The 53,308-nt window shown below is 45.6% G+C and carries 44 protein-coding genes and 1 other RNA gene; 31 read left to right on the top strand and 14 right to left on the bottom strand.

The window, feature by feature from the left end; all coding sequences use genetic code 11:
* Positions 1 to 213: 213 nt before the first annotated feature.
* The 4 genes from leuO to ilvN all read left to right on the top strand — a co-directional run bounded on the left by leuO (position 214) and on the right by ilvN (position 5,846).
* Complete coding sequence (gene leuO / locus B9J87_RS11395; RefSeq protein WP_026027287.1) at positions 214 to 1,173, top strand: transcriptional regulator LeuO; 960 nt, start codon at positions 214 to 216, stop codon at positions 1,171 to 1,173.
* A 197-nt stretch (positions 1,174 to 1,370) separates the two neighbouring features.
* Positions 1,371 to 3,179: an AMP-dependent synthetase/ligase gene (locus B9J87_RS11390; protein ID WP_026028312.1), complete on the top strand. Its 1,809-nt coding sequence runs from the start codon at positions 1,371 to 1,373 to the stop codon at positions 3,177 to 3,179.
* A gap of 431 nt (positions 3,180 to 3,610) precedes the next feature.
* On the top strand, positions 3,611 to 5,350 hold the full coding sequence (locus B9J87_RS11385; protein WP_013856017.1) for an acetolactate synthase 3 large subunit: 1,740 nt from the start codon (positions 3,611 to 3,613) through the stop codon (positions 5,348 to 5,350).
* Position 5,351: 1 nt separating this feature from the next.
* Entirely contained in the window at positions 5,352 to 5,846 is a 495-nt protein-coding gene (gene ilvN, locus B9J87_RS11380; RefSeq protein WP_010319822.1) for an acetolactate synthase small subunit, read from the top strand.
* A gap of 82 nt (positions 5,847 to 5,928) precedes the next feature.
* Here the strand turns inward: ilvN and serA are convergent, their stop codons facing one another.
* The 5 genes from serA to B9J87_RS11355 all read right to left on the bottom strand — a co-directional run bounded on the left by serA (position 5,929) and on the right by B9J87_RS11355 (position 9,249).
* Complete coding sequence (gene serA, locus B9J87_RS11375) at positions 5,929 to 7,158, bottom strand: phosphoglycerate dehydrogenase (protein WP_026028313.1); 1,230 nt, start codon at positions 7,156 to 7,158, stop codon at positions 5,929 to 5,931.
* A gap of 263 nt (positions 7,159 to 7,421) precedes the next feature.
* Positions 7,422 to 8,078 carry a ribose-5-phosphate isomerase RpiA gene (gene rpiA, locus B9J87_RS11370; protein ID WP_010319820.1) on the bottom strand — a complete coding sequence of 219 codons (657 nt, stop codon included), beginning with the start codon at positions 8,076 to 8,078 and terminating at the stop codon, positions 7,422 to 7,424.
* Between the two features lie 64 nt (positions 8,079 to 8,142).
* Complete coding sequence (locus B9J87_RS11365) at positions 8,143 to 8,733, bottom strand: 5-formyltetrahydrofolate cyclo-ligase (protein ID WP_026027284.1); 591 nt, start codon at positions 8,731 to 8,733, stop codon at positions 8,143 to 8,145.
* Positions 8,734 to 8,735: 2 nt separating this feature from the next.
* Positions 8,736 to 8,920: non-coding RNA, 6S RNA (gene ssrS / locus B9J87_RS11360), on the bottom strand.
* Between the two features lie 20 nt (positions 8,921 to 8,940).
* Entirely contained in the window at positions 8,941 to 9,249 is a 309-nt protein-coding gene (locus B9J87_RS11355) for a cell division protein ZapA (protein ID WP_010319818.1), read from the bottom strand.
* A gap of 243 nt (positions 9,250 to 9,492) precedes the next feature.
* Here B9J87_RS11355 and B9J87_RS11350 point away from each other — a divergent pair, with 243 nt between their 5' ends.
* The 3 genes from B9J87_RS11350 to B9J87_RS11340 are packed head-to-tail and all read left to right on the top strand — an operon-like array spanning position 9,493 to position 12,504.
* Positions 9,493 to 10,068, top strand: coding sequence for a YecA/YgfB family protein (locus B9J87_RS11350; RefSeq protein WP_094150807.1), 576 nt, complete (start codon positions 9,493 to 9,495; stop codon positions 10,066 to 10,068).
* Between the two features lie 12 nt (positions 10,069 to 10,080).
* The gene (gene ubiH / locus B9J87_RS11345; RefSeq protein WP_094150805.1) at positions 10,081 to 11,262 is read left to right on the top strand and encodes a 2-octaprenyl-6-methoxyphenyl hydroxylase; all 1,182 of its coding nucleotides are present in this window, start codon (positions 10,081 to 10,083) and stop codon (positions 11,260 to 11,262) included.
* A 12-nt stretch (positions 11,263 to 11,274) separates the two neighbouring features.
* Entirely contained in the window at positions 11,275 to 12,504 is a 1,230-nt protein-coding gene (locus tag B9J87_RS11340) for an FAD-dependent 2-octaprenylphenol hydroxylase (RefSeq protein ID WP_094150804.1), read from the top strand.
* A 74-nt stretch (positions 12,505 to 12,578) separates the two neighbouring features.
* Here B9J87_RS11340 and B9J87_RS11335 read toward each other — a convergent pair whose 3' ends face one another.
* Positions 12,579 to 12,785, bottom strand: a complete 207-nt coding sequence (locus B9J87_RS11335) for a DUF1107 domain-containing protein (protein ID WP_010319814.1) — start codon at positions 12,783 to 12,785, stop codon at positions 12,579 to 12,581.
* Positions 12,786 to 13,424: 639 nt separating this feature from the next.
* Positions 13,425 to 14,396, bottom strand: a complete 972-nt coding sequence (ygfZ, locus tag B9J87_RS11325) for a tRNA-modifying protein YgfZ (RefSeq protein ID WP_094150800.1) — start codon at positions 14,394 to 14,396, stop codon at positions 13,425 to 13,427.
* Positions 14,397 to 14,543: 147 nt separating this feature from the next.
* Here ygfZ and B9J87_RS11320 point away from each other — a divergent pair, with 147 nt between their 5' ends.
* Entirely contained in the window at positions 14,544 to 14,804 is a 261-nt protein-coding gene (locus B9J87_RS11320) for an FAD assembly factor SdhE (RefSeq protein WP_010319812.1), read from the top strand.
* Positions 14,728 to 15,201, top strand: a complete 474-nt coding sequence (locus B9J87_RS11315; RefSeq protein WP_308515697.1) for a protein YgfX — start codon at positions 14,728 to 14,730, stop codon at positions 15,199 to 15,201. The genes B9J87_RS11320 and B9J87_RS11315 overlap by 77 nt, the downstream gene beginning before the upstream one ends.
* 54 nt (positions 15,202 to 15,255) lie before the next feature.
* Here the strand turns inward: B9J87_RS11315 and nadB are convergent, their stop codons facing one another.
* Complete coding sequence (nadB, locus tag B9J87_RS11310; RefSeq protein ID WP_017046483.1) at positions 15,256 to 16,863, bottom strand: L-aspartate oxidase; 1,608 nt, start codon at positions 16,861 to 16,863, stop codon at positions 15,256 to 15,258.
* A gap of 405 nt (positions 16,864 to 17,268) precedes the next feature.
* On the opposite strand from nadB, the gene rpoE reads away from it, so the two are divergent.
* From rpoE to acpS, 11 genes are all read left to right on the top strand, one after another.
* The gene (gene rpoE / locus B9J87_RS11305) at positions 17,269 to 17,841 is read left to right on the top strand and encodes an RNA polymerase sigma factor RpoE (protein WP_026027282.1); all 573 of its coding nucleotides are present in this window, start codon (positions 17,269 to 17,271) and stop codon (positions 17,839 to 17,841) included.
* A gap of 34 nt (positions 17,842 to 17,875) precedes the next feature.
* Positions 17,876 to 18,499, top strand: a complete 624-nt coding sequence (locus B9J87_RS11300) for a sigma-E factor negative regulatory protein (RefSeq protein ID WP_017042689.1) — start codon at positions 17,876 to 17,878, stop codon at positions 18,497 to 18,499.
* Positions 18,496 to 19,476, top strand: a complete 981-nt coding sequence (gene rseB, locus B9J87_RS11295; RefSeq protein WP_017042688.1) for a sigma-E factor regulatory protein RseB — start codon at positions 18,496 to 18,498, stop codon at positions 19,474 to 19,476. The genes B9J87_RS11300 and rseB overlap by 4 nt, the downstream gene beginning before the upstream one ends.
* Complete coding sequence (locus B9J87_RS11290; protein ID WP_017042687.1) at positions 19,473 to 19,943, top strand: SoxR reducing system RseC family protein; 471 nt, start codon at positions 19,473 to 19,475, stop codon at positions 19,941 to 19,943. Before rseB ends, B9J87_RS11290 begins: the two co-directional genes overlap by 4 nt.
* Before the next feature lie 112 nt (positions 19,944 to 20,055).
* Positions 20,056 to 21,849, top strand: coding sequence for a translation elongation factor 4 (gene lepA, locus B9J87_RS11285; protein WP_026027281.1), 1,794 nt, complete (start codon positions 20,056 to 20,058; stop codon positions 21,847 to 21,849).
* Positions 21,850 to 21,943: 94 nt separating this feature from the next.
* On the top strand, positions 21,944 to 22,840 hold the full coding sequence (gene lepB / locus B9J87_RS11280; RefSeq protein ID WP_013856032.1) for a signal peptidase I: 897 nt from the start codon (positions 21,944 to 21,946) through the stop codon (positions 22,838 to 22,840).
* A gap of 36 nt (positions 22,841 to 22,876) precedes the next feature.
* Positions 22,877 to 23,554 (top strand): ribonuclease III, encoded by a 678-nt coding sequence (gene rnc / locus B9J87_RS11275; RefSeq protein ID WP_010319803.1) that lies wholly within the window; start codon positions 22,877 to 22,879, stop codon positions 23,552 to 23,554.
* Positions 23,547 to 24,521 (top strand): GTPase Era, encoded by a 975-nt coding sequence (era, locus tag B9J87_RS11270; RefSeq protein ID WP_010319802.1) that lies wholly within the window; start codon positions 23,547 to 23,549, stop codon positions 24,519 to 24,521. Before rnc ends, era begins: the two co-directional genes overlap by 8 nt.
* 47 nt (positions 24,522 to 24,568) lie before the next feature.
* Positions 24,569 to 25,297: a DNA repair protein RecO gene (recO, locus tag B9J87_RS11265; protein ID WP_026027280.1), complete on the top strand. Its 729-nt coding sequence runs from the start codon at positions 24,569 to 24,571 to the stop codon at positions 25,295 to 25,297.
* A complete protein-coding gene (gene pdxJ / locus B9J87_RS11260) occupies positions 25,294 to 26,025 on the top strand; it encodes a pyridoxine 5'-phosphate synthase (RefSeq protein ID WP_013856034.1) in 732 nt (243 codons plus the stop codon). Before recO ends, pdxJ begins: the two co-directional genes overlap by 4 nt.
* Positions 26,026 to 26,034: 9 nt before the next feature.
* Complete coding sequence (gene acpS, locus B9J87_RS11255; RefSeq protein ID WP_064625892.1) at positions 26,035 to 26,415, top strand: holo-ACP synthase; 381 nt, start codon at positions 26,035 to 26,037, stop codon at positions 26,413 to 26,415.
* Between the two features lie 93 nt (positions 26,416 to 26,508).
* Here the strand turns inward: acpS and barA are convergent, their stop codons facing one another.
* On the bottom strand, positions 26,509 to 29,289 hold the full coding sequence (gene barA, locus B9J87_RS11250; RefSeq protein WP_094124176.1) for a two-component sensor histidine kinase BarA: 2,781 nt from the start codon (positions 29,287 to 29,289) through the stop codon (positions 26,509 to 26,511).
* Positions 29,290 to 29,472: 183 nt separating this feature from the next.
* Here barA and rlmD point away from each other — a divergent pair, with 183 nt between their 5' ends.
* The 5 genes from rlmD to eno all read left to right on the top strand — a co-directional run bounded on the left by rlmD (position 29,473) and on the right by eno (position 37,258).
* On the top strand, positions 29,473 to 30,795 hold the full coding sequence (rlmD, locus tag B9J87_RS11245; protein WP_019281106.1) for a 23S rRNA (uracil(1939)-C(5))-methyltransferase RlmD: 1,323 nt from the start codon (positions 29,473 to 29,475) through the stop codon (positions 30,793 to 30,795).
* A gap of 63 nt (positions 30,796 to 30,858) precedes the next feature.
* Positions 30,859 to 33,081 (top strand): GTP diphosphokinase, encoded by a 2,223-nt coding sequence (relA, locus tag B9J87_RS11240; protein WP_013856038.1) that lies wholly within the window; start codon positions 30,859 to 30,861, stop codon positions 33,079 to 33,081.
* 134 nt (positions 33,082 to 33,215) lie between these two features.
* The gene (gene mazG, locus B9J87_RS11235; RefSeq protein WP_088732852.1) at positions 33,216 to 34,013 is read left to right on the top strand and encodes a nucleoside triphosphate pyrophosphohydrolase; all 798 of its coding nucleotides are present in this window, start codon (positions 33,216 to 33,218) and stop codon (positions 34,011 to 34,013) included.
* A gap of 223 nt (positions 34,014 to 34,236) precedes the next feature.
* On the top strand, positions 34,237 to 35,877 hold the full coding sequence (locus B9J87_RS11230) for a CTP synthase (protein WP_013856040.1): 1,641 nt from the start codon (positions 34,237 to 34,239) through the stop codon (positions 35,875 to 35,877).
* Between the two features lie 79 nt (positions 35,878 to 35,956).
* Positions 35,957 to 37,258, top strand: coding sequence for a phosphopyruvate hydratase (gene eno / locus B9J87_RS11225; RefSeq protein WP_013856041.1), 1,302 nt, complete (start codon positions 35,957 to 35,959; stop codon positions 37,256 to 37,258).
* A gap of 116 nt (positions 37,259 to 37,374) precedes the next feature.
* On the opposite strand, the gene B9J87_RS11220 is transcribed toward eno, so the two are convergent.
* Entirely contained in the window at positions 37,375 to 38,586 is a 1,212-nt protein-coding gene (locus B9J87_RS11220; RefSeq protein ID WP_064625887.1) for a multifunctional CCA addition/repair protein, read from the bottom strand.
* An 88-nt stretch (positions 38,587 to 38,674) separates the two neighbouring features.
* Between B9J87_RS11220 and B9J87_RS11215 the strand changes: the two genes are divergently transcribed.
* Entirely contained in the window at positions 38,675 to 40,276 is a 1,602-nt protein-coding gene (locus tag B9J87_RS11215) for an ExeA family protein (protein WP_094150798.1), read from the top strand.
* Positions 40,276 to 41,046 carry a general secretion pathway protein GspB gene (locus B9J87_RS11210; RefSeq protein WP_094124172.1) on the top strand — a complete coding sequence of 257 codons (771 nt, stop codon included), beginning with the start codon at positions 40,276 to 40,278 and terminating at the stop codon, positions 41,044 to 41,046. Before B9J87_RS11215 ends, B9J87_RS11210 begins: the two co-directional genes overlap by 1 nt.
* Positions 41,047 to 41,106: 60 nt before the next feature.
* Here the strand turns inward: B9J87_RS11210 and B9J87_RS11205 are convergent, their stop codons facing one another.
* The 3 genes from B9J87_RS11205 to B9J87_RS11195 form a co-directional block, all read right to left on the bottom strand.
* On the bottom strand, positions 41,107 to 41,715 hold the full coding sequence (locus tag B9J87_RS11205; protein WP_026029138.1) for a TIGR04211 family SH3 domain-containing protein: 609 nt from the start codon (positions 41,713 to 41,715) through the stop codon (positions 41,107 to 41,109).
* A gap of 158 nt (positions 41,716 to 41,873) precedes the next feature.
* Positions 41,874 to 43,133 carry an inorganic phosphate transporter gene (locus B9J87_RS11200; protein ID WP_026027278.1) on the bottom strand — a complete coding sequence of 420 codons (1,260 nt, stop codon included), beginning with the start codon at positions 43,131 to 43,133 and terminating at the stop codon, positions 41,874 to 41,876.
* Positions 43,134 to 43,277: 144 nt separating this feature from the next.
* Positions 43,278 to 43,958 carry a TIGR00153 family protein gene (locus tag B9J87_RS11195; RefSeq protein ID WP_013856047.1) on the bottom strand — a complete coding sequence of 227 codons (681 nt, stop codon included), beginning with the start codon at positions 43,956 to 43,958 and terminating at the stop codon, positions 43,278 to 43,280.
* Positions 43,959 to 44,162: 204 nt separating this feature from the next.
* On the opposite strand from B9J87_RS11195, the gene B9J87_RS11190 reads away from it, so the two are divergent.
* The 4 genes from B9J87_RS11190 to hldE all read left to right on the top strand — a co-directional run bounded on the left by B9J87_RS11190 (position 44,163) and on the right by hldE (position 51,790).
* A complete protein-coding gene (locus B9J87_RS11190) occupies positions 44,163 to 45,686 on the top strand; it encodes a CYTH and CHAD domain-containing protein (RefSeq protein ID WP_026028703.1) in 1,524 nt (507 codons plus the stop codon).
* A gap of 380 nt (positions 45,687 to 46,066) precedes the next feature.
* Positions 46,067 to 47,323: a methyl-accepting chemotaxis protein gene (locus tag B9J87_RS11180; RefSeq protein ID WP_013856051.1), complete on the top strand. Its 1,257-nt coding sequence runs from the start codon at positions 46,067 to 46,069 to the stop codon at positions 47,321 to 47,323.
* 126 nt (positions 47,324 to 47,449) lie between these two features.
* Positions 47,450 to 50,296, top strand: coding sequence for a bifunctional [glutamate--ammonia ligase]-adenylyl-L-tyrosine phosphorylase/[glutamate--ammonia-ligase] adenylyltransferase (glnE, locus tag B9J87_RS11175; RefSeq protein WP_094150796.1), 2,847 nt, complete (start codon positions 47,450 to 47,452; stop codon positions 50,294 to 50,296).
* A 63-nt stretch (positions 50,297 to 50,359) separates the two neighbouring features.
* Positions 50,360 to 51,790: a bifunctional D-glycero-beta-D-manno-heptose-7-phosphate kinase/D-glycero-beta-D-manno-heptose 1-phosphate adenylyltransferase HldE gene (gene hldE / locus B9J87_RS11170; RefSeq protein ID WP_013856054.1), complete on the top strand. Its 1,431-nt coding sequence runs from the start codon at positions 50,360 to 50,362 to the stop codon at positions 51,788 to 51,790.
* Between the two features lie 85 nt (positions 51,791 to 51,875).
* Here the strand turns inward: hldE and tolC are convergent, their stop codons facing one another.
* Positions 51,876 to 53,183: an outer membrane channel protein TolC gene (tolC, locus tag B9J87_RS11165; protein WP_094150794.1), complete on the bottom strand. Its 1,308-nt coding sequence runs from the start codon at positions 53,181 to 53,183 to the stop codon at positions 51,876 to 51,878.
* Between the last annotated feature and the right edge of the window lie 125 nt (positions 53,184 to 53,308).

Here is a 53,308-nt window from a genome sequence, read left to right as displayed (position 1 = left end):
TTATAAAAATACATCGTACTGATAAATAAGGACAATCTTTTTGTTTGGATAAAAAAAACTGATATTTTATCAATCTTGTTGCCAATCGATAAATGCTTAGCAGATAGTAGCCTCCACCCAGTTGTGTCTGGGTAAATATAATAAATGGCAGGTTATCTATTCTAAAAAATTACTTTTACGGTATTGACGATAACAACAAGAGGCGTCCCAAAAATGTTAGATAAAAAAGATGCAATGAGCGCTATTGCTAGTTACCGCATGGAAAGCACATTACGTGGTGTAGATTTAAACCTGCTGACGGTTTTTGATGCAGTAATGCAAGAGCAAAATATTACCCGTGCCGCTCATAATTTGGGTATGTCTCAGCCAGCAGTCAGCAATGCTGTAGCGCGTTTGAAGGTAATGTTTAATGATGAACTATTTATGCGACAAGGGCGAGGTATTCAACCTACTCAACGTGCACGTCAACTGTTCGGTCCGATGCGTCAAGCACTGCAATTAATCCGTAATGAACTGCCAAGTTCGGTGTTTTCTCCTGAAACATCAACACGCTTATTTAAATTAGCGATTTGCAGTCCTTGTGATATGCGTTTCGCGCCGAAAATTATGTCATCAGTTCATGAACAAGCGCCTTTGGTCCAACTTCATCTTGATGCGGAATTTAACCGTTTGTTAGCCGAGCGTATGCGTTACCAAGAGATCGATTTTGTGATTGATTACGCGCGTTTTGATGAACAAGGGTTCTCCAGTACGGAAATTTTCCAAGATGAATTAGTGGTGGTGGCATCTAAGTCTCATCCACGCATCAATGGCTCTGTTAACGCTGATAGCCTAACAGCTGAAAAGCATGCGAAGTTATCTCGCATCCATGGGCAACGTAGTTTTTCTGAGCAAGCATATCGCGAATTAGACTGTGTTCCTTATTATGAAGGGACCAGTTTGAGCAACGTGCTTTATGTGGTCGGACAATCTGAGTTGGTGACGATTGCACCTCGTTGGATGGTTGAGAATGCGGCTAACCGAGATCAGTTACAAATCCTCGATTTCCCATTTGCAAATGGTCAAATCAGTGGTTATCTCAGTTGGCATGAGTCTAGTGAAAAAGACAAAGGCCATATTTGGCTGCGTGATCAGTTAATGATGATTTGCGGCGAAGTTGTTGCATTAAACTAACGTTTACCCGGTAGTTTGTACGGTGATCTAAACTTAGTGATACGCCTCTTTGAGCCTTGAATTGGTTATATCCATTCAGGGCTTTTTTGTCTGTAGAATTAATTGATAACTTTGACATCCGTCAGTTGCCTTTTTTGCTTCTAAATGTACACTTGTGCGCTCAAAAAGCTTACATGTGTAAGCTACAGGTAAAAAAGATGCCCAATTTAAATTTCCATATCGTAAAAAGAATTCGTGAACAGATTGTCAAAGGTGGCGAGTGCATTGCTCTAAAACACAAAATAGAGAAAGAGTGGCATGGGATAAGCTGGAAGCAATTTGGTCAACGTATCGATGCGATGTCACTTGCACTTTTAACGCAAGGTATAAAAATTCAAGATAAAGTCGGGATTTTTTCGAATAACATGCCGCAGTGGACAATAGCTGACTTGGCTACTTTGCAGTTAAGAGCCGTTACGGTACCTATTTATCCAACTAATACGCCAGCGCAGGCCAGTTACATTATTCAAGATGCTGATGTCAAAGTGCTCTTGGTCGGTGAACAGGCACAATACGATGCGGCACTGGATTTTTTTGATGAGTGCGAACAGCTTGAATTAATTGTCGCCATGAGTGATGGCATTGATCTAAAAAGTTTTCAACATGGCATCCATTGGCAGACTTTTATTGAACAAAATACAGATGGCCAGCAAGCGGAATTAGAGTCTCGCCTTGAACAGGCGAATATGGATGATCTGCTGACGCTCATCTATACCTCTGGCACCACAGGTCAACCTAAAGGAGTGATGCTTGATTACCGTAATATTGGCGCTCAGCTTGAAGGGCATGATGAGCGGTTAAACATCTCTAAGGATGATGTGTCACTCTGTTTTTTACCATTGTCACACGTGTTTGAACGGGCGTGGACTTTTTACATTCTTTACAGCGGTGCAACTAACTGTTATTTGCAGGATACGATGCAAGTACGTGATGCATTGAGTGAGCTAAAGCCAACGGTAATGTGTGCCGTTCCTCGCTTCTACGAGAAAATTTTCTCCGCTATTCACGAAAAAGTCTCGAAAGCGCCATTGCATCGAAAAGTGCTATTTACTTGGGCGGTCAATATGGGGGCTAAGATGGCTCTTTGTCACCAAGAAAAGCGCCAACCATCCTTCATGCTGAAAAAGAGTTACGCGTTAGCAGATAAAATCGTGTTGTCTAAATTGCGTGCATTGCTTGGTGGGCGGATTAATTTCATGCCTTGCGGTGGCGCGAAATTAGATGAAACCATCGGCCGATTTTTCCATGCCATTGGCATTAACGTGAAGTTGGGTTATGGCATGACGGAAACCACAGCAACGGTTTCTTGTTGGGATGACCGGTGTTTTAATCCTGATTCAATAGGCATGTCGATGCCAGGAGCTCAGGTCAAAATCGGTGACAACAATGAAATTCTTGTTCGCGGACCAATGGTTATGCGCGGCTACTATAAAATGGCAGAAGAAACGGCGTTAGCATTCGATGAACAAGGTTTTCTCAAAACAGGAGATGCTGGACACATTGATGAGCAAGGTAATGTCTTCATTACTGATCGTATCAAAGAGCTGATGAAAACCTCCGGTGGTAAATACATTGCGCCACAAGTTATTGAGGGAGCGATTGGTAAAGATCACTTTATTGAACAGATTGCGGTGATTGCTGACACACGTAAATTTGTATCGGCTTTAATTGTACCTTGTTATGACAGCTTGGAGGTTTACGCCAAAGAGCTCAACATCAAATATCATGACAGATTAGATCTTATCAAGAACAACCAAGTGGTTGAGATGCTGGAAAAACGAGTCAATGATTTGCAAAAAGAGCTAGCCAAATTTGAGCAGGTGAAAAAGTTTAAATTATTACCTAAGGCTTTTTCAATGGACAAAGGTGAGCTGACGCCGACTCAGAAACTGCGTAGAAAAGTCATTAGTGATCGTTACCAAGATGAAATCGAGGAAATGTACAAAGAAAAGACTAAAGGTGAGTAAGATTATCTTAAGATAGTTTTTTCATTGTTTAAAAATCCTCCACTTGCTTTTCAGATAAAGCGTGGGGGATTTTTTATATTACGACGGAAGTTAAACCTCGCTTCCTCATAACGCTACATTGCTGCATGGTAATATTTTTTGCTTTATTTTTGCTAATTACTCATGGATTGAGCTGTTTTTAATACCAGTTTTACGATAGTTACCTAATAAAATTCCATTTAACCAAACATTTGCCAAAGTGTGCGCTATTTGGCGTTCGACCCGATGATAAGAAAGAGTTACAGTTGTTGCGTTACCTTGTTTTTTGTTATGACAAAAGCAAGACATAGCCGAAAGTGGAAAGTTTTCGAATTAGGCTACAAATAAGCCCTAAACTATGTAAAACCAGGCCCATTGACTGACCATGTGTTGGGTACTGGTAAGGAGAAAAAATGGCAACGCAATCCAATCAACAGATGTTATCTGGCGCAGAGATGGTGGTTCAATCTCTGATCGAAGAAGGTGTAGAGCAAATATTTGGATACCCAGGTGGTTCCGTTCTTGATATTTACGATGCGCTGCACGCAAAAACCGACCAAATTAAACATGTCCTTGTTCGCCACGAGCAAGCGGCCACGCACATGGCAGATGGCTATGCTCGAGCAACCGGAAAAACGGGTGTGGTACTTGTTTGTTCTGGCCCAGGGGCGACGAATACCGTCACAGGGATTGCTACCGCTTACATGGACTCAATTCCAATGATTGTTATTTCAGGCAACGTGCCAAATAACCTCATTGGTAACGATGCGTTTCAAGAATGTGACATCGTTGGGGTTTCTCGTCCGATCGTCAAACACAGTTTTCTTGTAAAAAAAGCTGAAGATATTCCTGAAACCATTAAGAAAGCCTTTTATATTGCCTCAACAGGGCGCCCGGGGCCGGTCGTGATCGATCTGCCTAAAGATGTGATGAATCCTCAGATCAAACTCCCTTACACGTATCCTGAGTCGATCAAACTGCGCTCATACAACCCAACTACTTCTGGTCATAAAGGGCAAATTAAAAAGGCGCTAAAAGCGTTGTTAGAAGCCAAAAAACCCGTATTGTACATTGGTGGTGGCGCTGTTATTTCAGGCGCAGATCAGCACATTTTACAACTGGCTGAAACGCTCAATTTACCCGTAGTCAGCACGTTAATGGGGCTTGGTGCTTTCCCTGGAACTCATAAAAATGCGTTAGGCATGCTTGGAATGCATGGCATGTATGAAGCCAATATGGCGATGCACAATGCGGATTTGATTTTCGGTATTGGCGTGCGTTTTGATGACCGTACGACCAATAATCTAGAAAAGTATTGCCCGAACGCTAAGATCATGCACATTGACATTGATCCTTCGTCGATCTCTAAAAATGTGCCAGTCGATCTGCCGATAGTGGGATCAGCCGAACAAGTACTGGAAACTATGCTGCAATTGCTCTCTGAGCAAGGTGGCTGTAATGATTCGCAGGCGCTTGAACTATGGTGGCAAGATATCCAAAGCTGGCGCGACCGCCAATGCTTAGCTTATGAGAAATCCAGCGAACGCATTAAGCCGCAGCAAGTGATTGAAACTTTGCATAAACTGACTAATGGAGACGCATATGTGGCCTCCGATGTTGGTCAGCACCAAATGTTCGCCGCACTTTATTATCCATTCAATAAGCCTCGTCGTTGGATCAACTCTGGCGGTTTGGGCACCATGGGATTTGGTTTACCCGCTGGAATGGGGGTTAAATTTGCCATGCCAGAAGAAGAGGTAGTGATTGTCACTGGGGATGGCAGTATTCAAATGAATATCCAAGAGCTTTCCACTGCGTTGCAATATGATATTCCAGTGAAAATTATTAACTTAAACAACCGTTTTCTTGGCATGGTAAAACAGTGGCAAGATATTATTTACCAAGGACGTCACTCTAATTCTTATATGAGTTCTGTTCCCGATTTTGCAGCAATTGCAGAAGCTTATGGCCACGTTGGCATCCGTATCTCACAGCCTGATGAACTTGAAGCCGGGCTTAAAAAAGCACTCGATATGAAAGATCGATTGGTTTTTGTTGATATTAATGTGGATGAAACGGAGCACGTCTACCCAATGCAAATTAAAGGCGAAGGGATGGACAAAATGTGGTTAAGCAAAACGGAGAGAACATAATATGAGACACATTATTTCGATATTAATGGAAAACCAATCGGGTGCTTTGTCTCGCGTTGTTGGTCTATTTTCTCAACGTGGTTATAACATTGAATCACTAACGGTTTCGCCAACCGATGATGCAACATTGTCACGCTTAAACATCACCACTAAGACCGATGAAATGCAACTTGAACAAATTCAAAAGCAACTGCATAAGTTGATTGATGTGCTTAAAGTGCAAGAAGTGTCAGAGTGTGAACACATTGAACGTGAGCTGATGATGGTGAAAGTCAAAGCTAGCGGCTTTGCGCGCGCCGAAGTGAAACGTACGGCTGATATTTTCCGTGGGCAGATCGTGGATGTTACTGCGGCGCAATATACTGTACAGCTTGCTGGAACCAGCGAAAAACTCGATGCCTTTATTCAAGCGTTGTCGGAAGTCACTGAAGTAATCGAAGTCGCGCGAAGTGGCGTGGTAGGTATTGCTCGCGGGGAGCGAGCGCTTAAAGCTTAATTTACCGAGCTCCCTATCGAAATAAGGAAGGCCACATTTTATGTGGCCTTTTTGTCGTTTGGTGCTTTTACTAGAGAAGTGCCTAGTGAAGAATACGCGCACGAATGGTGCCGCTGATGCTTTTCAGCTTAGTAAGAGCTTCCGCAGAGCGAGCGGTTTCTACGTCAATCACTACATAACCGATATCCGCTGACGTTTGTAAATATTGAGCGGCGATATTGATCCCTTCTTCGGCGAAGATGGTGTTGATTTGTGTCAGAATACCCGGACGGTTTTCGTGAATATGCAGTAAACGCGAACTATCACGGTGAATTGGCAGTGATACTTCAGGGAAGTTCACGCTTGATAAGGTTGAGCCGTTATCTGAATATTTTGCCAACTTACCGGCTACTTCAATACCGATATTTTCTTGTGCTTCTTGAGTTGAGCCACCAATGTGCGGTGTCAGAATGACATTATCAAAATGCATCAGTGGGGATTCAAAAGGTTCAGAGTTTGTGGCGGGTTCTTCTGGAAATACATCTATTGCCGCGCCAGCTAGATGGTTTGATGCCAATGCATCGCAGAGTGCGGGAATGTCGACTACCGTTCCGCGTGCTGCGTTGATAAAGATAGAGCCAGGCTTCATGCGTGCAAACTCTTCTTTACCCATCATATTTTTAGTATCTGGAGTTTCAGGCACATGCAGAGAAATGACATCACATTTATTCAGTAGCTCGCTCATGGTATGTATTTGCGTTGCATTACCGAGTGAGAGTTTGTTTTCTATGTCATAGAAATAGACTTGCATACCGAGGTTTTCGGCAATGATACCGAGCTGGGTGCCAATGTGGCCATAGCCAATAATACCTAAGCGTTTACCGCGAGCCTCATAAGAGTTATCAGCACTTTTTTTCCAAATACCACGATGCGCCAATGCATTTTTTTCAGGAATCCCACGCAGTAGTAGCAGTGTTTGGCCTAAAACGAGTTCAGCAACACTGCGAGTATTCGAAAATGGTGCATTAAAGACAGGAATCCCGCGTTTTGCGGCTGCATTCAGGTCAACTTGGTTGGTGCCAATGCAGAAGCAGCCGATAGCAACCAACTTCTCTGCCGCGTTGATTACCGCTTCAGTCAAATTAGTGCGCGAACGAATTCCGATGAAGTGAGCATCTTTCACCGCTTCGAGCAGTTGTTCATCACCCAGAGAACCTTTGTGATACTCAATATTGCTGTAACCGGCAGATTGCAGTACTTCAACCGTTGAAGGGTGTAGCCCTTCGAGGAGTAAGATTTTGATTTTGTCTTTTTCGAGTGAAACTTTGGCCATTATTCTCGTCCTTAAAAATGGGAAGGTGGGCAAACACGGCGCACATAAAGCAAAAGGGCTAATGTAAAGAGGAAGATTAACCATTTTGTTGGAAGACAAACGTTTTCCTTGTGCGTCTTCTGACCAATAAAGTAACAAACTTTTTTTGTTTTGGGTAAGAAAATTACGAAATAAGGCATGATTTTCTAGGGCATAGCGAAGAAAAACGGCACCCATGGGTGCCGTTTGTAATGAAATAACGGAAAGTAGCCTTATTTTGTGACTTACTCTTCGATTTTGGCACCATTTTCCGTGCCAGTGATGACGACATCAGCACCTCGGTGAGCGAATAAACCGACGGTTACTACGCCGACAATCCCATTAATTTTATCTTCTAATGCTTTGGCATCAGTAATTTTTAATCCGTGCACATCCAAGATAACGTTACCGTTATCCGTTATTACGCCATGGCGATAGGCTGGATCACCACCAAGTTTAACCAGTTGACGTGCCACATAAGAGCGCGCCATTGGGATCACTTCAACTGGAAGTGGGAATTGACCTAGAACATCGACCGCTTTTGTACCATCAACGATACAAATGAATTTATCCGCAATCGCGGCAACGATTTTTTCTCGAGTGAGCGCAGCGCCGCCGCCTTTGATCATATCGCGCGCAGGGTTGATTTCATCTGCGCCATCAACATAAATATCGAGTTGATCAACATCATTGCAGTCGAACACTTCAATACCTAGGCCTTTTAGCTTCTCTGTTGAGGCGATAGAACTTGAAACCGCACCTTTAATATCATCTTTAATCGAACCCAGTGCATCAATGAAGTGATTCACCGTTGAACCCGTACCCACACCAACGATGCTGCCTTTTTCTACATATTTGAGTGCGGCCCAGCCGGCGGCTTTTTTCATTTCATCTTGAGTCATGCCAATCTCCTGATATCGATTTATAGTGACGGTAATGTTGCGGGGCGATTATAGCCTCAATAATTTATGATTCCCATTGCCAGATTTGGCTTGGAGTCACTATTTGAGGTAAAGGTATATCCCATGCTTCGCTCGGCAGATGAGTCACTTGTTGGCAATCATGAGCTAAACCTATGGGTAGGGCACCTTTACCCGTTTTAAACCAAGCTTCTAACGTACGATCATAATAGCCGCCGCCCATCCCGAGCCTTTGCCCTGTTTGATCAAATGCCACCAATGGTGTGCAGATGATATCTAGCTCATTTACTGGTTTGATCAATGTTTGGTTGAGCTTGGGTTCGGCAATGCCGTATTTATTTCGCGTCATTATGGTTTGAGCATCATAGCGCAAGAACAATAAATTCCCACTCGAGAAGGGGTGTAAAACGGGAAGATAGGTCTGTTTGCCTTGTTGCCATAACCACGCTATGAGTGGTTGTGTTTCAAGCTCACCATCGGTTGCCAAGTAGAGGGCAATGTGCTGACTCGTTAAAACTTCAGGCAGTGTTGAAAAACGAGAGACAAGTTCAATTGAAGCGTGTTTTTGCTGCGTAGGTGATAGCTGTTTACGCCGCTGGCGGATGACTTGACGAAGTGTGTGTCGAGTGTTTTGCATAAGGATACCCCAGAGTGCCGTTGCGGATTTTGGCCCTTGAACCAGCTGGTTCAAGGCGGATCAGCAATGGTAACCGCAGGCTTCTCGGTACGAGCCGAGCTTGCTCAATAGCTACCAAGTACTAACCCTTTGGTGTTGCTTATCGGCTCAGGGACTTAAATCCGGCTGACAAACACTCTAGGGTAAATTTGGTTACGCTGGTAAAGACTACTGCTGTCCTAGCTTCACTTTACTGATGGCATCTTCAAGAGATGCAGCGAGCTGTTCCATGCGCTCGGTTAATTGATTTTGTTGGCCTAGGCTCTCATTGTTTTTGGTTTGCAATTCATAACAAATGTTGAGCGCAGCAATCGTGAGTAGCTTTACCTCATTGGTAACTTTAGTACGCTCTGCCATCTCTTTCAATCGGTTATCAAGATCTTGCGCCGCTTGGATTAAAGACTGCTCTTGTCCCGCAGGGCAATTCACACGAGTCAATTTTCCTAAAATTTCTACGTCTACCGCTTGATTACTCATGATGGATGAACTCTTATCGCGCTGTCTAAGATGGTGCCACTCACATGCCCATCGAGGTGGAAACTATAGGTAAAGCGGCCCTAAGATTCAAGCTTTTCAAAGCGAGCAGTAAAAAATGAGGGACTAAAAACACAGTTATTAGGCAAATTGAGTAAAAGCTACCCACAATTAACGCTTTGAGCATTTTCGCATTGGAAGCTAAGTGGTAGGATCGCGTTTATTTGATTTTATTACGAGCTTCCCATGAGCGAAAAAAAACTACCGGATTATCTTTCTCTTGCCACTGCCCTTAAATCTGCAGCACTTGCGGTTAACCCTGCTGAGTTGCATGGGTTGCTAACGGGCATGCTGGCCGGTGGTCTGGGCTTAAATGATAAGAGCTGGCAGCCACTTATTTTTGATTACACTAACGAAGGTATGGGTTGGCCAGATCGTCCGTTGACATTGGCTGAACAAGTACTCACCTTTACAATCGAAGAGCTCACTGGTAGCGGGATGGAGTTGTCACTACTGTTGCCAGATGAAGAGGCGAGTGCCAGTGTATTTGATTTGGCTGATGGCGTAGCCGACTGGGTAAATCACTTTATTTCTGGGCTTGGCTTGATTGGGGTTGTTTTGAAAAAAGCGTCCGCAGAGACTAAAGAGGCCTTGGCTGATCTAGAAGAAATTGCCAAGCTCGGTATCGATGAAGAGGATGATTTGGATGAGCAAGCTCAACTTTTGGAACACGTTATCGAGCATGTAAAAGCTTGCGTGTTAACAATTCATGCTGAATTTGGTATCAAACCTCTACAAGAAACTCAGCCGACCGTGCATTAAAGAGAGGTTACTGTGAAGCAATTTGATGTGATTATCGCTGGTGGGGCGATGGCTGGTGCGACACTGGCGTTGGCCTTAGATACGCTTTCTCAAGGAAAGCTTGCGATTGCTGTGGTCGAAGCGTATCCGCTGGATGATAAGCTCGCCCATCCCGGCTTTGATTCGCGTTCAATTGCTTTATCCTACGGTAGCGTGCAAATTTTGCAAAATCTCTCCTTGTGGCAGTCGCTGCAAGAGGTCGCCACTCCAATTACACATATTCATGTGTCGGATCGGTCTCATATTGGGATGACCGATATCACTTGTCAGCAACTCGATTTAGAAGCATTAGGTTACGTGGTTGAATTAGCCGATGTTGGGCAGATTTACGCGCAAAAAATGCAGCAGAGCCCGCATATTGAGTTATTTTGCCCAAGCGCGGTTCAGCAAGTGGAACGCAGTATGGATAAGGTCACTGTCACCCTTAACGATCAACGAACGATCCAAGCTAAGTTATTGGTCGCAGCCGATGGGGCGATATCGACCTGCTGCGAGCAAATCGGCCTCATCCAACAAGAGCATGATTTTGAACAGGTCGCGGTTATTGCTAACGTTGTGAGCTCAAAAGCTCATCAAGGACGGGCGTTTGAACGATTTACCGCCGATGGTCCTGTCGCGTTATTACCAATGAGTGATAATCGACTCTCTTTAGTTTGGTGTTTACCTCCCGCGAAAGCCCAGCAAGTTTTTTCACTCAGTGATGAGGGTTTTTTAGCACAGCTTCAAGATGCGTTTGGTTGGCGTTTAGGGCGAATGAATAAAGTGGGCACTCGTGCCTGCTATCCATTACAACTGCGTTATCGAGAGCAGAACATTTCACATCGTTTTGCCATTGTGGGCAATGCCGCTCAGACATTACATCCGATTGCGGGACAAGGTTTTAACTTAGGTATTCGAGATGTGGCAAGCTTGGCGGATGAGCTTATCAAGCAGCAAGCCGATGTTGGCTGCTATCACGGCTTACAGGCTTTTTCCCAACGCCGAGAAGCGGATCGTGATGCCACCATTAAGCTGACATCATCCCTGGTGCATCTCTTTTCCAATGATTGGCTAACCACTCGTATTGGTCGCAATGTAGGCCTCATGATGATGGATAATTTACCGTGGCTGAAAATGCCGCTACTGCGCCGAACGCTTGGCGTAGTGAATAGATAAAAGGGTCTGTATATGATGCAAAGTGTCGATATTGTCATTGTGGGTGGCGGAATGGTTGGCCTTGCACTGGCCGCCGCATTAAAGCATAGCGAACTGCGCATCGCCGTGATTGAGGGTCGAGTACCCAGCCTTGAACTTGCAGAGCTGCCGGATGTGCGAGTCTCCGCCTTAAGCCGTTCCAGTGAAATCATGTTGCGAAACCTTGGTGCATGGCAAGGCATCATTTCTCGTCGCTCTGCGCCTTATTCGGCGATGGAAGTGTGGGAACTCGATAGTTTTGCGCGGATCGAATTTAGTGCCAATCAGATGACTCAGCCGGATCTGGGACACATTGTTGAGAACCGCGTCATTCAATTAGCCTTACTCGAACAAGTACAAAAGCAAGCGAATGTGACACTCTTTATGCCCGCTCAATGCCAATCTCTGGCTGTCGGAGAAAGTGAGGCGTGGCTAACGCTCGATAACGGTCAATCACTCACCGCAAAATTGATAGTAGGAGCCGATGGCGCAAACTCTTGGGTTCGTCAACAGCAAGACATTCCATTAACCCATTGGGATTATGGACACAGTGCGCTGGTGGCAAATGTCCGCACGGTGGAACCACATCAATCGACGGCAAGGCAAGTGTTTACACCACAAGGTCCGCTGGCCTTTTTACCTATGTCTGATCCTCATATGAGCTCAATCGTTTGGTCTACAGAGCCCAACCGAGCGCAGCGCTTGCTCAGCCTGTCTGAGCTCGAATTCAATAAGATACTGACCGCTGAGTTTGATCATCGTTTAGGTTTGTGTGAGGTGGTGGGTGAACGTGCTGCTTTCCCACTTAAAATGCGTTATGCCCGAGATTTTGCTTTACAACGAATCGCACTCGTTGGTGATGCGGCGCACACCATCCATCCGCTAGCCGGGCAAGGTGTTAATTTAGGTTTACTTGATGCTGCAAGCTTAGCTCAAGAACTACTCGCGTTGTGGCATCAAGGTGAAGATATTGGCTTGCTCAAAAATTTGCGAGGTTATGAACGTTGGCGAAAAACAGAAGCCGCCAAAATGATTGCCGCGATGCAAGGTTTCAAAGATCTTTTTGAAGGTGATAACCCGGCGAAGAAACTGATCCGTGGCATTGGCATGCAGTTGGCTGGGCAACTTCCTGGAGCCAAAGATGAGATTATGAAAAGAGCACTGGGTTTAAAAGGTGATTTACCTGATCTTGCCAAGAGTAAAATGGTGCTGCTTGAGCCTTAACAGTGATTAACCTAATGATGGCAAAAGGGCTGGCTTATGGCCAACCCTTTTAAAATTCTTTAATGAAACTCGTATTATGCGTAGGCGCAGCGTAGTCTCATGATTTCCTGATTCACTTCCTTCACCGTCTGAAAGTGGCGCTTGTCTGCGCGCTCTGGCAAGATCAGTTTGCCATTATCGAATTCAAATTTTCCAACCCCGTAAATATAGATTCTTCCTTTAAAAAGCCGACTTACGTGTTTAGCTATCATACCTGGCGTATAGCGCTTAAACAGTCTCATACTTCGATCCTTCTGTTATTCTAACACTGCAAATTATAAATAAATTGCGCCTCTAATAGTGTGATTGCTATAGAGGAATATGCAGTTATTGATGACTCTTTTGGATATTTGTGCTGCCGTAGGCAGAATGTTGGATAAATACCCATGTTTGCGTGATTATCTCCTCAAAATAGTGCTAACAAAAAATGCTCAGTGCACCATTCACTTGGTGCATATTAAGCACGACAAATATTACACTTTAAAGAATAGCTGCTGTTTATGGAAAGTGTTAAATTTTGGTTAAGAATAGCCTAAAAAAAAGCCCGCTTAAATAATAGGCGGGCGAATAGTCACAGATGCATTACACAAAAAGTGGATGTCCTGAAACAATCAGTGGATTCACTTTTTTGCTGGTCAGGGCAACTTCTCGTTTGTCCTGACCAGCATTGTTAAGAGTACGTCAAAATAAACCTGATGACTATTTATGTTTCAATAATGACTAAAAATTCACCTCTAATGTTATGTGATTTAGAGAGCGATCACGCGTCAATGTAATGGATTACATTGTTGCATTCTTTTTCCTGAAATTTATTCGAGATAGGCGAGTGTTAGAAAGCATACGCCTCGTAAAGAGGCGCATGGTCAATATGAGGAAGAAGCTTATTCGTCAGTAAGAGAGTAGGGGAGAGCTTGCATAAACCAACGAGTGTTTGGTTGGCTTGCAAGACGAAACTCAGTTTCTGGCTCGAGATTGTTTGGTAAGACTATTAAACCGATAGCGGTATTATCAGCAAACGTGTAATGAACCATTAATTGCCCAGCACTACGCCAGTTTTCTCCAACTGAGCGTTCGATCATGATTGGTTGATCATTACTTAGCGGTTGCTCAATGTTGCCTTGAAGGATGTACATTGCACGCTTATTAATACCTCGATATTTAGCGCGAGCGACGGTTTCTTGACCTGTATAACACCCTTTATTAAAGCTGATACCATTAAAGGCCTGAAGATTAACGGCTTGCGGTATGTGCTCATTTTGATCCGCTTGACCAAGGATGGGGACTGCTTCTTCGATATCAAAGCGAGTCCACGTTTCCTCGGTGACTTTCAGTGCTTCACTTTGCGTCATGAGCTGTTGCGCGGTTTGCTCTGAAACAAGTAATAGCCAACGTTGGGATGAAATTTTGATGGCGCTACCACCGTCAATCAAACGCACCTCACCTTCATCTGCCGTTAATGTGTTGATATATTGCTCAGCTTGTTCGCCCATAACACCCAGTGCGATGTCTTGGCTCTGGCTGATATTGACCTTAGAAAAAATAGCGTATTTTTTCAGCTCTCTTAATTCAGCCTCTATCGCTGATAAAGGCTGGAACATCGCATAACCATCGTGATGATGGAACAGGCGAAAGACGGACCATACTTTGCCTTTCGCATCACAATGGGCGCCTAAGGTTGACTGTGTTGGTTCAAGAGTGACGACATTACAGGTCACTTGGCCTTGCAAATAGGCTTTTTTATCATTGCCTGAAATGATGATAGTGCCCCAGGATGCAAGATGAGTCAGCATCAGTGGTGGAAGTGAGTCATTGGCGGTTACTGCGAGAGGTGTCAATGTGTTTTGCCAGTCCATAGTCGTTACCTAAAGAGAATCTTGAGCCCCATGTTAATCCGGAAATTTTTTTTTGTCAGCTTGAACAGGGACTGTGACTCATCTACTAGTTGTATCTTCATCCAGTTGATACACTCAACGCAAATAAACATAAGGTGAGGAAAACCGATGTACACCACTGAAGAAAAAGCAAGAATCAAGTGGGCATGCCGTCGTGGAATGTTAGAGCTCGATGTGGTTGTGATGCCGTTCTTTGAAGAGTGCTTTGATTCTCTGAATGAAAATGAGCAACGAGATTTCGTTTCCCTACTTGAGTCTGACGACCCTGATCTATTTACTTGGATTATGGGGCATGGTCGTAGCGAAAATCTTGGGCATGCGGCCATGGTGGATAAAATTGTTGCCCACAACCTCAGCAAAGTGCGTTAATTTCGTATTATTTCCTTCCCATTTTGCCCGCATTACTAACTTCATTTTTTTGATGATAGCCGTGTGGGCATTATTGATATCGCCGATTCCACTTGTAACGCTCCCCTTATTTTACGCACCTCTTATCACGGCGCAAAAGAGTACCTCACTATTAGTCCCTAGCTTAATCGGCCAATTCAAGCTCACGAGTCACGGTGAGTGGCAATGTGCCGACCAGAATCTGTCCATTGAAAAGGTTTCTACACAGTTTGCGTTTATGGTGTTGATCATTTATGCACAACAAGGTAAGCGCTATCTAGTGTGGCGTGACAGTTGTGTGGAAGCGGATTATCGCCGTTTATTGGTGCAGCTTCGGCAGGTTACCCATAACCAATCACCAACAATAAAGGAGCGATAAACGCTCCTTTATTCATTCGGTCAACTTAACGCTAACAGATGATCGTTGGCGAGGTTACTCGTCTGGCGTTAAGATCGTTGGACCACTATTTTCGGCTAACTCTGGATAATCGAGCGTGTAGTGCAAACCGCGGCTCTCTTTGCGTTGCATAGCACAACGCACCATCAACTCTGCCACTTGCAGTAAGTTACGCAGCTCAAGCAGGTTATTTGAAACGCGGAAATGACTATAGTATTCGTGGGTTTCTTGTTGCAGTAATTGAATGCGGCGTAGTGCTCGCTCTAAGCGCTTATCTGTGCGGACAATCCCCATGTAATCCCACATAAATAGGCGCAGTTCATGCCAGTTATGTTGGATGACGACCTCTTCATCAGAGTTATTGACCTTACTTTCATCCCAACCGGGTAAGCTTGGTGGGAGCTGAGCCGTTGGTAATCCTTTTAAAATATCCTTTGCCGCTGACCAAGCATAAACGACGCATTCTAATAGAGAGTTCGACGCCATTCGGTTGGCACCGTGTAAACCGGTGTAGCTAACTTCGCCGATCGCATACAGGTTATGCAGATCCGTTTTACCTTGTTTATTGACAATAACGCCACCACAAGTGTAGTGCGCCGCAGGAACAATCGGAATCGGCTCTTTGGTCATATCAATGCCCAAATCCATCAAGCGTGTATAAATGGTTGGGAAATGTTTTTCAATAAAATCGGCTGGTTTGTGGCTGATGTCCAGATACATACAATCAGCACCTAAACGCTTCATCTCATAGTCGATGGCGCGAGCCACGATATCACGAGGAGCCAGTTCGGCACGTTCATCAAAATCGAGCATGAATCGTGAACCGTCTGGGCGTCTTAAAAAAGCGCCTTCGCCACGTAGTGCTTCTGTCAGTAGGAAATTACGTGCTTCAGGGTGGAAAAGACAAGTTGGATGGAATTGATTGAACTCAAGGTTCGCCACTCGGCATCCTGCACGCCACGCCATTGCGATACCATCACCTGAGGAAACATCAGGGTTAGAGGTATATTGATACACTTTTGAGGCGCCGCCCGTGGCTAAAACGACAAACTTAGCGCGGATCGTTTCAACGTGTTCCTCATTGCGGTTCCAAATATAAGCGCCAACCACTCTTTTTTTATCACCACCGATTTTATCTTCGGTGATTAAATCCAGTGCATTGTGACGTTCAAGGATAGTAATGTTGGGGTGATTATGAACATTGTCTTGCAAGGAGGTTTGCATTGCCATGCCAGTGGCGTCAGCCGCGTGCAAGATGCGGCGATGACTATGGCCGCCTTCACGAGTTAAGTGATAGCGAGGTGCTTCATCACTGTCATTCTCTTCTCTGTCAAAAGGAACGCCGCCATCAATGAGCCACTGAACACACTCTTTAGCATGCTCGGCGATGAAACGGACAGTATCCTCTTCACAGATCCCTGCGCCCGCAATTTGAGTGTCTTCGACGTGTGACTCAATACTGTCTGATTCGTCAAAAACAGCGGCAATACCTCCCTGAGCGTAATAAGTGGCACCTTCACTGCGTGGTCCCTTACTCAGTACAATGACTTTACTGTGTTTTGCTACGCGTAGTGCGAGCGATAAACCCGCTGCGCCACTGCCTACGACTAATACATCGCATAGATGTTCACGGTTTGCGTTCATAAAACTTTTAAATTCCCGAACTAGAGTAGAGTTGTCCAACTCTCATTTTAAATATGCATTGCATCTATCTATACTCTTGAAGTGATTCAGCCGCAAGGTTTATCCACCAACGGTATCGCTATGGCTTCAAGCCAATAGCAGTAGAGAAAGATTTGATGCAATACTTTGTAAATGCCATTGTCTTTCGTCTTATCGACCCTCACTATATTGGAGATCCCCTATAGTGAAATTAGATCACATTTATTGAATAATGCTTGGCAAATATTTTTAGACAGAATGGAACTTTCTATTCTCCCTTGAGTCACAATAGTGCTCATGTAAGCGGTGGTGTCAATACTACATTTTGCATAATGAATGCCCATATCTGAGAAGGTAAGGGGAATAACAATAGGAGTACAGGCTCGAATGAACGAGCAGCTGACCGATCAAGTATTGATTGAGCGAGTTCAGAGTGGAGATAAGCAAGCATTTAACCTTTTGGTTTTAAGGTACCAAAATAAAGTCTGCAACCTTATTTCTCGGTATGTGAGCAATTCCGGAGATGTAGCCGATGTCGCACAAGAAGCGTTCATCAAAGCGTATCGGGCTATCCCAAGTTTTCGCGGAGAGAGTGCCTTTTACACTTGGCTATACCGTATTGCTGTTAATACCGCTAAGAATCACATTGTAGCCCAAAGTCGTAGACCGCCCGCTAGCGATGTTGATGCTGAAGATGCTGAATATTACGAAAGTGGCAACGCATTAAAAGAAATATCGAACCCTGAGAACATTACGTTGTCGAAAGAATTGCAGCGGGTCGTTTTTGGTGCGATAGAAGCGTTGCCTGAAGATTTGAAAACTGCGATGACCTTGCGTGAACTGGATGGTTTAAGTTACGAGGAAATAGCAGAAGTCATGGATTGTCCTGTAGGAACGGTGCGTTCTCGCATCTTCCGTGCTCGTGAAGCGGTAGAAAAGAAGATTAAACCTCTTTTATAGCGCTCAAACTGGTAACGAAAATGGTGAATAAATAATGGCTGACAAAGAAAAACTTTCAGCACTCATGGATGGGGAAATGGTCGATAAAGCGCTCATTCAAGAATTAGAGCTCGACCAAGAAAGTTTGCAAACGTGGAAAAATTACCATTTGGTTGGTGATGTGATGCGTGGAGATGCCCCAGTCCGAGCTGAGTGGGATATTGCACAGAGCGTTGCGTTAGCATTGGATGACGAACCCGCACACAGTCGTTTACAATCTGCTTCGGTTATTGATTTTCGTGATGCAAGCCGTGAGTCTCAGCCGACGCCAGCTCAAGCTCGTCGGCAGTTACCGGCTTGGCTTTCCCAATTTGGCCAGGTTGCGGTTGCTGCGTGTGTGTCGTTTGTGGTGATTTTAGGTGTTCAACAATACGGTGGCCGTGATTCAGGAGTGAATCAAAACGACCAGTTACCCGTACTGCAAACCATTCCGTTGGCTGGCAGCGCAGAGCCTGTGAGCTTAACGCGTGATTCAGTAGAGCGCCAAACCAGCGAAAGCCGCGTGCAAGAACAACGTCGCCGCGTAAACGCATTATTGCAAGACTACGAGCTGCAACTTCGCCTGAACAGTGAAAGTGCAAGCCCACATAACGATGTACTTGAATCGGTAGTTGAATGAATAAATTCCTGATCAGTGCACTGGCGCTGTTCAGTTTGAACTCTACATTAGCCTTTGCAGAAGACCAACCTGCAGAGGCTTTGTTGCTTCAAATGAACGAGGCCAGTCAGCATTTAAATTATGAGCTGTCTTACATTCTGATTAAGAAAAACAGCATCGATCCACTGCTGTATCGTCATGCAAGTCAAGGCGATCAGCAATTTGCGCATCTCGTTTATCTCAGCGGCCCGATCCGTGAAGTGATTCGCCGTGGCAATGAAGTGAGTTACATTGAACCTGGGGTAGAACCGTTCACCATTGAGTCAAGCACTATGGTTGCGCCGACGATTCCGATGCTAACCAGCAATGTCACCGAATTAGGCCGTTACTACGATTTCGTCAAAGTTGGCCGTGCACGTGAAGCGGGCACGGCTTGCCAAGTGGTGCGAGTGGTGCCGAAAGATGGCTTACGCTATTCCTATATTTTGTGGGTAGATGAAACCAGTAACTTGCCATTGCGAGCTGATTTAGTCGATCGCGACGGCGAGGTGCTTGAGCAATATCGCACGATTTCTTACGCCATTAGCGACAAATTAGCGCAGGCGATGCAAGGGCTAAATGACGTTGAGTTACCCGAGGTATTGACGTTACCGAAAGGCAACCTTACCGAAAGTTTTTGGCAAGTGAGTTGGAAACCTGAAGGCTTTGAACCCAAAGAGCTTAACCGTTATCGTATGGCGATTACTGAGCGTTTGGTCGAGAGCCAGATGTTCAGTGATGGGCTATTTAGTTTTTCTGTTTATATTTCCGATAGTGACAACCATTCGCTGAAAGGCCAACTGGTTCGCCAAGGCCGCCGTACCTTGCATAGTGTGGTGAAAGGAAACAATGAAATCTCAGTGGTCGGTGATATTCCACCAGCAACGGCGCAGCGCATTGCTCAATCGGTGACGTTTGTCCAGCCTGCGGCGCCCTCAACAGAGGCAACCAAACCATGATGACGGCGTTAGCAACAGTCACCGCTGTTCAACCTGATGCTAAAGGGTTTCACGTTGAACTCAGTTGTCAGCAGCAGACAAGTTGCAGCAGTTGTTCGTCCTCCAAAAGCTGTGGCACAGGGATCGTATCGAAAGCGATTGGTAACAAAGCGCTGTTATGGCAACTCGATACGAAAAAACCAGTGAAGCAAGGCCAGACGGTTGAAATCGGTTTCCCCGAAAAAAGCTTGCTTCAATCGGCAGCCTTAGTGTATTTGGTGCCGCTTTTTATGATGATGTTCGGCGCTTGGCTGGGTGAGAGCCTCTTGGCCCCTTGGCTCGGTTTAGGTGAGGGCATCGTGATCATCATGGCCGCTGTTTTTATCGCGCTGGGGATCGGAATTGCCAAACGTTGTTCTGTGGTTCTTGAAAAACGATCGCAGCAAGAGGTGGTTTTGGTCCGAGTCCTTGGTGAACCTATCGCCTAATTTATGATGCGAACCCTACCGAAATTGGGTAGAATCGGCCAACTTTATGGAAACGCCGCTTGATGTGGCTTTCTTATGTCCCTTTTTTCAAGAGTTTAGTCATCCCAAATCTATGAAGCACATTCGTAACTTTTCGATTATCGCCCACATCGACCATGGTAAGTCGACCCTATCTGACCGTTTGATCCAAGTTTGTGGTGGATTAAGTGATCGTGAAATGGAATCTCAAGTTCTAGACTCTATGGACCTTGAGCGTGAGCGTGGCATCACCATCAAAGCACAGAGTGTGACGCTCGATTACAAAGCAAACGATGGCGAGACATACCAGCTCAACTTTATCGATACTCCTGGACACGTTGACTTTTCTTATGAAGTTTCCCGTTCTTTAGCCGCCTGTGAAGGTGCTCTATTGGTGGTGGATGCTGGTCAAGGCGTTGAAGCGCAAACATTGGCTAACTGTTATACCGCCATTGAAATGGACCTTGAAGTTGTCCCAATCCTAAATAAGATTGATTTGCCAGCCGCAGAGCCTGAACGCGTAGCGGAAGAAATTGAAGATATCGTCGGTATCGATGCTATTGACGCAGTGCGCTGCTCTGCGAAAACAGGCCTTGGCGTGGATGAAGTGCTAGAAAAAATCGTTTCTGGTATTCCGGCTCCTGAGGGCGATCCTGCTGCGCCGCTGCAAGCGTTAATCATCGATTCTTGGTTTGATAACTACTTAGGTGTTGTCTCTTTAGTGCGAGTGAAAAATGGTGCGCTGAAGAAAAATGACAAGATTAAAGTGATGAGCACAGGCCAAACTTGGGGTATTGACCGTTTAGGTATTTTTACGCCAAAACAAGTCGACAAAACCATGTTGAACACTGGTGAAGTGGGCTGGGTGGTTTGTGGTATTAAAGACATTCTCGGCGCTCCTGTAGGTGATACTCTGACCAGCGCGAAAGATCCGTGTGAAAAAGCATTGCCAGGCTTTAAAAAAGTGAAACCGCAGGTGTATGCGGGGCTTTTCCCTGTCTCTTCTGATGATTACGAAAACTTTCGTGATGCGTTAGGTAAACTGAGCCTAAACGATGCCTCGTTATTCTATGAGCCAGAAAGTTCGGCCGCCCTTGGTTTTGGTTTCCGTTGTGGTTTCTTGGGTATGCTCCACATGGAGATTATTCAAGAGCGTTTAGAGCGCGAATACGATCTTGACCTTATCACCACTGCGCCAACGGTAGTCTATGAAGTGAAGAAGACCGATGGCACGATGCTTTATGTTGATAGCCCGGCTAAATTGCCTGCGGTGAACGACATTGAAGAGATTCGTGAACCGATTGCGCGTTGTAACATTTTGACCCCTTCTGAATATTTGGGTAACGTCATTATGTTGTGCGTTGAAAAGCGTGGCGTGCAGGTTGATATGGTCTATCACGGTAACCAAGTAGCCTTGACTTATGATGTGCCGATGGCCGAAGTGGTGCTTGATTTCTTTGACCGCTTGAAGTCAACTTCTCGTGGTTATGCATCACTTGATTATGGTTTCCAACGCTTTGAAGCTTCAAGCATGGTCCGTGTGGATATCTTGCTGAATGGTGACAAAGTGGATGCGTTAGCCATCATCACTCACAAAGACAATTCGCAAACGCGCGGTCGTCAAGTGGTTGAGAAAATGAAAGAGTTTATCCCTCGCCAAATGTTTGATATCGCGATTCAAGCGGCGATCGGTAACCACATTATTGCTCGTTCAACCGTGAAGCAGCTGCGTAAAAACGTACTGGCGAAATGTTACGGTGGTGATATTAGCCGTAAGAAAAAACTGCTTAAGAAGCAGAAAGAAGGTAAGAAGCGCATGAAGCAAATTGGTAATGTTGAGTTGCCACAAGAAGCCTTCCTTGCCATTTTGCACGTAGGTAAAGATTAAGCATTGCTTTGGCTTTCTTATGCATGCAGCAGTCACCATTTAAGTGAAAGAGTTTCGGCTCTTTCACTTTCGTATTTTTAGATAAGGGAACTCCATGGCGAATACATTTTCACTCATCTTGGTGATCGTCACATTAGTGACTGGCATAGTTTGGGTGCTGGAGAAGCTGGTGTGGGCGAAAAAACGTCAACAGAAGATGGCCGCTATTGAAGCGCAAACCAACGGCTTGGATGACAAACTCAGCGCCAAAATTTCCGCGCAACCTTGGTGGATTGAAAACAGTGTTTCCATCTTCCCTGTGATTGCTTTTGTGCTGGTGCTACGCTCTTTTGTGTACGAACCTTTTCAGATTCCATCTGGCTCAATGATGCCAACGTTGCTGGTGGGCGATTTCATCTTAGTTGAGAAATACGCTTACGGTTTGAAAGACCCAGTATGGCGTACTCAACTGGTCGAAACTGGTAAACCAGAGCGTGGTGATGTCGTGGTCTTTAAATACCCGCCGCAACCAAGCATTGACTACATCAAGCGCGTGGTCGGCATGCCGGGCGACACAGTTCGTTATAGCAGCAACAAAGAGATTTGTATTCAAGCTCAAGGTTCAACAGAATGTAAACAGGTCAAACTGTCCAATGTTGAAGAGAGTGAGTTCAACCAAAATGGCATCCCTTTAATTCAAGTGAATGAAAAGTTAGGTCAGGTTGAACACCAGATTTTGATCAATCCATTGCGTCGTGATCGTGTTGATGCTTATCAGCCACGCCATGGCGTTAATGAATGGGTTGTTCCTCAAGGTCAGTATTTTGTGATGGGTGATAACCGTGACAACAGTGCTGATAGCCGTTACTGGGGCTTTGTTCCAGAAGCAAACTTAGTCGGTAAAGCTGTCGGTATTTGGATAAGTTTTGAATTTGAACGTGGTGCCGATAGCGTTTTACCTTCGTGGATCCCAACTGGTGTGCGTTTTAACCGCATTGGTGGCATTAACTAGGCTAGCTTTGGCTAGCCATCACTACATCGAGAGAGCATGAATTCTCCAATTAGTAAATTAGAAACTAAACTCGGTTATTCATTTAATGATCCCGAGTTTATTTCCTTAGCACTGACACATCGCAGTGCAAATGGTAAGCACAATGAACGTCTTGAGTTTCTGGGCGATTCAATTTTAAGTTTTGTCATCGCTGATGAGCTGTACCACCGTTTCCCTAAAATTAACGAAGGGGATATGAGTCGTATGCGCGCTACGCTTGTGCGTGGTCACACATTGGCTGAACTGGGCAGAGAATTTTGCCTAGGAGATTACTTAAAATTAGGTCCAGGTGAGTTGAAAAGTGGTGGTTTCCGCCGTGATTCAATCCTTGCTGATGCCGTAGAAGCCATCATTGGTGCGATTTATTTAGACAGCGATACCGAAGTAGTACGACGTATTATTTTGAGCTGGTATCAAGAGCGCCTTGACGCCATTGAGCCGGGCGTATCGCAAAAAGACCCAAAAACTCGCCTACAAGAGTTTCTGCAAGGTAGAAGAAAGCAACTGCCTATCTACACAGTGACTAATATTAAAGGTGAAGCACACAACCAAGAATTTACGGTATCGTGTGATGTAGCAGGAATGGGAACGCCTGTAATTGGTAAAGGCACCAGTCGTCGTAAAGCTGAACAATCGGCGGCTGAAATTGCACTAGAGCAACTGACAAATGGCTGATAACGAATTTGATTTGGATGCGTACTTCGCATCAAACACCAACAGCAATGAAGCAACTCCGGAAAGTGGTGAGCAGCACTGTGGTTTTATCGCCATTGTGGGTCGCCCCAATGTCGGGAAATCAACCCTGCTGAATAACTTACTGGGACAAAAGATATCCATCACATCGCGCAAGCCTCAAACCACTCGTCACCGCATTATGGGTGTCGATACAGAGGGGCCGTACCAAGCGATTTACGTTGATACTCCGGGGTTACACATCGAAGAAAAACGTGCGATTAACCGCTTGATGAACCGTGCGGCAAGTAGTTCACTCAGTGATGTTAACTTAGTGCTGTTTTTAGTCGATGGCACTCAGTGGACCGCCGATGATGAAATGGTGCTCAACAAACTACGTAATGCTAACTTCCCTGTAGTGTTGTGTGTCAATAAAGTCGATAACGTGAAAGATCGTAACGATGTAATGATGCATATGCTAGAGCTATCGAAGAAGATGGAATTTGTTGATGTCGTGCCGATTGCGGCAAAACATGGCAAAAACGTCGATGTATTGCGCAAACATGTGCGTGAGCATTTACCTCAAGCCACGCATCACTTCCCTGAAGAGTATGTGACTGATCGCTCACAGCGTTTCATGGCTTCCGAGATTGTGCGTGAAAAACTGATGCGCTTTACTGGTGAAGAGCTGCCGTATTCAGTAACCGTTGAAATTGAACGTTTTGACTATAACCCTGAAACCGATGGTTTTCATATTAACGCGTTGATCCTCGTTGAACGCAGCGGTCAGAAAAAAATGGTGATCGGCAAAGGTGGTGAAAAAATCAAAACCATCGGCCGTGAAGCGCGTTTAGATATGGAAGAGCTGTTTGGTCGCAAGGTTTACCTAGAAACTTGGGTGAAAGTGAAATCCGGGTGGGCAGATGATGAACGTGCCCTTCGTAGCCTTGGTTATATTGACGATCTATAACCTCTATTCGAGGTGGGTGAGAACATCGCTCACCTTTGAGTGCTGATATGTCAGACGGTTTACAGCGCTGTTTTGTCCTTCATCGACGTCCTTATAGCGAGTCGAGCCTAATCCTTGATGTGTTTAGCGAGGAGTATGGCCGCGTCACCTTAATGTCCAAAGGCGCACGCAGTAAACGATCGAACTTAAAAGGTGCACTGCAACCTTTTACCCCCTTATTGCTCAAATGGTCAGGCAACGGTTCAATGAAAACCTTACGCCAAGCTGAACCGATTAGCCTTGGCTTACCACTCAGTGGTATTCATCTCTATTCTGCCATGTACGTCAATGAGCTGATTGGCCGCGTGCTTGCGCAAGAAGTGCCTTGCCCAGGTCTGTTCCATGATTATCTGCATGCACTCACCGAGTTAGCTCAGTGTGAAAATCCAGAACCAGCACTGCGCCGTTTTGAACTCGCGTTGCTAGCTTCAATGGGTTATGGCGTTGATTTCTTGCATTGCGCCGGAACGGGAGAAGCCATCGATCCTCGCATGACTTATCGCTATCGTGAGCAAAAAGGTTTTATCGCTTCTGTCAGGCGCGATAACCTCACGTTTATGGGCGATGAGTTGATTGCCATTAGTGAGCGGCGCTTTGTCAGTAAAGAGCAGCTTCAAGCGGCAAAACGCTTTACACGCATAGCGTTAAAGCCGTATCTTGGCGGCAAACCTTTAAAAAGCAGGGAGCTTTTCCTGCCCATGTCTAGTTTTTCCAGAGTACGGAGTATAGGAAAATGAGCGCAATTTACTTAGGCGTTAATATCGATCACATCGCCACGTTACGAAATGCCCGCGGTACCAAATACCCAGATCCCGTGCATGCTGCTGAAATGGCAGAGCGTGCCGGAGCCGATGGCATTACCATTCACCTACGTGAAGACCGACGCCATATCAAGGATCGCGATGTGCGTATTTTACGCGAGACGTTGCAAACTCGAATGAACCTCGAGATGGCCGTTACCGACGAAATGATTGATATTGCTCTGCAAACCCAACCTGAATTTGTGTGTTTAGTGCCTGAAAAGCGTGAAGAACTAACGACGGAAGGTGGGCTGGACGTATTAGGACAGCTTGACAAAGTGAAAGCGGCAACCGAAAAACTGACCGCTGCAGGCATCAAAGTCTCTCTATTTATTGATGCTGATCGTGAGCAGATTAACGCAGCTAAAACTTGCGGTGCACCGTTTATTGAATTGCATACTGGTCATTACGCCGATGCAACAACCGAAGCGGATCAGCAAGATGAGTTAAAGAAAATTGCGGCGGCTGCGAGTTATGCAAGTGATTTGGGCATTACGGTGAACGCTGGTCACGGTTTGACTTACCACAACGTAGCTGCCATTGCTGCACTGCCTGAAATTTACGAACTCAACATTGGGCACTCGATTATCGGGCGTGCTGTATTTGATGGTTTGGAGAAGTCGGTCGCCGATATGAAAGCCATCATGCAAGCGGCTCGCAAATAAGGTCTACCGATGGCGATTATCGGCTTAGGGACTGATATTGCGGAAATTGAACGCATAGAAAAAGCATTGTCACGCAGTGGCGATGCTTTTGCCGAGCGGGTGCTAACCCAAGATGAATTGGCGGTGTTCCATTCGCTCAAAAAAAAAGGGCGCTATTTAGCGAAACGTTTTGCCGCTAAAGAAGCGGCATCTAAAGCGCTTGGTACGGGTATTGCGCATGGTGTTAGCTTTCAGGATTTTACCGTCACCAACGACGCCAACGGAAAACCCGTGCTAACACTATCAGGTAAGGCTAAGCAGTTGGCTGCCACAGCCAGTGTGAATCACATTCACCTAACCATTTCTGATGAGCGTCATTATGCGGTGGCGACGGTGATTTTAGAGTCTTAATCTGTCAATCTTCTCTGCTTGCTGACGAGCAAATACTGCTGAGCGGCAAGCCCCTTTTTTCATTCGGTTAAATTGTTTCTTGGGTTAAATTGCTCATTCGCTTAAATACGGTTTAGCGGTAGCGACCACTTTGTCCATCTCATCTTGTAATTCAAATAACTCCGGTTCGACATCGCTGATGGATTTGCCCGATCGCAATGCCTGTTCGAGCGCTGCGCACACTTTTTTCAAGCGGGGTACGCCACTGTATGAGCAACTGCCGTGCAGTTTATGAATATGGTGCAGTAGATCTTGGGTAGGGTATTCATCATCTTCCAACGCCATGCTGACGACTTGGCTCACCTGTGGAATCGAATCAACTAGCATCTGTAGCAGCTCTTTGGCCAAATCTTCCTTGTTGGCTGATTGTTTGAGTGCATTTTGCCAGTCAATGATAATGGTGTGATTAGGCTGCTCAGCTTCCTGTGACGGCGACGGTATAACTTGTTCTGTGAGTTGTAATTTCTCCAACTGTTTACGGTTGGCGTAGGGGTTCCAGTGTGCTAACACTTGCTGCAAGATGTGCTCTTCAATCGGCTTAGTGAGGTAATCATCCATTCCTTCTTTCAGCAGACGATCGCGCTCTCCGATCATTGCATGAGCCGTTACCGCAATCACGGGCGTTTGGTGATTGAGTACCGTTTTCTTAATTTCTTGGCAAGCGGTGACCCCATCCATCTGTGGCATTTGGATGTCCATCAAAATCATATCAAATTTCTGGCGGCTTGCTTGTTCGACCGCTTCTTGGCCATTCGTGCAAGCAATGACGGTTTCAACACGTTCTTGCAGCAGGGCCATGATCAGTTTGAGGTTGGCAGGGTTATCATCCACCGCCATTACTTTCAGGGGCAGTGTATCGAGTGTGATCGGTAGATCTTGAATGGCAGGCTGTACCGGTTGGTGCGCGATTAACAGTTGCAGCAATTTTTTACGCGACAGTGGCTTGGTAATGCACTGCACTGGATGATGCTGCATTAAATAATCGGATAGTGCGAGCTCGGTACTTGGTGTACCGATAATCACGTTGTCGGCAAGCTGAATAGCCTTTGTGACCCACTGCTCAACCAAATCTAAATCAGTCTCTCTACTTGGGGCTAAATTGAGTAATACATAATCGAAGCGATCCGTCTCTTCTGGCATCACCGCTCGATATGTGACGCTCAACCCTGCCTGCACCAACATTTGCTGAATGATGGAGGCGGCTTGCATATTGGGTTCAACGAGCAACAGCTGTTTATTGCTCAAAATATGTGGGTCAAGCCAGTCGCTCATCGGCATTTCAGTGGTATTAAGACGCAGCGTAAACCAGAAGGTGGAACCTTGGTGAAGGCGGCTGGTGAGGCTAATTTCACCGCCCATGTGGCTGACCAATTTCTGAGTAATAACCAAACCAAGTCCAGTGCCGCCGTAGCGACGAGAAATACTGGCATCGGCTTGGCTAAAGGCTTGGAACAGCTGTGCTTGTTGGCGCTCTGAAATACCAATGCCGGTGTCGCGCACCATAAATTGCAGCTCAACCACATTGTCGCGTTGTGAGCGCAATTCAACACTGATGTCGATGTTGCCACGTTCGGTGAACTTAATCGAGTTACCGACAAGGTTGGTCAACACTTGTTGGATACGAAGTGGGTCACCTACCAAGCCTGCTGGGATTTTTTGATCCACTTTAAGAGTGATTTCCAATCCTTTTTCATGAGCACTGGTCGCTTGGAGGTTAACTACCTCTTCCAAACTCTCTTGAAACTCGAACGGAATATTTTCCAGTGCTAACTTACCGGCTTCTAGCTTGGAGAAATCCAAAATGTCATTGATGATGTTCAATAAGTTATTAGCCGATTTTTCAATGGTTTGTAAGTAATCTGCTTGGCTATTCGTCAACTGGGTTTTGAGCATTTGGCGGGTGAAGCCAATGACACCGTTAAGTGGCGTGCGCAACTCATGGGACATGTTAGCAAGAAATTCTGATTTTATGCGCGCGGCTTCTTGGGCGCGTTTTTTGGCAATGTCCAATTCAACGTTTTGGATTTCCAACTGCTCTAAGGTTTCTCGCAAATCCGAGGTGGCTTGGTCGATACTGTGCTGCATTTCGACGTGATATTCCGATAGCGATACCGCCATCGCGTTGATCCCTTTTTTGAGCGAATCTAACTCACCGTGCATTTTGCCTTCGATCCGCACATCAAGGTGGCCGCGACGAATTCTATCCACCATGTTTTTCATGTGTGAGATAGGGCGAGTCACATCGTGCAGGAGTCGGAATGCGAACATCCCTGATAAACCGAGCCCAAGCGCAAGCACTAAAAAGGCGGAAAAGACCTCTTGATACTGTTGTAAACGCAATGAAGAGAGATCCAACTCTATCGCGATATAGCCGAGCGCAGGCGTTGATGTATTGGCATTTATGCCTTCGGTTAGACGGTTTTCAGCCAAAATTGGCGTGCGCAGTATTAAAGTGTTCTCGGTGAGATTTGAGCTGCTTAAAATCGGAATGGGCTTATCTTTTGGATAAGTTAAGCTTTCAAAGTTAGGGTGAAAATTCGAGGTGACAAACAGTTCGTGGTTGGCGTCAAACACCGCAATACTGCGGACAAATTTAGAGTTCTTCCGATGCGCGTAGCTGATAATGCGGCGTACCGACTCACGGCTTTGGTTTTTTAAGGCGTCTTCACTAGCAATGGCCAAGGGCTCGATGATGCTCGCCCCCGCATTGATCACCTGTTTTTCCAGATCATGGTAGCGATTGAATGAGAAAAAAGCACTGAGCAACAAGCCGATAATTAAGGTTGGAGCTAAGGTTAAAGTAATAACGCGCGCGCGTAAGCCATATCTGGTCATTATTGTCTAAACATCGTGGTGTGGATATGGGAAAATAGCCAGCAATTTGATGAGCAAGCCTGTACGAAAATCGTTTAATTGACGGCTAGCTTAATCAAGTCGAGTAAGTTCGACAATCATCCCCGCACTAAATAGTGACGCTAGGGCAAAAAACATCGATTTAATTTTACTTAGGCACAGAGCATGGCACGTTTTTTCCAACCGAAAAAGAAAGCGCAATTAGAAACAAAACATCAAACGGTATTGATTGAACGTCTTGATCATCAAGGTTCTGGTATCGCTTATCAACACAATAAACTGCTTTTTGTTGATGGCGCGCTGCCCGGTGAGCAAGTGCTGATGCAGCTAACTGAAAGCAAAAGTAAATACTCTCGCGGTCAGTTGATTAAAGTCTTAACGGCCAGTGAACAACGCGTGACGCCATTTTGTCGCCATTACGGTCAATGTGGTGGTTGCGATCTGCAGCATTTAGAGCACAGTGCGCAGGTGGCGCACAAAGAGCAAACACTCTCGCAATTGATGAGTAAATTCGCCGGACAAACGTTGGCATTGAGCCCCGCAATAAGTTGCGCCGATAAAGGCTATCGCCGCCGCGCCCGCATCAGCGTGTTGTGGGACAAAAAGCAGCAACAGCTGCAATTTGGTTTTCGCAAAAAGCAGAGCAAGCAAATTGTTAACGTGACGGACTGCCCAGTGCTAGAACCACAACTCAACACGCTACTTACACCTATCCAAGCGCTGTTAACGCAATTTAAATCTCAGCAAGCGATTGGCCATGTTGAATTGGTGCTGGGTGATCAAGGCGCTGTGATGGTGTTACGCCATCTTCAGCCGCTGCCAAGTGAAGATCACGCGGCGCTGCTGGCGTTTGCTCAGCAGCATCATCTCACTTTGTATGTGATGCCAGAAAGCGATCAGCTCGAACGTCTTCACGGAGAGATGGCAAGCTACCGTGAAACCGGATCAGTTATCGAATTTTTGCCCTCCAACTTTATTCAAGTCAATCGCCAAATAAACCAAAAAATGGTGGCTCAAGCATTGGAATGGTTAGCTTTGACTGATGATGACCGAGTGTTGGACCTATTTTGTGGCGTAGGGAACTTTAGTTTGCCGATGGCCCAATACGCTCAATCGGTGGTGGGCATTGAAGGTGTGGATGAGATGGTTGAGCAAGCGACACAAAACGCGCAGCGCAATCAAATCGACAATATCACGTTCTACCAAGCAAATTTGGAACAAGATATGTCAACGCAAGCGTGGGCAAAGCAAAAATTTGCTAAAGTACTACTCGACCCAGCGCGAGCCGGGGCGGCAGGCATTGTCGACCAATTGGCTAAGCTCGGCGCTCAGCGCGTGGTGTACGTTTCTTGTAACCCGGCAACACTGGCAAGAGACAGTCAAAGTTTACTCAGCCAAGGTTATAAGTTGGTAAAACTTGGCATGTTGGATATGTTTCCACACACCAGTCATTTAGAATCGATGGCGCTATTTGTAAAAAGTCGGTAGACAGAGAACTAACTCAGTCGAAGTTAGTCGAATACCACAAACTATAAAACTAGGACGAATCAGATGGTTGCGGTACGAAGCGCACACTTGAATCCAGACGAACAGTTTGAGCTAGATAAATGGATTGCGAGTTTACATCAAGATAAAAGCACAGCTTCTAAACTGACGGACGTATATCGTCAGTGTGAAACGTTATTAGAAGGTCATGCCAAAGGACCGCTACTGCTGTGGCGCGGCCGTGAAATGATCGAAATCCTGATTACCTTATCGATGGATCGCGCCACTTTAGTCGCGGCTCAGCTCTTTCCTATCGTCAGTAGTGGGCTTTTTGACCGTGAAGTATTAGAAGAGACCTATGGTAAAGGCATTGTGAAGCTGATTGATGGTGTCGAAGAGATGGCGGCGCTTGGTCAGTTAAACATCACCTTGCAAGGCAGTGAAGCTTCAGAGCAGGTGGATAACGTTCGCCGCATGCTGCTTGCGATGGTAGATGATTTTCGTTGCGTGGTGATCAAATTAGCGGAGCGCATTTGTAATTTACGTGAAGTAAAAGATGAACCTGACGAAATTCGCCGTGTAGCGGCTAAAGAGTGCGCCAATATCTATGCCCCTTTAGCAAACCGCTTGGGCATTGGTCAGCTCAAATGGGAAATTGAAGATTACGCATTTCGCTACCAGCAGTCCGATACCTATAAACAAATTGCTAAGCAGCTTTCCGAGCGCCGCATCGTGCGCGAACAATATATTCACGATTTTGTCGAAGATCTGCGCGCCGAGATGAAGCTTTCTCATATCAATGCCGAAGTGAGTGGCCGTCCGAAACACATCTATAGCATCTGGCGCAAAATGCAGAAGAAAGGGTTGGCTTTCGATGAACTATTTGATGTGCGTGCAGTTCGCATTATTGCTGATCAACTGCAAGACTGTTACGCCGCCTTGGGCGTTGTTCATACCAAATACAAACACCTGCCTAGCGAATTTGATGATTACGTTGCGAATCCGAAGCCGAATGGCTATCAATCCATTCATACGGTGATTTTAGGACCAGAAGGCAAAACCATCGAAATTCAAATTCGTACTAAGCAGATGCATGAAGAATCTGAACTTGGGGTTGCTGCGCACTGGAAATATAAAGAGGGCGCAACGGTTGCCCGTAGCGGTTACGATGAGAAAATTACTTGGTTGCGTAAGCTTCTTGACTGGCAAGAAGAGATGTCTGATTCGGGTGAGATGATCGACGAGCTGCGTAGCCAGGTGTTTGATGATCGCGTTTACGCCTTTACACCTCGTGGTGATGTGGTTGATTTACCCATGGGAGCCACGCCGCTCGATTTTGCCTACCATATTCACTCTGAAGTGGGGCATCGCTGCATCGGTGCCAAAGTCGCGGGTCGTATTGTTCCATTTACTCATAAATTATCTATGGGTGATCAAGTCGAAATCATCACTCAGAAAGAGCCGAATCCGTCGCGTGATTGGCTAAATCCAGCAACGGGGTTTGTTCATTCAGGCCGTGCGCGCGCCAAGATTAACGCTTGGTTCCGTAAACAAGGCCGCGAGAAAAACCTTGAAGCCGGACGAGAGATCCTCGAATCAGAATTGGCCAAAATCGGTGCTACGTTAAAAGATGCCGATAAATACGCGCTCAAACGTTTTAACGTCAATACGCCTGACGAGCTGTACGTCGGCATTGGCAGTGGTGATCTGCGAATCAACCAAATCGTCAATCACATCAATGCCTTGGTGAATAAGCCGACCGCTGAGCAAGAAGATCAACAAGCACTGCAAAAATTGCAAGATGCGCAAACTCGTCCAGCTCAGCCACATCGAGCGCACAAAGATGCCGTTGTAGTGGAAGGGGTAGATAACCTCATGACACACCTAGCGCGCTGTTGCCAACCTATCCCGGGTGATGAGATCAAAGGTTACATTACTCAAGGGCGTGGTATTTCAGTCCATCGCAGTGACTGTGAACAGCTAGAAGAGCTGAGCCATCACGCACCTGAACGCATCATTGATACCGTTTGGGGGCGCGGGTTTGTTGGAACCTATATTTTGACTTTGCGCGTTGAAGCGATGGAGCGAGGTGGGTTACTCAAAGACATCACCACCCTGCTTGCGAATGAGAAAGTGAAAGTCATCAGCATGAAAAGTCGTAGTGACTACAAAAGACAGTTGATCATCATGGATTTTGATCTTGAAGTGAGCAACATCGAAGCGCTGTCACGAGTATCAATGCGAGTAGAACAGATCAAAGATGTAATGTTGGTGAAACGCCTAGGCTAAATTTCATATCACAGTAACACTCTTATTGGCGTGAATCGCAATTAAATCGCGACGCAAGCGCCTTGGGTTTTCAAAGGCGAGTGGCAATGACTGCTCGCTTTTTTATTTTAAATATTGATGTAAGGAGCAGATAAATGAGTCACCCAATCGAACAACTGGAACAGATCATGGCACAGTTGCGTGACCCAAAAACAGGTTGTCCTTGGGATATCAAGCAAACTTTTGACACTGTTGTTCCTTACACAATCGAAGAAACCTATGAAGTGGTGGAAGCGATCCACAACCAAGATTGGCCTAATCTCAAAGAAGAATTAGGTGACTTGCTATTTCAAGTTATTTTTTATAGTCAAATGGCGAAAGAGCAAGGGTTGTTTGATTTCTCGCAAGTTGTTGAAACGGTGAATGAAAAACTTACGCGCCGCCATCCTCATGTTTTTTCGGGTGCCAAGTTTGAGGATGAAGCGCAAATCAACGCCAATTGGGAAGCTGAAAAAGCCAAAGAAAAAGTACAAGCAGGAAAAAAAGATCAAAGTATTCTAGACTCAATACCACACGCTTTTCCGTCTCTTTTACGTGCTACAAAGATTCAAAAAAAGTGTGCCCAATATGGCTTTGATTGGGATTCTATCGGCCCAGTGGTTGATAAAGTCCAAGAAGAGATCGAAGAAGTCATGGAAGAGGCGTTGCAAATCAACCCTGATCCGGTTCGAGTAGAGGATGAAATGGGCGATCTATTATTTGCCACCGTTAACTTTGCTCGGCACTTAAAAATTGATCCAGAAGTGGCGTTAAATAAAGCAAATCGAAAGTTTTCACGTCGATTTAAAGGCATTGAAATGCTGGTGGCACGTCAGCACAAAACCTTGACCGATTTTTCTCTCGAAGAATTGGATGCGATGTGGAATGAAGTGAAGCGCTTGGAGTCGAAGTAATACCCTGTGTTGGCAATCCACAATAAAACCCACCCATTGAGACAAATTTGACTCATTTGAGTGGTGTGATAAGCCATATCAAACGGTGCTCTTTGATTTGAAGCAAAAAATAAAAAATGACAGTGTGATAGATTTCACGTTGTAGCGAATAAGGGCTTCTGGTATATTTTTATCCCGTCCAGAAGAAATCCATTTCCCTCATTCAACCAATTTCAGGTTAAACATGACGACAAATTACATTTTTGTTACTGGCGGGGTTGTATCCTCTCTAGGTAAAGGTATTGCGGCAGCATCTCTTGCGGCGATTTTAGAAGCTCGTGGTCTTAAAGTGACTATGATGAAGCTTGACCCTTACATCAACGTTGACCCAGGCACAATGAGCCCAACTCAACATGGTGAAGTGTTTGTCACGGAAGATGGCGCTGAAACTGACCTTGACCTTGGTCACTACGAACGTTTTATTCGTACCAAAATGACCAAGCGCAATAACTTTACTGCTGGTCGTGTTTATGCCGATGTATTGCGTAAAGAGCGCCGCGGTGACTACCTAGGTGCAACGATTCAGGTTATTCCACACATCACTAATGCGATTAAAGATCGCGTTATCGCAGGCTCTGAAGGTCACGATGTCGCTATCGTTGAAGTGGGCGGAACCGTTGGTGATATCGAGTCATTGCCATTTATGGAAGCGATTCGTCAGCTTGCGATTGAAGTGGGCCGTGAACACGCAATGTTTATGCACCTGACTTTAGTTCCTTACCTTGCCGCTGCTGGTGAAGTGAAAACCAAACCGACTCAACATTCAGTTAAAGAGCTGCTTTCTATCGGCATTCAGCCTGATATTTTGGTTTGTCGTAGCGATCGCGTTATCCCAGCGAACGAACGTAAGAAAATTGCTTTGTTCTGTAACGTGCCTGAAAAAGCCGTTATCTCGATGAAAGATGTTGATTCTATCTACAAGATCCCTCAACTGATCAAAGCTCAAGGTTTGGATGATATCGTTTGTAACCGTTTTGGTATTAAAGCACCGGAAGCGGATCTTTCTGAATGGGAACAAGTGATTTACGAAGAGGCTAACCCAACCGCTGAAGTGGTGATCGGGATGGTCGGTAAATACATTGAATTGCCTGATGCTTACAAATCGGTTAACGAAGCACTGAAACACGCAGGTTTGAAAAACCGTTTGAGCGTGAAAATCAAATACATCGATTCTCAAGACGTTGAAACCAAAGGTGCGGAAGTGCTGACTGGTTTGGACGCAATCCTAGTACCTGGCGGTTTTGGTGATCGCGGTATCGAAGGCAAAATTCTTGCTGCGCAATATGCCCGCGAAAACAAAGTTCCTTACCTAGGGATTTGTCTAGGTATGCAAGTGGCGCTGATCGAATACGCGCGTAACGTTGCGGGTATGAAAGGTGCGCATTCAACAGAATTTAACAAAGAGACTCAATACCCTGTGGTAGGCTTGATCACCGAATGGGTAGATGACGAAGGTAACGTAGAAGAGCGTACTGAAAAGTCTGATCTTGGTGGTACTATGCGCCTTGGTTCGCAGCTATGCCACTTAGAGAAAGGCACCAAAGCGTATGAGCTTTACGGTAGTGCAACCATTCATGAACGTCATCGTCACCGTTATGAAGTTAATAATAAACTTCGTCCGCAGATCGAAAAAGCCGGCTTGAAAGTATCAGGTCTGTCTGCTGATAAGAAGCTAGTTGAAGTGATTGAGAACCCTGCTCACCCATGGTTTGTAGCAGCTCAGTTCCACCCAGAATTCACGTCAACCCCTCGTGATGGTCACCCACTATTTGCAGGCTTTATTAAAGCGGCAGGTGAGTTCCAACGCGGTGAATCAGAGAAGTAACAAGGATACGGGCAGTTGCAATTGTTGTGCTGCTGCCCTTTATAGTTTTGACATTTAAATTCAACGAGAGGAAACATTAATGTCTAAGATCGTTAAAGTTCTAGGTCGCGAAATCATCGACTCACGTGGTAACCCAACAGTAGAAGCTGAAGTTCACCTAGAAGGCGGTTTCGTAGGTATGGCAGCTGCGCCATCTGGTGCATCTACTGGTTCTCGCGAAGCTCTTGAGCTACGTGACGGTGACAAATCACGTTTCCTAGGTAAAGGTGTTCTTAAAGCGATTGCAGCTGTAAACGGCCCAATTGCTGATGCTCTAGTTGGTAAAGATGCTAAAGATCAAGCAGCTATCGACCAAGTGATGATCGACCTTGATGGTACTGAAAACAAATCTAACTTCGGTGCGAACGCAATCCTAGCGGTTTCTCTAGCGAACGCAAAAGCAGCTGCGGCTGCGAAAGGCATGCCTCTATACGAGCACATTGCTGAGCTAAATGGTACTGCTGGCCAATTCTCTATGCCTCTACCAATGATGAACATCATCAACGGTGGTGAGCACGCAGATAACAACGTAGACATCCAAGAGTTTATGATCCAACCTGTTGGCGCAAAAACTCTTAAAGAAGCAGTACGTATGGGTGCAGAAGTATTCCATAACCTAGCTAAAGTTCTGAAGTCTAAAGGCTACAACACTGCTGTTGGTGACGAAGGTGGTTTCGCTCCTAACCTAAAATCTAACGCTGAAGCGCTAGAAGTTATTGCAGAAGCAGTTGCAGCGGCTGGCTACGTGCTAGGCAAAGACATCACTCTAGCGATGGACTGTGCAGCATCTGAGTTCTTCGACAAAGACGCTGGCATCTACAACATGAAAGGTGAAGGCAAAACGTTCACTTCAGAAGAGTTCAACCACTACCTAGCGGGCCTTGTTGAGCAATTCCCAATCGTTTCTATCGAAGACGGTTTGGACGAGTCTGATTGGACTGGTTTCAAACACCAAACTGAACTTCTAGGCGACAAAATTCAGCTAGTGGGTGACGATCTATTCGTTACTAACACTAAGATCCTTAAAGAAGGTATTGAGAAAGGTATCGTTAACTCAATCCTTATCAAGTTCAACCAAATCGGTTCTCTAACTGAGACTCTAGCTGCAATTAAGATGGCTAAAGACGCAGGTTACACAGCGGTAATCTCTCACCGTTCTGGCGAAACTGAAGATGCAACTATCGCTGATCTAGCAGTAGGTACAGCTGCAGGTCAAATCAAAACGGGTTCTATGAGCCGTTCTGACCGTGTTGCTAAGTACAACCAACTAATCCGTATTGAAGAAGCGCTAGCTGGTCGTGCTCCTTTCAACGGTCTTAAAGAAGTGAAAGGCCAAGCTTAATCCCACGGGGTACAGCTTAGCATCATTACTTTAAAGAACGCCCTGCAATGCAGGGCGTTTTGTTTTTTCTGCTATCGCAACTCGCATTTTGAATTGCTAGTTGAGAAGAGAAAGATTTACACCGCGCTAATCGCTGCGATCCGTCGTTTATCCAGCTCTTCTTTGATCGCTTTCCCTTGAAAACCATCACGGATCACCTGTTGTACATCGACACTCAGTGCGGCTTGATAGGCTTTGAGAAAAATATCGCGTTGCGGATAAGGGGTCTCTTCGCAACCTAATCGACCCGCATGATCGGCTTGACAACAGAGTAAAACGTCCTGCAAGCGCTCAGGCTTGCGCCATGCATCGAGTTTATCGAGTATTTTGAGTTTAGTGCTGGGTTTTAATTCTGCCGCTCGATGAATATTGGAGTGCTGCTCGCAGACGAGCAGTGCCAACTCTTTACACTCATTTGGAATACGCACCCGCTCGCACAAGGCTTTAATGATGTTAATTCCTGTGTGACAGTGCATTTTATGGCTGGGCCATTCGCTTTTAGGTGTGACTCCTTTGCCTAAGTCATGCACTTGTGCTGCAAAACGAACCGCTATCGATGAAGAGAGCTTCGCCGCTTGCGCTGCAACCATCAAGGTGTGTACTCCGGTATCAATTTCAGGATGCCATTTTTCCGGTTGAGGAACACCAAACAGGCGATCCAGTTCGGGTAATACCACTTTAAGTGCACCGCATTCATATAAAACAGAAAGAAATATTTCTGGATGCTGAGTGGCCAGTGATTTCTGCCACTCTTGCCATACGCGCTCGGCGGTTAAGTGTTGCAACTCACCTGATTGCGTTATTTGTTTCATCAGTGCCATGGTTTCATCGGCAATGGTAAAATCTAAATGTGCGAATTTGGCCGCAAAACGAGCCACGCGAAGGACGCGTAGTGGATCTTCGATAAAGGCATCAGAAACATGGCGCAGTAGGCGATTGTGCAGATCGCGCTGGCCGCCATAGGGGTCAATAAGCTTACCAGCGTTATCTTGTGCAATGGCGTTAATGGTCAGATCGCGGCGGGCGAGATCCTCTTCCAAAGTCACATCGGGTGCGTAGTAGCAGGCAAAGCCTGTGTAGCCAGCGCCAGTTTTGCGCTCAGTGCGAGCAAGGGCATACTCTTGTTTCGTTTTCGGGTGAAGAAATACGGGAAAATCTTTTCCTACAGGAGTAAAACCAGTGGCCAGCATTTGCTCTGGGCTGCTGCCTACTACAACCCAATCTTTGTCATAGATATCAATATGGAGCAACTGATCGCGTACCGCGCCCCCAACTAAGTATACTTGCACCGGATTACCTTAAATATGCTGAAACGCCATTGGCGATTGATGTTAGTAATGGTACTTTTCATCACAGTGAAATGATAGAGACGAGAGAATGTATAAGGAATTTTTTGGATTTACCGAGCCGCCATTTTCAATTGTACCGAGCTCTCGTTACCTATTTTTGAGCCATCGTCATCGTGAAGCGATGCAACATTTACAAGCAGGGCTGGGTGATGGTGGTGGTTTTGCGCTATTAACTGGCGAAGTGGGGACTGGCAAAACAACCATCGCAAGAGCGATGCTTGCGGCACTCGATGATAGTACTCAGGCGGGGTTTATTTTAAATCCAACTTTTTCGAACATCGAGTTGCTTGAAGCGATTTGTGATGAGTTTGCGCTGTCTTACCCACCTTCAGGGAGTTTAAAAGCGCTTAGCCAAGTAATTTATCATCATTTACTGCATAACCACGCGCAAGGGAAACAGACGCTATTAGTGATAGATGAAGCGCAGCATCTGGCCGCCGATGTACTGGAACAGTTGCGACTACTGACTAACCTTGAAACGGAGAGCCGTAAGTTGCTTAAGGTTTTACTGATTGGTCAGCCTGAGTTACAACAAAAATTGCAATTACCTCAGTTACGCCAACTTGCGCAACGTATTACCGGTCGTTATCACTTGCTGCCTCTCAATGTTCAAGAGACAGAGCAGTACATCCACTTTCGTTTAGCGTTAGCCGGCGGTCACAAGGATTGGTTTGATCAGAAAAGTATCAAATGGATAGCAGAACAGACCCACGGTATTCCGCGTTTAATTAACTTAGTGTGCGATGCGAGTTTCAAGTTAGCCTATCAGCAGGGCGTGAAAGCGCTCTCATTTGAATTAGTGCGTACCGCGGGTCAAGAGGTCATGAATTTTCAGTCTTCGGTCTATCAGTCGCCTCATGCTCGCCTCGTACCGTCTTCAATATCGTATCGCTCTCCTCTCATTGCGGGCTTAGTGTTAGCTGTGTTCATTGCGTGGTTTAGCCCGCCATGGATTGATCGCATGATGCGCTTTGCGTTGCCTTCCCCTGAATTACCTAAACCGATCACTCAAGTGGTGATCAGTGCTCAATTGGAACAAGATCTAGAACGCTCGAAGGCATTGGAAGCGGCCATTAGCGATCTTTATAAAGTTTGGGGTTACAGTGCATCTTTGGCCGATAGTTTTTGTGATGCTCAAGCACAAGGACGCTTTCAATGTCAGCGTATGCAGGGTGATTTCAACCAATTAAAGCAGTTAAATTTGCCAGTGGTGCTTACTTTAGCTGCGGAGCAAACACAAGCTTATGCGGTGCTGTACCAGATCAATGCTGAGCAGGTGCAATTGTTAATGGCAGGAAAGCATGTGCAAATTAACCAAAGTCAGCTCAATGACGTATGGACAGGAGAATATCACTACATTTGGCAGCACGATTTACTCCGAACGTTGAAACAGGGCATGCAAGGAGATGATGTTGAACTGCTTGACCAAAAATTGTCTCAGTTACTTGGAGAGCAAGCCACAGGACATCAACGTTTTGATGGGGAGGTAAAGCGCAAAGTAGCGTTTTTCCAGCGCTGGCAGAAAATGGACAGCGATGGTATTGCTGGGGCTCGCACTATAAGTCGGCTTGAGCTATTGACTCAACACAACGCACCTCGTCTTCTCATTATTACTAAGGAGCAAGGATAATGTCGCAAGTGCTTAAAGCATTAGAGCAATCAGAGCTTAGCCACCAGAGCAAAAGCTTGCCTCACTCTCCTCATGTGGCAGTATTTAATCAATCCTTGCCATCTTCATGGTGCTCGAAATCATCGCTTACCGTGTTGTTTGCTCCATCGTTACTCTGTTGCGGTTATCTTGTTTATCATTCATACCAAGCTCGAATCGATGAGCTAGAACAATTGAAGCACAATGCGCCACAAGTTGTGCAACAAGAGGGGGCTTACCAAGTTCTGGAATACCCTGACTTTGGTGAGTTACAAACTAATACACCACGAGTGAAAACACTTACCGAGACAAGCTCTACGCCGCCATTTACTCCTTTACATGGTACCCAGTTGACGACTAGTGAGCCGCGGCGAGATAAAAACGCAGATCAGGAGTTTGGCCTTAATGATCTCGACTTAAGTCAATTATCCCCGGAATTGGTACAACGAGTTGAGTTGGCGATTCAAGGCAAAGATCAAGTCGTACTTGTAGGAGACACATCAAAAGATCATCTTCTGCTCACAGAACATCTTGATACCTTTTCAGGTCGTATCCCAGCGCTGAATTTCCAGACTCACGTTTATTCAAGTCGTACAGATAAACGATGGGTAAAAATTAATGGCGTAGAGCGAAAGGTAGGTGATGATGTGGTGAATGGTGTGCAATTAGTCGAGATTAATCCGCAATCGACCTTGATACGTTTCGATGGTGAATTGATTGAAATCCCAGCTCTTTATGATTGGAAAGGATAAAAACGGTCACCTTTCTCTGGTGACCGTTTTTCAAGTGATAGATCCAGTCAGTTAGGGAGACTATGCCCAACCAGAAGGGTGTTTCTTACGGCGTGGGATAATGTGTGGCAAAATTAGTCCAAGTAACAGACCAATACCCGCTACGCCGCCCCCGTAAGTAAAGTATTTAAGCAGTAGATCCTCTTTCTGAGTATCCAGCTTAGCGCGCAGTTCGCGAATTTCAGTTTGTGAATCAGTGAGCTGCTTACTGATATCACTGTAGTTTTGTTCTAACTCTGAAATTTGTTGATTGCGAGCCTCTAATGAATTGGCCAATCCGGCTTTTTCACTGTCTGCATTTTGCTTTGCATTGGCCAATTTACTTTTCACTTCGGCCAGCTCACTCTCCAATTTCGGCAAACGCATCGCCATGCTTTCTTGGCGAGTGACAAAACGGCTTTCAACCCAACCCGTGCGGCCTTTCTCATCGGCAATCTGGCTATAACCAGTATCGTTATTAACATCAAGCAGCTTTACTTTGTCTCCTGCATCGATGCTACCGAGAATGCGAAATTGGTTACTTGGACCTGAATGAATATAAGTAAAGAGTTTGTCCGCAATATAGCGGTCTTGCGCAAACGTTGGCGCAGCCAACATGGTCAGTAAAACCATGCAGATCAGTTTTTTCACGATAAGTCCTTTAGCTATCAAATGAGGTATTAAAATGCTTTCGACAAATATTAAGAAGTTTCGTTGATTGGTGCAACAAAGAAGGGAGGCTAAGCCTCCCTTTCTGTGCGTTTGAGTCAATTAATGACATTGCACTTACAATCTATTGACTTATTGTATTAGCCAAATATTGCTTGCAGGGCATAGAAGAAAATGACCGCAAGTAAAGCGCCTGCTGGCAAGGTGACAATCCATGAAGCAACGATATTACGCACCACACCTAGATTCAATGCCGCAATTCCACGAGCAAAACCAACCCCTAATACCGCACCAACAAGTGTTTGTGTGGTTGAGATTGGAAGGCCAGTACCTGATGCCAATACGACCGTTGACGCTGTTGCCAATTGAGCGGCAAAGCCACGGCTTGGCGTCAGTTCAGTGATACCCGTACCGACCGTCGCCATCACTTTGTGACCAAGGGTAGCTAGGCCAACCACAATACCAAAACCACCCAGTGGCAAAATCCACCAAGCAATTGAGCTTTTAGCACTAACAGCACCCAAGCTTTCAACAGTTGAAACCACCGCAGACAGAGGACCAATCGCGTTAGCTACATCATTTGAACCATGCGCAAAAGCCATTGCACACGCAGTGATCACCATCAATACGCTAAAGATGCTCTCAACGCCGGAAAACCCATGGTCTTCTTCGCGGTTGGCAAATTTTCTCTTGATGTAGTAGTAACCACCGACCATAACAAGGCCTGATAACGCCGCCGAACATAACCATGCTTCACCGGTGCTCAGGTGTAAGCCTATATGTTTAAGGCCTTTTTTGATGGTAACCAGTGCGATCACCATAGTGGTGATGAACATATAAATAGGAACAAAGCGTTTGGCATTCATCAGTGGATTTTCAGTATCGAAAATCAATCGTTGAGCACTGACGAAGATTAAGTAGGCGAACAAACCAGAAATGACTGGGGTGACAATCCAACTGCCTACTATGCCTTTTACTGAGGCCCAATCAACCGCTTCTGGGCCGACAGATATGCAGGCAAATCCGATAATGGCGCCGATGATAGAGTGAGTCGTTGATACAGGCCAACCCATGTATGAAGCCAGCAATAACCATGTTCCGGCGGCGAGAAGCGCAGACATCATGCCATAAACAAGAACGTCGGGTTGGTGAGCGAAAAGTGCGGGTTCGATGACGCTGTTACGAATGGTTTCGGTTACTTCACCACCCGCTAAATATGCACCAGCGAATTCAAAAATCATCGCAATGATAATAGCTTGTTTTACGGTTAGCGCTTTTGAGCCTACTGAAGTTCCCATTGCATTAGCAACATCATTTGCACCAATACCAATCGCCATCATGAAGCCAAAAGCGGCTGCAACAAGAATCAGGACAGTGCCGTAGTTCGCAAGGATATCCATCGTAATACCTAGTCTTTTGATAACAAGCGGAGCATAACTGGACTCATTTTCTCGAAGCGAGTCAAAACCATCAGCGGAGAAAATAATCAACGCCTAAGCTGATGGATCAAGTTTTGCTCTTCGTTATTTGGTTAACTTACTGATTTAAGAGCGAGAAAGCATTAGTTCAAGACGAGCGCCAACGCGCTGAGCTTGATCGGCAATGCCGCCCACCCATTCTAGAATTTTGTACAAGAACATTACATCGATCGGATTCATTTTCGACTCAATAGCCATTAATTGTTGGCGGAGTCGAACCTGCATCGCATCGGTGTCATCTTCAATCACATCCAGTTGATTGATCATTTCCGCCACCAGTGTGACTTCACGACCTTTAAATCCTGTTTCCAATAACTCATCGAGCTCATTGATCACTTTTTGCGCTTGATTTGCTGCATCAAGGCAGCGTTTTACGTAGGCAATGAAGTTTTCTTGAAGAGGCTCTGGGATGATCAATTGACGACCGTAGACACGGCCTGCAATATCTTTTGCAAGGTTGGCCAGTTTATCTTGCTGAGTTAACAGCTCTAGCATGTCAGTACGATCGACAGGCATAAATAAACCGCGTGGTAGTTTAAGACGAATTTCACGCTTGAGTACGTCCGCTTCTTTCTCTAAATGAGAAATTTGGGCTCGAATTTCACCTGCTTTCTCCCAGTCACCCTTTGAACAAACTTCAAAGAAATTGACTAAGTGAGAGCAACATTCATTCACACACACAACGTGGCGCTGCAAAGGCTTTATAGGGGACTTTGCAAATAACCCCATAATTGTATTTACTGGCATGGTCGTTCAACCTAAAAAATATAACCTTAAAATAACATACACCATTCATGGCGAAATGTTGAGCGATGGCTATAAAGGCGCGCATGTTAACCCATTAAATCTCTCATTAAAACTGTTTTAGATCATCATTCCGGTGATATTTGTTACTTGCCCCACTGTGCATTAGGCCATATTCTTTCGCTATCTGCTTTGAAAGGGTTAGTTATGGAAACCGAGATAGAACTGAAGTTTTTTGTTTCACCAGAATTTTCGGAAATTTTGCGTTACAAGATCTCTGAAATCAAAGTACTTCAGCACAGTTGTCGAGCGTTAGGGAACACTTACTTCGATACACCTGACAACTGGTTGCGTCAACACGACACAGGGCTTCGTATTCGTCGCTTTGATGATGTGTATGTTCAAACTGTTAAAACGGCGGGTCGAGTCGTTGCAGGGTTGCACCAAAGACCAGAATACAATGCTGAGCACAACAGCAATGAACCGAACTTGACGCTTCATCCGGAAGATATCTGGCCACAAGGTAAAGATATTACGACCTTACAATCTGAACTTATGCCTCTATTTTCGACCAACTTCACACGCGAGCAGTGGTTGATTGGCATGGCCGATGGCAGCCAAGTTGAAGTGGCTTTCGATCAAGGCTTTGTCGTTGCAGGTGAAAAACAAGAACCTATCTGCGAAGTGGAGCTGGAGTTGAAATCGGGGCAAACGGATGCTTTGTTTACGTTAGCTCGCCAGTTTTGTGAGCACGGTGGTATGCGTCTGGGTAACTTGAGTAAAGCGGCGCGAGGCTATCGTCTTGCGTCTGGTTATCAAGGTGATGAAGTTCACGCCTTAACCTTGGTCAATACAGTCAGTACTGACAGCGTGGAAGAGTGTTTTATTCACTCGCTAGAGCATGCATTATCCCATTGGCATCACCATGAACAGATCTACACCGAGCGCGATTCAATTCCGGCGTTACATGAGATAAGCCACGCCACCAGTTTTTTACGCCAGATCTTGAGCATTTATGGCGGCATTGTGCCACGTCGCGCCAGCGCTATTTTACGTCAGGAATTGAAATGGTTGGAGCAAGAGTTATCGTGGTTAAAAACTCATGACTACCTAACAAACCTGCTTGAAGATAAAGGCCACGCACTGCGCAAACTGGACGCTCGTAAATTTATCATCGCCGAGTTAAAAGAGCAGCAAGAGGCACTACCCACTCGGGAAGAAAACTTAAAGCTGCTCAGTTCGGCGCGGTATACAGGGTTACTGCTTGATCTCAGTCGTTGGATTTTGAGCCGTGGATGGCAACCCTTCTTGGACGATAAAGCCAGAGAAAAAATGGCGCGTAACGTCGGTTCGTTTTCGGTGAAGCAGTTGGATCGCACATGGGCCGAGTTAATGGAAGCTTTTCCTCCTAAAGTTGAGCTAAGCCCTCAAGAGTATATTGATCAGCAGTATCGTTTAATGCGTAATCTCTACACTGGCATCGGTTTTGCGAGCCTTTATGATATTGAAGAACGCAAAAACTTCCGTCTCCCTTGGGCTGATTTACTGCAAGGAATAGATGATTTATTAATGCTCAAGCCGCTAGAGAATTTGATCGACAAGTTGCAAGAAGACGAACAAGAACAACTCAAGCGATGGCTGATTCGCCAACAAAACTCCATTGTTCATGCGATGGAGCAGACGAGACAAATTGGCATTGAAGCCGAGCCTTATTGGCGTAAAAGTCGCTAATCAACATGGCTCACAGCCAAAATGAAAAAGAGATACTGCGGTGTCTCTTTTTTATATCTCTGCTCATTTAGTTTCATTAATTGCAATTGATTTGTGGATGAGATCAAATCTCCAACAGGTTGCACAACGAAACGACTACAGTTCAAAAAATCAGGGTCGATAGAAACCTAACAGGTATCATGATTGACAGGGATGAACAACAAGCCTGAGATCACAAATAATGCCATGAGTGAGTGGATCAGCAACAATAAACACATTGGATTTGTCTCATCTTTGATATCATCTTTTTTCATACGAAGCTCAAAATAAATAGCTTTTTAGTTTTTGAGTTTGCTTACTTACCGAAATTTCAACATATAAGACATAGTGGAGAACTGACAATGGCAACAATGGCATTTAAGCCATGGGAACGTTTGATTACTGATATTCGTCTCGTTCCTAAAATGGTTATGCTGATGGTGTTTAGTACAGTATTGATCATCGCAAAGCAGCTTTGGGATGCTCGTACTTTTTACGAATCACTGCTTGCAGCAACTCAGAATACCGAAATCGCTCAGCAACACTATGATGCTTATTTGACTCAAGTAGTATGGCAAACGGCATTCATGATCATCGTTTTTGTTGTGCTTTTACTCGCCGCAGCCAAAGTCATGCTGCGCCAAACACAATATTTAAGTGATTCAATTAAGTTGATGGCAAGTCGTGATCTTTCCACACCGATTAATATGGAATGTAAAGATGAGTACGGCGACGTTGCGCGAGAGCTTGAGAAAACCCGCCGCCAGTTGCAAGACGTCATTAAGATGCAAGTGGATGCCTCACAAGAGCTTTCGTCACTTACTGAAGTCATGACCATCAGCATGTCAGAAACCAAAGATTCGGCTCAAGAAGAGTTTAACGAAATTGACCAATTGGCCACCGCCATGAGTGAAATGACATCCACGGTGCAAACGGTCGCAGAGCATGCACAAAATGCATCAGCACTAACCGAGCAAGCGTCAGGTCAAGCAGAAACTGGTCAGCGTTTTGTTAAAGGCACCATCACTAAGATGAGTGAGCTATCGAAGGATATCGCGGCATCAGCGCAAGCCGTCAACCAAGTTGAAGAACGAGTGGTTGCGATTGGCAGTGTTGTTGGAACCATCCAAAGTATTTCCGAACAAACCAACCTACTCGCGCTCAATGCAGCTATTGAAGCGGCTCGGGCTGGTGAAGCTGGGCGTGGTTTTGCGGTGGTGGCCGATGAAGTGCGTAACTTAGCGCAGCGCACCCAAAAAGCGACGATTGAGATCCAAGAGATGATTTCTCAATTACAAAATAGTGCCAATTCAGCCGTTGATTTAATGGAAAAAAGTGTAGTTGAAGCGGCTGAAGGAGTTGAGCTGGTTACGAATGCGGGCACTGAATTAGATGGTATTGTGAATCAAGTACAACGGATCAATGACATGAATATCCAAATCGCAACGGCCGCTGGGCAGCAAACTAGCGTGGCTCAGGAAATGGACCAAAATCTAACCAATGTGAGGGAGCTCGTTGAAGCTTCAGTAACAGTGGTTGGTGAGTTGCTTGAAACATCAGAGATCATGCAAAGCAACGCCGAAGAGTTAGATCGGAAAATTACGATGTTCAAAGTCTAACTCTGTAGAAATTCTATCCTTCAATCAACGCCCACAATTCTTGTTGTTGGGCGTTTTTTATTGATATAAGTTTGCTATAAATAGCCTTCTAGCGACTGCATTGGTCTCAATTCACAAGGATGTCTCATGTTACTGCCTTCATCACTTCACGCTTTTGCGCACACAACCTATCAACATTTGCTAGAGCAACAACCGAGCATTGCACAGTGGTCCGAGCCATTGAAAAAACAGCTGTTGTATGTGGTCGGGATGAGCCAGTTTATCAATGAAGCATTATTGCGAGATGAACGGTTGTGTATGCAATTACCGGAAATGTTGGCGGGAGAGTCAAGGCTAGAGCATTACCGAGACGATCTCGCTATACAGCTAGAAGAGTGCAAAGATGAAATGTCAGGGCATCGTATTTTGCGTCAGTTTCGTAACCGGGAAATGGTGTACATCGCTTGGCGAGATTTCACCGCCAGTTGGACGTTAGAAGAGAGCCTTGCACATCTTTCAGCACTGGCGGAAGCACTCATTTTTGAGACTTACCAGTGGCAGTACGCTGTTTGCTGCTTCGAGTGGGGAACGCCAACTAACGACCAAGGTGAAGCACAACCTATGCTGATCATCGGCATGGGCAAATTAGGTGGCGGTGAGTTGAACTTCTCGTCGGATATCGACCTCATCTTTACTTATCCTGAAAACGGTGAAACACAAGGCGCTCGCCGCAGCATCGCGAATGCGCAATTTTTTACCCGTTTAGGCCAGCGAATCATCAAAGCGTTGGATCAACATACCTTTGACGGTTTTTGCTACCGAGTTGATATGCGTTTGCGTCCTTTTGGTGAAAGTGGCCCACTGGTGATGAGCTATGCGGCACTCGAAGATTATTACCAAGAGCAAGGTCGTGATTGGGAGCGTTATGCGATGATCAAAGCTCGAGTAATGGGGCGGGAAATGTATCCGCAGTATCAAGAGCTGCGTCAAATGCTGCGACCATTTGTGTTCCGCCGCTACATCGATTTTAGCGCCATTCAATCTCTGCGCCGTATGAAATCGATGATCAGCAGCGAAGTGAGACGTCGAGGGCTGCATAACAACATCAAATTAGGCGCAGGCGGGATCCGCGAAATTGAATTCATCGCACAAGTATTTCAGTTAATTCGTGGTGGACGAGAACCCAGTTTACGTCAGCGTGGACTATTAGAAACACTGGTTGCAATAGAAGAACTTGCCCTGCTCAAACCGCAAGAAGTGGCCGATTTACGACAAGCTTATCTGTTTTTACGTCGCCTTGAAAACCTATTGCAAGCGATGGCCGACAAGCAGACGCAAACCTTGCCAGACAATGAACTGGATCAACATCGCTTAGCTGTTGCTATGCAATGCACTGACTGGGTAACGCTGCTTCACGAAACGCATCAACACATGACCAAAGTACATCAAGTATTTGCAACTCTGATTGGCGATGATGAAGAAGAAGATGACCACTGCGTTGCTAAACATTTTCACGAGCTGTGGGATATGGCGCACAAGCCAGATGTGCTTGAAACGATTTTTCAACAAGAGCTTACCTGTGATGATCCTGCCGGTATGGCGCATGTATTGATCCAATTTAAAGAGGATTTGGCGAAAAAAACGCTGGGCCCACGCGGACGAGATGTATTAAACCGGTTGATGCCAAAACTGTTCCAAGCGATTTTCATTCACCCAGATGCGCAGTTTGGCTTACCTCGTGTGCTGCATTTGATGTACAAAATTGTGACTCGAACCACTTACCTTGAGCTGCTAGATGAACACCCTGCGGCATTGACGCAGCTGGTGCGTTTATGTACCGCAAGCCCGATGATTTCGGAACAGCTTAGTCGTTACCCCATTTTACTCGATGAACTTATCGACCCGCAGCATCTCTATAATCCAATCGAGTTGTCTGCTTATAAAACTGAACTGCGTGATTTTCTTGCTCGTATTCCCGAAGAGGATATGGAGCAGCAAATGGAAGGATTGCGCCAATTTAAGCAGATCTGCATTTTGCGTATTGCTGCTGCTGATATTGCCGGTGCGTTGCCTGTGATGAAAGTGAGCGATCACTTAACCTACCTTGCTGAAGCCATCGTTGAAGCTGTGATCAACCAAGCTTGGCAGCAAGTCAGTGCAAAATACGGCCAACCCACTCATTTAAAAGAGAGGGATGGTAAAGGGTTTGCAGTCGTTGGCTATGGCAAAGTGGGGGGCTGGGAGTTGGGTTACAATTCCGATCTTGATATCGTGTTTCTCCATGACTGCCCAGTGGATTGTTACACTGATGGCGTAAAAGAGATTGATGGCCGTCAGTTTTATTTGCGCTTAGCCCAGCGCGTGATCCACATTTTTGCTACTCGTACCGCTTCTGGGATTTTGTATGAAGTTGATACTCGTTTGCGCCCGTCTGGAGCGTCCGGTTTGTTAGTTAGCCCCGCTGAAGCGTTTGATGAATACCAGCGCAATGAAGCGTGGACGTGGGAACACCAAGCCTTAGTTCGAGCTCGAATGATTTATGGTGATGAGCCACTGCAACAGGCTTTCCATCGCACCCGCCATGAGATTTTGTCATTGGCAAGAGATGAAACCAAGCTCAAGCAGGATGTAGTCGCGATGCGGATAAAAATGCGCGATCATTTGGGGGGAAAGAAAAGTGGCCGTTTTATGCTTAAACAAGATGCTGGTGGCATCACTGATATTGAGTTTTTAGCTCAATATCTAGTGCTGCGTTTTAGCCATGAAAAGCCAAAATTGACGTTTTGGTCAGACAACGTACGCATTTTTGAGTCACTGCTGAACCAAGGTGTTATGGAGGAAGAACAAGCGCTGGCTCTCACCGATGCCTATACCTCGATGCGCAATCAGATCCATCATCGAAACTTGCTTAACTTGGATGCGGATGTTGACGAAAGTAAGTTTGTTGACCTGCGAAAACGAGTCACAAACGCTTGGCAGCAGTGGCTAGGTTGAGTGTTTTAGAGACTCAATGAGCTGTGTTACACTCAGCGCAATAACAAAAATTGGAGATCCACAATGAAACCAATCCTACCTGACTACAATGATGCAGGTGTATTGATTATTGGCGATGTGATGCTTGATCGCTACTGGTATGGCCCAACCGGTCGCATCTCACCAGAAGCCCCCGTTCCTGTAGTAAAAGTAGAGAATAGCGAAGAACGTCCAGGCGGCGCGGCAAACGTTGCAATGAACATTGCTTCGCTGGGCGGTCATGCGCACATTGTTGGTTTAACTGGCGTGGATGAGCCAGCGAAGGTTCTGACTGAAACGTTAACAGCGTTGAAAGTGAGTTGTGATTTTGTTGCTCTGCCAAATTATCCAACCATTACAAAATTACGCGTGCTAAGCCGAGGCCAGCAGCTGATCCGTTTGGATTTCGAAGATAAGTTTGAGAACACCGATCCAGAACTGATTTTATCTCGCATGGAGCTGGCGTTACCGAAAGTAAAAGCGGTGATCTTGTCCGATTACGCCAAAGGCGCATTAGAGCATGTGCAGCAATTAATCCAAAAAGCACGTGCAGCCAACGTTCCCGTTTTTATCGATCCTAAAGGAGCCGATTTCGAACGTTATCGTGGCGCAACATTGCTCACACCTAACATGTCTGAATTTGAACAGGTCGTAGGCAAAGTAAAAACAGAGCAAGAGCTAGTAGAAAAAGGCTTTGCCTTGATTGAACAGTTTGATCTTGGCGCACTGTTGGTGACTCGCAGCGAACATGGCATGACACTGTTACAACGCAATCAGAAGCCATTCCATTTACCAACATTAGCCAAAGAAGTGTATGACGTAACGGGCGCTGGAGATACGGTGATTTCAGTGCTTGCAGCATCAGTTGCAGCAGGTAAACCACTTGATGAAGCGTGTGCATTAGCCAATGCGGCGGCGGGTGTTGTGGTTGGTAAACTGGGCACGTCAACCGTTTCAACCATTGAACTAGCGGAAGCGGTTCACGGTAGCAAAGATACTGATTATGGTGTCATCAGTGAACAAGCCTTAATTGATGCGGTAAAAGTGGCTCAAGCTCAGGGCGAAAAGGTGGTAATGACCAATGGTTGCTTTGATATTTTGCATGCAGGACATGTTTCTTATCTTAACCACGCAGCCAAATTAGGCGATCGCCTGATTGTTGCCGTTAACACGGATGAGTCGGTTAAGCGTTTGAAAGGCCCAGGTCGCCCAGTCAATACAACGGATCGCCGCATGGCGGTGCTGGCTGCATTGGGCGCTGTCGATTGGGTGGTTCCTTTTTCTGAAGATACGCCACAGCGTTTGATTGCGGCTGTACTACCTAACTTACTGGTGAAAGGTGGTGACTATAAACCTGAAGATATCGCCGGTGGTGAAGAAGTGATTGCGGCGGGTGGAGAAGTCAAAGTGTTGAACTTTGAAGATGGTTGCTCAACCACAGAAATTATTGAAGCAATTAAAGGCGGCAGAGGCTAACATCGCGCCGTATCCTTTGGCATTTTGTATAAAATGAGCCAATCACTACAAAAAAGCCGCTGAATTGTCAGCGGCTTTTACTTTTTTAGCTGTCTGCTTTTAAGCCAGCGTTGATATCTAAAATATCTTGCTCGCTCAAGGTGCCTACTGCTTGACGCAATTGCAGTACGCTCAGCACATAGTCATAACGTGCGTTAGAGAGATTTTTATTCGCATCGTAGAGACGGCGCGTTGAATCAAGCACATCAACAATAGTCCGTGTACCGACATCAAAGCCTGCTTCGGTCGCTTCCAGTGCTGATTTCGCTGAAATAACTGACTGTTCATAAGCACGTAAAGCGCCAATAGAGGCATTGATGTTGTTGTTAAATGCGCGTACATCTTTCACAACGCTGCGATACGTCTGTTCTAAATCTTGGCTTGCAGCAACGTACGCAAATTCAGCTTGTTTGGTTTTCGACGTGGTTTTTCCGCCGGAGTACAGCGGCACATTAAGGTTGATCCCAACATTGAAATCGTTGTAATCCCCTTGAGAGTTGCTGTTATCGTTGCTTTCATCACCGTATTTGTAGCCGCCATCAAGAGTCAATGAGGGTAAGTGCCCTGAACTTGCTAATGAAATATTATCTTTCGCGACATCTTGAGCAATACGAGCGGTCAGCAAAGAGAGATTTTTCTGTTGGGCTTCTTCAAGCAGAGCATCAATCGGCTGCGTTGTTTTGCTGGCTGAAAAACGATTAGTATCCAACACACTTAAATCAGAATGTTCTTGCCCGGTAATTTCACGCAAGGTTTCATAACTATTGGTGAGGCTATTTTTTGCCAAAACTTCATCAGCAAGCACGCCATCGTATTGCGCTTGTGCGTCATGCACGTCAGTAATCGCAGAAAGACCGACTTCAAAACGTTGTTTCGTTTGCTCTAATTGACGAGCCACTGCCGCTTTTTCTGCACGGACAAATGCCAAGTTATCTTTGGCGCGAAGCACTTCAAAATAGGCTTGTGCAACGCGTAAAATCAGACCTTGCTGGGTGGCCGCATAGGCAGAATCTGCTTTGCGTGCATTCTTTTCTGCCGTGTCTAAAGAAACCCAACTTGAACGTTGATAAAGCTGCTGAGAGAAACTGATGCCTGCTGTGAGCTTATCGCTTTCACGTGAATCAGTATCACTGCGGTTGATATTGTAACCAGCGGTCAGGTTGATTTGTGGTAACAGATCGCCACGGCTAGATGTGACCGCTTCAAATGCAGCATCACGTTGAGCTGCAGAGCTCAGTAGCTGAGGATCATTTTCTTTGGCTTGATTATAGATTTCAGTAAGAGTATCCGCCCATACTGAAGAACTCAGGCTGCCTAATGCTGCGCTGATGAATAGTGGAAGCAGTTTTTTCATTGGTCCTATTCCCTGCCTTAATATGTAAGAAGGTTACTTTTAAGGAGTTTAACTTAAATTGGTGGTAATTCACTCGAAACTTTGCACTTTTTTACACATAACTGTCCATCTGTGCAATAAAATTC

The organism is Vibrio sp. V19_P1S1T109 (assembly GCF_002241375.1).
GTDB classification, from domain to species: Bacteria; Pseudomonadota; Gammaproteobacteria; order Enterobacterales; family Vibrionaceae; genus Vibrio; species Vibrio anguillarum.
Note: the sequence above shows the minus strand (reverse complement) of the source record. Positions and strands in the feature narration are given on the sequence as shown.

Bases quoted from the DNA above. Each gene is read 5' to 3' on its own strand.
- hldE (WP_013856054.1), top strand. From the start codon at position 50,360: ATGAAACCAATCCTACCTGACTACAATGATGCAGGTGTATTGATTATT.
- rseB (WP_017042688.1), top strand. From the start codon at position 18,496: ATGAATAAATTCCTGATCAGTGCACTGGCGCTGTTCAGTTTGAACTCT.
- glnE (WP_094150796.1), top strand. From the start codon at position 47,450: ATGTTACTGCCTTCATCACTTCACGCTTTTGCGCACACAACCTATCAA.
- acpS (WP_064625892.1), top strand. From the start codon at position 26,035: ATGGCGATTATCGGCTTAGGGACTGATATTGCGGAAATTGAACGCATA.
- B9J87_RS11180 (WP_013856051.1), top strand. From the start codon at position 46,067: ATGGCAACAATGGCATTTAAGCCATGGGAACGTTTGATTACTGATATT.
- barA (WP_094124176.1), bottom strand. From the start codon at position 29,289: ATGACCAGATATGGCTTACGCGCGCGCGTTATTACTTTAACCTTAGCT.
- B9J87_RS11335 (WP_010319814.1), bottom strand. From the start codon at position 12,785: ATGAGACTGTTTAAGCGCTATACGCCAGGTATGATAGCTAAACACGTA.
- rnc (WP_010319803.1), top strand. From the start codon at position 22,877: ATGAATTCTCCAATTAGTAAATTAGAAACTAAACTCGGTTATTCATTT.
- relA (WP_013856038.1), top strand. From the start codon at position 30,859: ATGGTTGCGGTACGAAGCGCACACTTGAATCCAGACGAACAGTTTGAG.
- era (WP_010319802.1), top strand. From the start codon at position 23,547: ATGGCTGATAACGAATTTGATTTGGATGCGTACTTCGCATCAAACACC.
- B9J87_RS11190 (WP_026028703.1), top strand. From the start codon at position 44,163: ATGGAAACCGAGATAGAACTGAAGTTTTTTGTTTCACCAGAATTTTCG.
- ilvN (WP_010319822.1), top strand. From the start codon at position 5,352: ATGAGACACATTATTTCGATATTAATGGAAAACCAATCGGGTGCTTTG.
- mazG (WP_088732852.1), top strand. From the start codon at position 33,216: ATGAGTCACCCAATCGAACAACTGGAACAGATCATGGCACAGTTGCGT.
- lepB (WP_013856032.1), top strand. From the start codon at position 21,944: ATGGCGAATACATTTTCACTCATCTTGGTGATCGTCACATTAGTGACT.
- rpoE (WP_026027282.1), top strand. From the start codon at position 17,269: ATGAACGAGCAGCTGACCGATCAAGTATTGATTGAGCGAGTTCAGAGT.
- B9J87_RS11365 (WP_026027284.1), bottom strand. From the start codon at position 8,733: ATGCAAAACACTCGACACACACTTCGTCAAGTCATCCGCCAGCGGCGT.
- recO (WP_026027280.1), top strand. From the start codon at position 24,569: ATGTCAGACGGTTTACAGCGCTGTTTTGTCCTTCATCGACGTCCTTAT.
- nadB (WP_017046483.1), bottom strand. From the start codon at position 16,863: ATGAACGCAAACCGTGAACATCTATGCGATGTATTAGTCGTAGGCAGT.
- B9J87_RS11200 (WP_026027278.1), bottom strand. From the start codon at position 43,133: ATGGATATCCTTGCGAACTACGGCACTGTCCTGATTCTTGTTGCAGCC.
- B9J87_RS11355 (WP_010319818.1), bottom strand. From the start codon at position 9,249: ATGAGTAATCAAGCGGTAGACGTAGAAATTTTAGGAAAATTGACTCGT.
- rpiA (WP_010319820.1), bottom strand. From the start codon at position 8,078: ATGACTCAAGATGAAATGAAAAAAGCCGCCGGCTGGGCCGCACTCAAA.
- lepA (WP_026027281.1), top strand. From the start codon at position 20,056: ATGAAGCACATTCGTAACTTTTCGATTATCGCCCACATCGACCATGGT.
- tolC (WP_094150794.1), bottom strand. From the start codon at position 53,183: ATGAAAAAACTGCTTCCACTATTCATCAGCGCAGCATTAGGCAGCCTG.
- rlmD (WP_019281106.1), top strand. From the start codon at position 29,473: ATGGCACGTTTTTTCCAACCGAAAAAGAAAGCGCAATTAGAAACAAAA.
- B9J87_RS11230 (WP_013856040.1), top strand. From the start codon at position 34,237: ATGACGACAAATTACATTTTTGTTACTGGCGGGGTTGTATCCTCTCTA.
- B9J87_RS11300 (WP_017042689.1), top strand. From the start codon at position 17,876: ATGGCTGACAAAGAAAAACTTTCAGCACTCATGGATGGGGAAATGGTC.
- pdxJ (WP_013856034.1), top strand. From the start codon at position 25,294: ATGAGCGCAATTTACTTAGGCGTTAATATCGATCACATCGCCACGTTA.
- B9J87_RS11215 (WP_094150798.1), top strand. From the start codon at position 38,675: ATGTATAAGGAATTTTTTGGATTTACCGAGCCGCCATTTTCAATTGTA.
- leuO (WP_026027287.1), top strand. From the start codon at position 214: ATGTTAGATAAAAAAGATGCAATGAGCGCTATTGCTAGTTACCGCATG.
- ygfZ (WP_094150800.1), bottom strand. From the start codon at position 14,396: ATGGACTGGCAAAACACATTGACACCTCTCGCAGTAACCGCCAATGAC.
- B9J87_RS11385 (WP_013856017.1), top strand. From the start codon at position 3,611: ATGGCAACGCAATCCAATCAACAGATGTTATCTGGCGCAGAGATGGTG.
- B9J87_RS11340 (WP_094150804.1), top strand. From the start codon at position 11,275: ATGATGCAAAGTGTCGATATTGTCATTGTGGGTGGCGGAATGGTTGGC.
- B9J87_RS11210 (WP_094124172.1), top strand. From the start codon at position 40,276: ATGTCGCAAGTGCTTAAAGCATTAGAGCAATCAGAGCTTAGCCACCAG.
- serA (WP_026028313.1), bottom strand. From the start codon at position 7,158: ATGGCCAAAGTTTCACTCGAAAAAGACAAAATCAAAATCTTACTCCTC.
- B9J87_RS11390 (WP_026028312.1), top strand. From the start codon at position 1,371: ATGCCCAATTTAAATTTCCATATCGTAAAAAGAATTCGTGAACAGATT.
- B9J87_RS11315 (WP_308515697.1), top strand. From the start codon at position 14,728: ATGGTCGTAGCGAAAATCTTGGGCATGCGGCCATGGTGGATAAAATTG.
- B9J87_RS11320 (WP_010319812.1), top strand. From the start codon at position 14,544: ATGTACACCACTGAAGAAAAAGCAAGAATCAAGTGGGCATGCCGTCGT.
- B9J87_RS11290 (WP_017042687.1), top strand. From the start codon at position 19,473: ATGATGACGGCGTTAGCAACAGTCACCGCTGTTCAACCTGATGCTAAA.
- eno (WP_013856041.1), top strand. From the start codon at position 35,957: ATGTCTAAGATCGTTAAAGTTCTAGGTCGCGAAATCATCGACTCACGT.
- B9J87_RS11350 (WP_094150807.1), top strand. From the start codon at position 9,493: ATGAGCGAAAAAAAACTACCGGATTATCTTTCTCTTGCCACTGCCCTT.
- B9J87_RS11195 (WP_013856047.1), bottom strand. From the start codon at position 43,958: ATGCCAGTAAATACAATTATGGGGTTATTTGCAAAGTCCCCTATAAAG.